Annotated in this window: 44 protein-coding genes, 3 tRNA genes, 1 pseudogene and 1 riboswitch (1 of these 49 running past the window's edge); of the genes and pseudogenes, 29 read left to right on the plus strand and 19 right to left on the minus strand. The window is 50.5% G+C overall.

Features of this window, described 5'->3' with window-relative positions; translation table 11 throughout:
* Positions 1–113: 113 nt before the first annotated feature.
* Together C8E01_RS16785 and gyrB are read right to left on the minus strand one after the other, a co-directional pair.
* Positions 114–473 (minus strand): immunity protein YezG family protein, encoded by a 360-nt coding sequence (locus C8E01_RS16785; RefSeq protein ID WP_116544623.1) that lies wholly within the window; start codon positions 471–473, stop codon positions 114–116.
* Positions 474–698: 225 nt separating this feature from the next.
* A complete protein-coding gene (gene gyrB, locus C8E01_RS16790; RefSeq protein ID WP_116544624.1) occupies positions 699–2,657 on the minus strand; it encodes a DNA topoisomerase (ATP-hydrolyzing) subunit B in 1,959 nt (652 codons plus the stop codon).
* A 444-nt stretch (positions 2,658–3,101) separates the two neighbouring features.
* Here gyrB and C8E01_RS16795 point away from each other — a divergent pair, with 444 nt between their 5' ends.
* From C8E01_RS16795 to C8E01_RS16815, 5 genes are all read left to right on the plus strand, one after another.
* Positions 3,102–3,431, plus strand: coding sequence for a DMT family protein (locus tag C8E01_RS16795; protein ID WP_116544625.1), 330 nt, complete (start codon positions 3,102–3,104; stop codon positions 3,429–3,431).
* 77 nt (positions 3,432–3,508) lie between these two features.
* The gene (locus C8E01_RS16800) at positions 3,509–3,937 is read left to right on the plus strand and encodes a hypothetical protein (protein WP_116544626.1); all 429 of its coding nucleotides are present in this window, start codon (positions 3,509–3,511) and stop codon (positions 3,935–3,937) included.
* A gap of 99 nt (positions 3,938–4,036) precedes the next feature.
* Positions 4,037–4,465 carry a magnesium transporter CorA family protein gene (locus C8E01_RS16805; protein WP_116544627.1) on the plus strand — a complete coding sequence of 143 codons (429 nt, stop codon included), beginning with the start codon at positions 4,037–4,039 and terminating at the stop codon, positions 4,463–4,465.
* Positions 4,452–5,141 carry an SCO family protein gene (locus C8E01_RS16810; RefSeq protein WP_116544628.1) on the plus strand — a complete coding sequence of 230 codons (690 nt, stop codon included), beginning with the start codon at positions 4,452–4,454 and terminating at the stop codon, positions 5,139–5,141. Before C8E01_RS16805 ends, C8E01_RS16810 begins: the two co-directional genes overlap by 14 nt.
* Entirely contained in the window at positions 5,125–5,550 is a 426-nt protein-coding gene (locus tag C8E01_RS16815; protein WP_116544629.1) for a c-type cytochrome, read from the plus strand. Before C8E01_RS16810 ends, C8E01_RS16815 begins: the two co-directional genes overlap by 17 nt.
* A gap of 65 nt (positions 5,551–5,615) precedes the next feature.
* On the opposite strand, the gene C8E01_RS16820 is transcribed toward C8E01_RS16815, so the two are convergent.
* The 6 genes from C8E01_RS16820 to C8E01_RS16845 form a co-directional block, all read right to left on the minus strand.
* The gene (locus C8E01_RS16820) at positions 5,616–6,122 is read right to left on the minus strand and encodes a cupin domain-containing protein (protein ID WP_116544726.1); all 507 of its coding nucleotides are present in this window, start codon (positions 6,120–6,122) and stop codon (positions 5,616–5,618) included.
* Positions 6,123–6,459: 337 nt separating this feature from the next.
* A complete protein-coding gene (locus tag C8E01_RS16825; RefSeq protein WP_116544630.1) occupies positions 6,460–7,056 on the minus strand; it encodes a hypothetical protein in 597 nt (198 codons plus the stop codon).
* Between the two features lie 9 nt (positions 7,057–7,065).
* Positions 7,066–8,889, minus strand: coding sequence for a site-specific DNA-methyltransferase (locus tag C8E01_RS16830; RefSeq protein WP_133242785.1), 1,824 nt, complete (start codon positions 8,887–8,889; stop codon positions 7,066–7,068).
* Positions 8,890–9,187: 298 nt separating this feature from the next.
* Complete coding sequence (locus C8E01_RS16835) at positions 9,188–9,784, minus strand: class I SAM-dependent methyltransferase (RefSeq protein WP_116544632.1); 597 nt, start codon at positions 9,782–9,784, stop codon at positions 9,188–9,190.
* Positions 9,785–9,932: 148 nt separating this feature from the next.
* A complete protein-coding gene (locus C8E01_RS16840) occupies positions 9,933–10,451 on the minus strand; it encodes a cupin domain-containing protein (protein ID WP_116544633.1) in 519 nt (172 codons plus the stop codon).
* A gap of 27 nt (positions 10,452–10,478) precedes the next feature.
* On the minus strand, positions 10,479–10,742 hold the full coding sequence (locus C8E01_RS16845) for a DUF4279 domain-containing protein (protein ID WP_116544634.1): 264 nt from the start codon (positions 10,740–10,742) through the stop codon (positions 10,479–10,481).
* Between the two features lie 404 nt (positions 10,743–11,146).
* Between C8E01_RS16845 and C8E01_RS16850 the strand changes: the two genes are divergently transcribed.
* Both C8E01_RS16850 and pbpC read left to right on the plus strand, forming a co-directional pair.
* A complete protein-coding gene (locus C8E01_RS16850; RefSeq protein WP_116544635.1) occupies positions 11,147–16,582 on the plus strand; it encodes an alpha-2-macroglobulin family protein in 5,436 nt (1,811 codons plus the stop codon).
* Positions 16,583–16,837: 255 nt separating this feature from the next.
* Entirely contained in the window at positions 16,838–19,186 is a 2,349-nt protein-coding gene (pbpC, locus tag C8E01_RS16855) for a penicillin-binding protein 1C (RefSeq protein ID WP_116544636.1), read from the plus strand.
* 362 nt (positions 19,187–19,548) lie between these two features.
* On the opposite strand, the gene C8E01_RS16860 is transcribed toward pbpC, so the two are convergent.
* The 3 genes from C8E01_RS16860 to C8E01_RS16870 all read right to left on the minus strand — a co-directional run bounded on the left by C8E01_RS16860 (position 19,549) and on the right by C8E01_RS16870 (position 19,967).
* A tRNA-Arg gene (locus C8E01_RS16860) sits at positions 19,549–19,622 on the minus strand.
* 70 nt (positions 19,623–19,692) lie between these two features.
* Positions 19,693–19,766, minus strand: a tRNA-Pro gene (locus C8E01_RS16865).
* 114 nt (positions 19,767–19,880) lie between these two features.
* Positions 19,881–19,967 (minus strand) — tRNA-Ser (locus C8E01_RS16870).
* A 320-nt stretch (positions 19,968–20,287) separates the two neighbouring features.
* On the opposite strand from C8E01_RS16870, the gene C8E01_RS16875 reads away from it, so the two are divergent.
* Genes C8E01_RS16875 through C8E01_RS16890 form a run of 4 tightly spaced genes read left to right on the plus strand, consistent with a single transcriptional unit; the run spans position 20,288 to position 23,439 of the window.
* Complete coding sequence (locus C8E01_RS16875; protein ID WP_116544637.1) at positions 20,288–21,259, plus strand: vWA domain-containing protein; 972 nt, start codon at positions 20,288–20,290, stop codon at positions 21,257–21,259.
* Entirely contained in the window at positions 21,256–22,221 is a 966-nt protein-coding gene (locus tag C8E01_RS16880; RefSeq protein ID WP_116544638.1) for a tetratricopeptide repeat protein, read from the plus strand. Before C8E01_RS16875 ends, C8E01_RS16880 begins: the two co-directional genes overlap by 4 nt.
* Before the next feature lie 55 nt (positions 22,222–22,276).
* The gene (locus tag C8E01_RS16885) at positions 22,277–22,882 is read left to right on the plus strand and encodes a TetR/AcrR family transcriptional regulator (protein WP_165820675.1); all 606 of its coding nucleotides are present in this window, start codon (positions 22,277–22,279) and stop codon (positions 22,880–22,882) included.
* Between the two features lie 50 nt (positions 22,883–22,932).
* Positions 22,933–23,439 (plus strand): acyl-CoA thioesterase, encoded by a 507-nt coding sequence (locus C8E01_RS16890; protein WP_116544640.1) that lies wholly within the window; start codon positions 22,933–22,935, stop codon positions 23,437–23,439.
* 168 nt (positions 23,440–23,607) lie between these two features.
* On the opposite strand, the gene C8E01_RS16895 is transcribed toward C8E01_RS16890, so the two are convergent.
* Positions 23,608–23,949: a zinc ribbon domain-containing protein YjdM gene (locus C8E01_RS16895; RefSeq protein WP_116544641.1), complete on the minus strand. Its 342-nt coding sequence runs from the start codon at positions 23,947–23,949 to the stop codon at positions 23,608–23,610.
* 191 nt (positions 23,950–24,140) lie between these two features.
* On the opposite strand from C8E01_RS16895, the gene C8E01_RS16900 reads away from it, so the two are divergent.
* Positions 24,141–24,599: a PaaI family thioesterase gene (locus tag C8E01_RS16900; RefSeq protein WP_116544642.1), complete on the plus strand. Its 459-nt coding sequence runs from the start codon at positions 24,141–24,143 to the stop codon at positions 24,597–24,599.
* A gap of 446 nt (positions 24,600–25,045) precedes the next feature.
* Positions 25,046–25,660 carry a hypothetical protein gene (locus C8E01_RS16905; protein WP_116544643.1) on the plus strand — a complete coding sequence of 205 codons (615 nt, stop codon included), beginning with the start codon at positions 25,046–25,048 and terminating at the stop codon, positions 25,658–25,660.
* Positions 25,661–25,733: 73 nt separating this feature from the next.
* On the opposite strand, the gene C8E01_RS16910 is transcribed toward C8E01_RS16905, so the two are convergent.
* Positions 25,734–28,640 carry a S9 family peptidase gene (locus C8E01_RS16910; protein ID WP_116544644.1) on the minus strand — a complete coding sequence of 969 codons (2,907 nt, stop codon included), beginning with the start codon at positions 28,638–28,640 and terminating at the stop codon, positions 25,734–25,736.
* Between the two features lie 282 nt (positions 28,641–28,922).
* On the opposite strand from C8E01_RS16910, the gene C8E01_RS16915 reads away from it, so the two are divergent.
* The 5 genes from C8E01_RS16915 to C8E01_RS16935 all read left to right on the plus strand — a co-directional run bounded on the left by C8E01_RS16915 (position 28,923) and on the right by C8E01_RS16935 (position 34,428).
* Positions 28,923–30,107, plus strand: a complete 1,185-nt coding sequence (locus tag C8E01_RS16915) for an acetyl-CoA C-acyltransferase (protein WP_116544645.1) — start codon at positions 28,923–28,925, stop codon at positions 30,105–30,107.
* A 124-nt stretch (positions 30,108–30,231) separates the two neighbouring features.
* On the plus strand, positions 30,232–30,765 hold the full coding sequence (locus C8E01_RS16920; RefSeq protein WP_116544646.1) for a HEAT repeat domain-containing protein: 534 nt from the start codon (positions 30,232–30,234) through the stop codon (positions 30,763–30,765).
* Between the two features lie 38 nt (positions 30,766–30,803).
* Entirely contained in the window at positions 30,804–32,132 is a 1,329-nt protein-coding gene (locus C8E01_RS16925) for a toxin-antitoxin system YwqK family antitoxin (protein ID WP_116544647.1), read from the plus strand.
* A gap of 89 nt (positions 32,133–32,221) precedes the next feature.
* The gene (locus C8E01_RS16930; RefSeq protein WP_116544648.1) at positions 32,222–32,668 is read left to right on the plus strand and encodes a GNAT family N-acetyltransferase; all 447 of its coding nucleotides are present in this window, start codon (positions 32,222–32,224) and stop codon (positions 32,666–32,668) included.
* A 92-nt stretch (positions 32,669–32,760) separates the two neighbouring features.
* Positions 32,761–34,428 carry an alpha-amylase family protein gene (locus C8E01_RS16935; protein ID WP_116544649.1) on the plus strand — a complete coding sequence of 556 codons (1,668 nt, stop codon included), beginning with the start codon at positions 32,761–32,763 and terminating at the stop codon, positions 34,426–34,428.
* Positions 34,429–34,482: 54 nt separating this feature from the next.
* Here the strand turns inward: C8E01_RS16935 and C8E01_RS16940 are convergent, their stop codons facing one another.
* A complete protein-coding gene (locus C8E01_RS16940; protein ID WP_116544650.1) occupies positions 34,483–35,625 on the minus strand; it encodes a DEAD/DEAH box helicase in 1,143 nt (380 codons plus the stop codon).
* 55 nt (positions 35,626–35,680) lie between these two features.
* A complete protein-coding gene (locus C8E01_RS16945; protein WP_116544651.1) occupies positions 35,681–36,427 on the minus strand; it encodes a multidrug transporter in 747 nt (248 codons plus the stop codon).
* Between the two features lie 313 nt (positions 36,428–36,740).
* Here C8E01_RS16945 and bioB point away from each other — a divergent pair, with 313 nt between their 5' ends.
* From bioB to lysA, 10 genes and pseudogenes are all read left to right on the plus strand, one after another.
* The gene (gene bioB, locus C8E01_RS16950) at positions 36,741–37,739 is read left to right on the plus strand and encodes a biotin synthase BioB (RefSeq protein WP_116544652.1); all 999 of its coding nucleotides are present in this window, start codon (positions 36,741–36,743) and stop codon (positions 37,737–37,739) included.
* A 267-nt stretch (positions 37,740–38,006) separates the two neighbouring features.
* Positions 38,007–39,140 carry an aminotransferase class I/II-fold pyridoxal phosphate-dependent enzyme gene (locus C8E01_RS16955; RefSeq protein WP_116544653.1) on the plus strand — a complete coding sequence of 378 codons (1,134 nt, stop codon included), beginning with the start codon at positions 38,007–38,009 and terminating at the stop codon, positions 39,138–39,140.
* On the plus strand, positions 39,137–39,751 hold the full coding sequence (gene bioD / locus C8E01_RS16960) for a dethiobiotin synthase (protein WP_116544654.1): 615 nt from the start codon (positions 39,137–39,139) through the stop codon (positions 39,749–39,751). Before C8E01_RS16955 ends, bioD begins: the two co-directional genes overlap by 4 nt.
* A gap of 79 nt (positions 39,752–39,830) precedes the next feature.
* Complete coding sequence (bioA, locus tag C8E01_RS16965) at positions 39,831–41,147, plus strand: adenosylmethionine--8-amino-7-oxononanoate transaminase (protein ID WP_116544655.1); 1,317 nt, start codon at positions 39,831–39,833, stop codon at positions 41,145–41,147.
* 29 nt (positions 41,148–41,176) lie between these two features.
* Positions 41,177–42,376, plus strand: a complete 1,200-nt coding sequence (locus tag C8E01_RS16970) for a beta-ketoacyl synthase N-terminal-like domain-containing protein (protein ID WP_116544656.1) — start codon at positions 41,177–41,179, stop codon at positions 42,374–42,376.
* A gap of 1,145 nt (positions 42,377–43,521) precedes the next feature.
* A pseudogene (locus C8E01_RS22185) lies at positions 43,522–43,887 on the plus strand (hypothetical protein); the annotation flags it as partial.
* A gap of 432 nt (positions 43,888–44,319) precedes the next feature.
* Positions 44,320–47,067 carry a T9SS type A sorting domain-containing protein gene (locus tag C8E01_RS21965; RefSeq protein WP_243409647.1) on the plus strand — a complete coding sequence of 916 codons (2,748 nt, stop codon included), beginning with the start codon at positions 44,320–44,322 and terminating at the stop codon, positions 47,065–47,067.
* A 114-nt stretch (positions 47,068–47,181) separates the two neighbouring features.
* Entirely contained in the window at positions 47,182–48,333 is a 1,152-nt protein-coding gene (locus tag C8E01_RS16980) for a transposase (RefSeq protein ID WP_116544658.1), read from the plus strand.
* Between the two features lie 342 nt (positions 48,334–48,675).
* Positions 48,676–50,007 (plus strand): aspartate kinase, encoded by a 1,332-nt coding sequence (locus C8E01_RS16985; protein ID WP_116544659.1) that lies wholly within the window; start codon positions 48,676–48,678, stop codon positions 50,005–50,007.
* On the plus strand, positions 49,982–51,145 hold the full coding sequence (lysA, locus tag C8E01_RS16990) for a diaminopimelate decarboxylase (RefSeq protein ID WP_243409648.1): 1,164 nt from the start codon (positions 49,982–49,984) through the stop codon (positions 51,143–51,145). The genes C8E01_RS16985 and lysA overlap by 26 nt, the downstream gene beginning before the upstream one ends.
* A 99-nt stretch (positions 51,146–51,244) precedes the next feature.
* Here the strand turns inward: lysA and C8E01_RS16995 are convergent, their stop codons facing one another.
* From C8E01_RS16995 to C8E01_RS17010, 4 genes are all read right to left on the minus strand, one after another.
* Positions 51,245–51,844: a hypothetical protein gene (locus C8E01_RS16995; protein ID WP_133242786.1), complete on the minus strand. Its 600-nt coding sequence runs from the start codon at positions 51,842–51,844 to the stop codon at positions 51,245–51,247.
* A 359-nt stretch (positions 51,845–52,203) separates the two neighbouring features.
* Positions 52,204–53,463, minus strand: coding sequence for a homoserine dehydrogenase (locus C8E01_RS17000; protein ID WP_116544662.1), 1,260 nt, complete (start codon positions 53,461–53,463; stop codon positions 52,204–52,206).
* A complete protein-coding gene (gene metX, locus C8E01_RS17005; RefSeq protein WP_116544663.1) occupies positions 53,444–54,502 on the minus strand; it encodes a homoserine O-acetyltransferase MetX in 1,059 nt (352 codons plus the stop codon). Before metX ends, C8E01_RS17000 begins: the two co-directional genes overlap by 20 nt.
* Positions 54,502–55,836, minus strand: coding sequence for an O-acetylhomoserine aminocarboxypropyltransferase/cysteine synthase family protein (locus tag C8E01_RS17010; protein ID WP_116544664.1), 1,335 nt, complete (start codon positions 55,834–55,836; stop codon positions 54,502–54,504). The genes metX and C8E01_RS17010 overlap by 1 nt, the downstream gene beginning before the upstream one ends.
* A 288-nt stretch (positions 55,837–56,124) precedes the next feature.
* Positions 56,125–56,227, minus strand: a riboswitch (SAM riboswitch).
* A gap of 257 nt (positions 56,228–56,484) precedes the next feature.
* Between C8E01_RS17010 and C8E01_RS17015 the strand changes: the two genes are divergently transcribed.
* Positions 56,485–57,671, plus strand: the 5' portion of a protein-coding gene (locus C8E01_RS17015) for an SDR family oxidoreductase (protein ID WP_116544665.1). 298 nt of this gene lie beyond the right edge of the window; only the first 1,187 of its 1,485 coding nucleotides appear in the window; its start codon is at positions 56,485–56,487; its stop codon lies off the right edge, out of view.

Genomic DNA, 57,671 nt, shown 5'->3' on the forward strand with positions numbered 1-57,671 from the left:
AATCTCTTCCGACTTAAAACCCATAACGGGTCGCACGGTTAGTGCAACCACGGCTTCATTGTCGGAACTCCGTACCCAACGAAGCCTTAGTTGTTTGCCCGATGTAATTCTTTTTACTCTCTATTATCTTGGAAGTACTGGTCCCACGAATATTCTATGTCAAACTGATGACTTGAGGTAAGCTTAAAGACAAATGTGTTCCAAGGAGTATAATTGTTTTCTACAGTATATTCCTTTAAATCATCTATTACATCGTAGATATTAACTTTCGACTTAGAAACAGATATTGGTGCAATATTTATTTTAACGCTATTATTTTCAAAATCCAAGTTGGTTCTTATAAATCCATCTTCGGCTGCTTTTACTGTGAAAACTGCCTTATCCCAGTCTTCAATAATGTTATAGTCCAAAGAGTCTATTAAGTATTGGCCTATCGAAGTATAAAGGTCATTCTCTTTTACTTGATTTTTCATTTTTCTTATTTATTTATTACGGGCAACTTGTGTATAACAGGAGTACCTACTCCTACTATCTGCACTATGTATGGAGAGCTATCATTTTAACAAAGCACATGCATACAGCAAATTTTAACTCATCTAATATACAGAATTGAAACATACTCTTTATAAAATATAAACAAAAAAGCGGCTGCCCTCTCTCGAGAACAGCCGCTTTTAAAATATGATAGTCTAATAAGCTTACACGTCTACACGAGCGTACTTGGCGTTGCGCTCGATGAAGTCGCGGCGTGGGCCTACCTCGTCGCCCATCAGCATCGAGAACAGGTGGTCGGCCTCGGCGGCTGACTCGATCGTCACACGCTTCAAGCTTCGTGTTTCCGGGTCCATGGTCGTGTTCCAGAGCTGCTCCGGGTTCATCTCACCAAGACCTTTGTAGCGCTGCACGCCTACGCTGTCTTCTCTGCCCTTGCCCAATTCGGCAATGGCGTCGATGCGGTCCTGCTCACTCCAGCAGTAGCGCTCTTCTTTGCCTTTCTTCACCAGGTATAGCGGCGGCAAGGCAATGTAAATGAATCCTCTCTCAATCAGCTCTCTCATGTAGCGGAAGAAGAAGGTCAGGATCAGCGTACGGATGTGCGATCCGTCCACGTCCGCATCTGTCATGATGATGATGCGGTGGTAACGAAGCTTCTCCATGTTCAGCGCTTTCTCGCCCTCTGACGTTCCGAAGCTCACACCCAGCGCCGTTATCATGTTCTTGATCTCTTCGCTCTCGTAAATGCGGTGCTCTTGTGCTTTCTCTACGTTCAGGATTTTACCACGGAGTGGCAGAATAGCCTGGAACATACGGTTACGGCCCTGCTTGGCAGATCCGCCCGCTGAGTCACCTTCTACGAGGTAGATTTCGCAATTCTCCGGGTTGTTGTCAGAGCAGTCGGCCAGTTTACCTGGCAAGCTGGTGCTGGAAAGTACGTTCTTGCGCTGCACCATTTCGCGGGCTTTTCGGGCTGCGTTACGGGCCTGCGCGGCCAGAATCACCTTCTGCACAATGATGCGGGCTTCCTTCGGATTCTCTTCGAGGAACTCGTTCAGCATTTCGCCTACAGCCACATCCACAGCACCACCCACGTCGGAGTTACCCAGTTTGGTTTTGGTCTGCCCCTCAAACTGCGGCTCCTGCACTTTCACCGAAATCACGGCTGTCAGACCTTCGCGGAAGTCATCACCGGCAATCTCGATCTTCACCTTGTCCAGCATACCTGACTTGTCGGCATAGGCCTTCAGGGTACGGGTAAGAGCGCGTCGGAAACCACCTACGTGCGTACCACCCTCTATGGTGTTGATGTTGTTCACATACGAAAAGATGTTCTCAGAATACGATGTGTTATACTGCAGCGCAATTTCCACAGGTACACCGTTCTTCTCGCTTTCGATATAGATCGGCTCCGGAATCAGGTTCTCACGCGTCTCATCTAAGTAGGCCACAAACTCCTTCAGACCGCCTTCTGAGTAGAACGATTCAGAAAGTGGCTGCCCATCTTCACCGATCTCACGCAGATCCGCCAGGTTAATGCGGATGCCCTTGTTCAGGAAAGAAAGTTCGCGCAGACGGCTGGCAATGGTGTCGTACTTATACTCGGTAGTCGTAAAGATCGAGGCATCCGGCTGGAAAGTTACTGTCGTACCGGTTTTGTCGGTCGTACCGATCTCGCGCACCGGGTAGGCAGGCACCCCAATGTTGTAGTGCTGCTCGAATACTTTGCCGTTGCGGTGCACTGTTACGTGCATGTCGGTTGAGAGGGCGTTCACGCAGGATACACCCACGCCATGCAGACCACCAGATACCTTGTAGGTGTCTTTGTCGAACTTACCGCCGGCGTGCAGCACGGTCATTACCACCTCCAGGGCCGAGCGGCCTTCTTTCTGGTGGAAGTCGGTAGGTATACCTCGGCCATTGTCAGAAACCGTAACGGAGTTGTCTGTATTGATGGTCACATTGATCGTGTCGCAATGACCGGCCAGGGCCTCGTCAATGGAGTTGTCCACAACCTCCCATACCAGGTGGTGCAGGCCTTTTATACCAATGTCGCCAATGTACATGGCAGGACGCTTGCGCACGGCCTCGAGTCCTTCCAGTACCTGAATACTATCTGCTGAATAATTGTTATGCAATTGTTTTTCTTCTACTTCACTCATGTGTGTCATTGGGTAGATTGAATAGGTAAAATTACCAATTTATTTCGTTTTATCTATGCTTTTCGGGGCAGTATTTATGCCGATTGCCGTACACCCGCCGGGCAATGCGTAACCCGAGCCGGATGTGCCTTCATTTAAACAAAATATCGACACCATTAGTGCCTGTTTTACAAATACTTATACCTTAAAAACACAAAAAGACCACCTCTTGTGAAGGCAGTCTTTTCGTTCAAATCGAATGCAAATTATATTGACAAAATAGGACGGGTGTTTTCCCCGCTCAAGTTCTACTTCGCCCTTAGGAGCGGCCCGCAGGCCGGCCCGGTTTTTTTCATAGCTCAGTCAGGCATTGCATCGTGTTGTAAACGAACATACTGCCTCTGCATTGTGAAGGTTGCTGAAAATTTCCGTTGCCATACATGTACCTTGTGTTAAATTTCGGCCATGAAAACGATCATTCTCCTCCTTATCTCCAATATCTTCATGACCTTCGCCTGGTACGGTCACCTGAAGTTCAAAGACACCGTGCTCTGGAAGGTCATCCTGGTCAGTTGGTTCATCGCCTTCTTTGAGTACCTGTTCCAGGTGCCCGCCAACCGGATCGGCCACGGGCAGTTCACGGCCTTTCAGCTCAAAACGATACAGGAAGTCATCACGCTCGTGGTGTTTGTGGCCTTCTCGGTGCTATACCTGAAAGAAGAAGTCAAGTGGAATTACATCGTCGGGTTTGTCTTCATTCTGCTGGCCGTGTTCTTCGTGTTTAAGAAGTGGTAGTTGAATTGTTGAATTGTTGAATTGTTGAATTGTTGAATTGTTGAATTGTTAACTGATTTTTTCCGCATTATAAGCTTATGATGAGGTATAGTTTTCTTGATCCTGCGTTGCTGAAAAAGGCTTTTCTCGATCTCATGCGGCCGGACGAGATCTGCTGGAAACCCCTGGATATAGAGGCGGGGATCAGAGCACTTACTACCCATGGAAAGACGATCGGGGCAATATCAATTTACTTCAAGTCAGGAGATGGGTTTTATTGCCCTGTATGGGACGATTGCCTGCTGCTGGAGGGTGTTAATGATGCATATTGGCATTTGTTCGAGGGCCTTCATTTTCAGCAGGAAGTAACCCTGGAACTGGTGTATCAGTTGATAAACCGGTTTGCCCTTGTAAAGCCACAATCGTATGACTGGGCTGAAGACACAGCATGTTTTAAGACGGCTATCGCATCAGAGCTCGCCCGGTATGACTTAAGTGAAATGTACTTCTGTTTACAATTGGACTAGAGAAGCTATACCTTTGCCGCCATACCTGTATCTTTGCAAAAACAGCGTTGCGTAGAAGAAAACAGCGTTGCTCTGATTTAAAGAAAACCTATACCTATCATGAAAAAGTGGTTGCTATACCTGAGTTTGCCGCTCACACTGATCGCTTGCGAGGGTGGCGCCAGTGAAGCGGAACGTCAGCAGACCCTGGAAACCGAGGTGATGGACCTGCACGACGAAGCGATGGCCGACATGGGCAAGATTTACCGCCTGCGCCGTAACCTCACCAGCCTCCGCGACAGCCTGCAGGCGCAGTCAACCGACACGGGCACCATCAGCCTGCTTACACGCCGTATACAGGAGCTGGAAGAAGCCGATGAAGCCATGATGGAATGGATGCGCCAGTACAAAGCACCCGACACGTTGGCACACCAGCAGGCCATGGTATACCTAAACGCGGAGCATCAGAAAATGGAACGCGTCAAATCACTGATGGACAGCACCATCACCAATGCACAAGAAACCTATGCCACTTATGGAAAGAAATAAACTAAGCACCTTGTTTTCAGCTCTGCTGCTTGGACTCTCGGCGCTCGGCTGGCAGGCATGCTCTCAAGGCAATTCTGAAACCAGCGACCTCCCCTACCTGGGCGAACGCCAGCTGGTGCAGCGCGAAGTCGACGGCCAGCAGGTAACCGACACAGCATACCACCGCATACCTGACTTCGCTTTCATCAACCAGGACAGCCAGGTAGTGACCAGCCTCACGGTGCAGGACAAGGTATACGTCACCGACTTTTTCTTCACCACTTGCCCGACCATCTGCCCCAAAATGAAGAGCCAGATGCTGCGAATTTACGAGGCGTTTGAAGACGATCCGCGGGTGATGCTCCTCTCCCATACCATTGACCCCAAACACGACACGGTGGCCGTACTTCGCGACTACGCAGACCGCCTGCAGGTGAACAGCGACAAGTGGCATTTTGTAACCGGCGAGAAAGACAGCATCTACAGCATTGCGCTGCAGTACATGGTGTCGGCAATGGAAGACGAAGAAGAGCCCGGCGGGTTTGTGCACAGCGGCGCCTTTGTGCTGGTAGACCAGAACCGCCACGTGCGCGGCATCTACGACGGCACCGACCCTGCCCAGGTCGACCGGCTGATCCGGGACATACCTGCCCTCTTGCCTAAAAAGAAAAAGAAGAAGGATGCTGATAAAAACTAAAATCTTGCTGTATGGGGCAGGTATAGCCGCCCTGCTCACCCTGACCCGGTGCTTCTACTCAGACAAGCAAAACGAGGGAGAGCGGCTCTATACCCAGTATTGCGCTAACTGCCACATGGACGATGGCAGCGGTCTCCGCAACCTGATTCCGCCCCTGGCCGGTGCTGACTACCTGGAAAACCACCGCGACGAGCTGGCCTGCATCATCCAACACGGGCAGACGGGCAACATAGTGGTGAATGGCAAGAACTATAACCAGGGCATGCCGGGTTTTGAGCACCTCAGCAAAGGGCAGATCACCAACATCCTCAACTACGTGCAAACCAACTTCGGCAACAACAATCCGCGGTTCTCTATACAGGAAGTGGAAAAGCAGCTGTTTAAATGTCGCCACTTGCTGGAGCAGTAAAATAAAAAAGGCGCTGCAGTTGGTCTACAGCGCCTTTTTCTATACCTGATTTCTATACCTAAGATTTATCTCCCAAAATCGTCCTGCACACGCACAATATCGTCTTCGTTGGACGGGTTGTCTGCATCGGTGTGCTGCCAGATCTCGGCTAGTACGCCCCATCCGTCGAGGCCTACCAAACGGTGGCGTTCCCCTTGGCGCAGCGTGATCAGGTCACCAGGCCGTAGCACTTTCAGTTCGCCTTCTTCATCTGTATCGCTGGTTACTACACCCACGGTGCCTTTCACCACTTTCCAGATTTCGGCGCGGCGGTGGTGGTACTGCCAGCTCAGTCGCTTGTGCGGTGCCACCAGCAGTATTTTCGGGCTCAGCTTACCCGATATCTTTAGCTGATCGACCGGCATGCTATCAAAATAGGCGTTGGCGAAGTCCTGCGCCTGCGTTTCGTCAATCACAAAAAAGCCACCCCACGGACGGTCCTGGTCTTGGCTGCTGATGTTGAATTGCTGCTGCTTTAGTTGCTGTTCTACTTCTGAGAAAAGGGCTGCTTTATCAGTTGTGTCGGCTGTCATGTTCTGTTGGTCTTTAAGGGTGATAGCAATATACGTGCAGGTATAGGCTAACGGAAAATACAGGTAGCCTGTTGAGGCGAGACGCAAATTTAGTATAATTCTACAGAAGGCAATATTGTGCTGCGGCTAGATCCGTTTCAAGTCAGCAGGTTCTACCTTTGGGGGAGCAAAAGTAGTGTTTGTAACTGCGGGAAAATTGCTATTAAGTTACTCCCTCTTGAGTTAAATCTGAAATTCGCGTTCCCATTGATCCTTGGTCTCAAGTCGCGAGCCCATTTTCTTAGCCGTCTTTATAGGTTAACCTTAGATAATCAAACAGCCCTAAGCGATCAGCAACTTATCCCCGACCTGAAAGATTTGGCTGGCGCTGAACCTCTTTTCCAGAAAAAACGCTCCGAAAGAAACGCTCGAAATTTTTGTCCAGAGCACCCCATTTAAACTCGTGGTTGGGCGTACGGTAGCTGTAGCCCGCAAAGGTGTTCTTCGTAACCACCGGAAATTTGCTGATCACCTGTCCGGAAATCCAACCGTAAAATCCGACCTGCTTTTTTACAAAATCCACCCAACCCACGATCACATAATTTTTAGTAGCTGGTTTCTGCTCCTGTGGATAACCATAAGTCCAATTGTCATTTGGCGGCCTGTCGGTCGACTTTTTTGCGACCTTCACGTCAATTTTACTTTCGGCCATCAAAAAATCAAAGGCATCCGAATTCCTGTTTTCGAAACCTGCACGATCAACTTCGTAGGTATAGCCGAGGGATTGGAGCCAATGTTCGAACGCATATTCGCCCATGCATCCCAGCACCGCCTTCTCAAGGCGTTCTTTTTCTGAAAGTCCAAAGCGTGAGTACAGGCCGTTGCGGACCATGTCTGCCGCACACTGCCGGGCTATCGCGAGGTTGGCATCAAAGTCAAAATCTTGCACGAGCATTGCTTTTCATCAGATTGATTTAAAATCAATACCGATATTCTGCAAGGTTAGTTGTAAATTGGTCTTGTCGATTTCGTTAAGTTGGAACAGGGAGTCCGGACAGATGAACGCCCTGGGCTTCAGCTCGATTGCTTTTTTCAGAACCTCCTCGTTGATCGTGTCCAGTCCATACAGCAGACCTTCCTGCACGACTTCATACAGCACGGTATCACCCACAGGCACCTCATTTATAGCGGCCGTCAGAAGTATACCTGACCTGAGTAGCATTTCCCATAGCCTGTACTCCCGGTTTGCATGGTTCATCTCAGCCCGTGCAAAGAGCGGCAGCTGCTTCGCCTTGTCCCTTTCAGTTCGGCCGCCGTCTGTACGCCAAACGCCAAAGTTGGAGGGAGCGAGTTTGAAATATCGAAAGCCTGTATCGAGTGTTGCAGCGCCCTCCTGTGTTTGCAGGTTTTCATGCAGTAAGAGCAGGCGTTTTCGAGTGATATCGGATATGGTTCTGAAGCCCTGCTGAAAGGCTTTTGTTGTAGGGGCGATCTGCTCGTCGAGCTGCACGCAAATGTATTTCCGGTTGCCGCCATCCTGCTGGTTCATTTCGAGCACGGCCTGGGCAGTGGCACCCGAACCGGCAAAAAAGTCCAGAAAGATGCCATCCGGATCGTCGGAGAAACCCAGCAGGTACTTGATCAAACTGGGCGGCTTTGGAAAGTCGAATACTTTGGCCCCAAACATCGCTTCGAGCTGGGCGCTTGCATTTTCGTTTGTACCCACCCCGACTTTTGAATTGATCAGGTTTGGCGGTACCTCTTTATCGTACACCAGTTTTTCGTACGAAGGGCTCAGTTTGATCGTAGGTATACTAATTATGGTGCCCTTGCTTATTTCTTCGTTCAGCTTAGGCTGCGACCACTTGAACTTGGCCTTCAGCACAACCGGCTTTACAAAGAGTCCGCCTTTCACTTCCGTGTCCTCCAGCAACTCAATGGCATAGCTGTCGGTGCCATAGCTGCCTTTCTTTAGCAGGCCGTCCTCCAGACGGGTAGTCACCACATCGGCTGGGAATGTCAGTTTACCCAGTTTGTTCGATTGGTTGAGCAGTCCGTTGGAGCTGGTGCTTTTTTTCCGTATGCCCTTGAATTTCTCCTTGTCCTTATTTTTCTGATAGCAAAGCACATACTCCACCACTTTTTTGCTCTTCCTGGACAGGTTGGCCGGTGTCTCGGATTTGGCCCACGAAAAGTAGTCGATGAAATTCTCTTCCCCAAACACCTCATCCATAACCAGTTTCAAGTTAGCCAGTTCGTTATCATCGATGCTCACGAAGATAATACCGTCTTCACGGAGCAGCGTCCGGGCGAGCGACAGCCTTGTCAGCATCATGCTGAGCCAGTTGGAATGGCCGCTTTGCTTACGGTCAGTCTGAGAACGGCCACTTTTTCCTGCAAAGTTGTCGGCATAAATGAAGCTATCGGAACCTGTATTGTAGGGAGGGTCGATGTAGATGCCCTTTACCTTGCCTTGATAGGCCTTCTGCAGCACTTTCAGCACATGAAGGTTTTCCCCTTCAATAAATAAATGCTGCGTCTGCAGCCAGTTGACAGACGCATCCGGAACAGGTATAAGCGTGTCGGTTACAGGCGTCTGTATTTGTCTGTAGGCTTCTGCTTTGCCCGTCCAGGACAGTTGGTATAGCTCCGGCTCTGGGTGCACCTGATCACCCAGCAAGTCTTTCAACTGCGCTATGTTGAGCTTGTTCCCGGTAAAGGCAAACGGTATGATCTCCTTCAGCTTTAGAAGCAGGTCTTCCGGATTATGTAAGGACTCGCCGTTCATGGTCAAATCTTCTGTAAATCTGTATTTAAACTGGTTGCCAGGTATAGCATACACGCTTCACAGCCATTTTGCTGTATGGACAGTAGGCTTTGGATACACAACAGCGCCCTGATTCTGCTCTGGAGCAGGACCTGTGCCATGTTTTGAGGAAATTTATCTGGAGCGGGAAGTAGTGCTATACCCTGGCAAAAGTTGAAGATAACTAATAAACCAGAAATGAAAGGCAGGAAATTTTAGATTAAACTGAATTCTTAAAAAGCAAGTCTCTTTGGCAGAGAATATTCTTTATAGAAGATGATCAACTTTGTCTTCTTGCGATAACTATTACGTGCCGTTGCGGGTACTGATCCAACTCCAGGTGCCTGCATTGGCAGTTGTTTTCGGCCAGTATCTTTAGATTCGCGTCTATCCCGATAGAGCTGTAGCCGAACTTCTCGCCCAGCCAGGTATCTTCATGCTCACCTTCGGCATCGCCAAAAGTATAAATTAAGACGCCCTGCGGATGTAAGAGTCGGCAGAGCTTTTCAACTACGGGCTTCTGAAATTTCAATGGCAAATGAAAAATACTGTCCCATGCGACAATCAGATCAAACTTCTGTTCTGTTTCCCATTCGATGATATCCGCTTTCTCAAACCTCACTTGCGGATGATTCTCTTTCGCCAGTTGCAGCATACCTCCCGAAACATCGATTGCGTTTAGCCCGAAGCCGTTGTCCAAAAGCCTGTTTATGATGCGACCGCCACTCCCGCACCCTACATCCAATGCCGTACTCTTTTCAGCGCAATACCATATGGCCCGCTCGATCATCGAGATACCGTAGTCTGACCCTATCATATCGGCATTCCACTGCTGGGCAATTTTGTCGTAACTTTTGGCTAGTTGGGAGGGGTTCACGGTTGGGCTTTTCTAGATTATTAACTGGGCGCAATTTCGGATGATATCATCACGCCAGGTCTGTTGAGAGGGTACTTATACGTCAGGAGTGCAGTGCAGTACGTGAGCGAGCGGCGAACCTGTAGCTGGAGAGTAACATACTCAAAAGTCATATTTTGTATCCTAACAGAGCCCCTAGCTTTGCCATTACCATCAAAACTAATTTTGGAGGTTTTACCGATTCTGTGGTTTCAGTGTATTTTAAAGCGTGCTGGGATAAATAAGCTAAGTTCTTAAAGCCCTTCATCCCATTTATTTTCCCTTCTTTCACCAACAATTCCATCGCTACTAAAGATGCTCCGAAATTAAGTCCCGGGGAGTGGGTGTTTGTTAAATATGCCGGGTACCGAGACTTATTTCTGAAGCCATGTACTGCCCTCCTGGGTATGAACGCTTCTTCACCTGCTTTAATTGTTTTCCATTTGCCATCGAGGTAAAGCTCAATCTGCCCTTCATGAACTTTATAATACTCGTCCTGATAAGGGTGAAAGTGAATATTAGATTCTGCGCCCGGGAAGAACGTTGCCTTTACTTCAAAAGGTTTATGTAGAGATACCAGTTCCTGGTCATTACTGTATTCCGCAGTAATGCCTAACACCTGTTTTAAATTAATCTTTTGAGCTTCCATTCCTTTTCACAATTAACGATGTGCCCGTCAACGGATTGGTATAGCAAATCCCGAAGCGTAATACCTTGCTGTACGGGTGTTATTCCTCCTTCTCTGCTGTATAGCATTTTGACTCTTTCCGGTTGACCACTTCCAGCAGGCGTATTTCTGATCAGGAAGATACCGCCCTCTATCTCCCTTCTTCCAAGAGTCTGTTGGCTCTATTTCAAGTTCTCTTGTAACTTCCTTAGGTTCAAAGTCATCACCATGAAAGGCAAAATAGACATAAGACCTTGAGAGAGTCTCATTCATACTTTTAATCTTATACAACTACATTGAAAGTGTGAAAATATAATTGTTAACACCATATGCGAAGGTACAGATTACCATTGCCCACCAAGCCACTTCCGATAGCGTTTACACCACCCCTGCCTTCGCATACTTACTTCAGCTAATATACCATTATACGACTATAATCCAGGTGAATAGTACTTGAAATTCCTTCTCATGCGCTGTACTGTCAATTTTAAATAAGGCCGTCAGGAATAGCGCATATACAGGGAGTAATTCAGGTATAAGTAATACAGGAAATTGCTATATTGTCAGATTGAAACAGGCATATTTATACCTGCCTGGATGCCAGATACAAACCAATTGCTACCATACAGCATGGCAGCCTATAACCACCGAATCCACCGCTTTCCTCTATCCATACTATGAATATTAGACACTCCCATCCTGCTCTGCTTCAACACCTGCTCAGGTTCAGTATATTGCTTTGTGTAGTTTGCTTTTTCAGCTGCCGTAGCAAAAGCGATGAACTACGGCTGCAAAACAAGAACTTCGAGCAGGAAATTGCCCGGGAGCAGAACCTGGTGTTCACTTTTGACAAAGACTTGGTAGGTGACTCGCTCCTGAACCAATGGGACACCATACCCTACCTGAGCCTCACGCCAAAGGTGGCCGGAAAGTATAAGTGGACGGCGCCGAACGAACTGGTTTTCTCGCCGGACAAGCCATTTGCTCCTACGACTAACTACAAAGCAGAACTTACCGAAAACCTGCTGCTGCATTCAACTGAAAAGTATAAAATCCCTTCCGGACAAGGTTTTACCTTCCATACTCCTTACCTCCGGCTGCAGCAGGTCAAAAGTTATTGGGTGACCAACGAGAACAACCCCAACCAGTTGGAGGCAAGTCTGCAACTGAATTTCAATTATCCGGTGCTTTTCCAGGAACTGCGGGAGCATTTAAAGGTATACGCTGGAAGTAAAGAGCTACCAGTAGAATTGACCAGCGGCAACCGCGACAACATCACCATCCGGGTGAAAAACGTAGAAGGCCACCAGGACAAGGAAATCCCACTGCGCCTGCAAATTGGCAAAGGCCTGAGCGTAGCCGGAAGCACAACCCAGACCGACCATACCATGGAGCGGGATGTGCTGCTCCCAAGCCGCCAGCGCATGATGGTGTCGGAAGTGGTTACTGCTTTGGAGGAAGGCCAGGAGCGCATCTATGTGCTCACTACGCAACCTGTGACCAACAGCAATATCAGCAACCTGATCGAAGTGAGTCCACGACGAGAGTATACCGTGGAGCGCCTGCAGAACGGCCTGGTGCTAAAAGGCAACTTCAATCAAAACAGCACCTATACCCTCACTCTCTCCGGCGACCTGGCAGGTATGGCCGGCAAACCGATGGGCCAGCCGTACCGGCACAGCGTTACCTTTGACAATACCGAACCCGGCATCAGTTTCGCCAACGCCAAAAGCATATACCTGAGTAGCCGTGGTGCCCGCAACATTGCCCTTAACCTGAACAAAGTGCCGCGCATCAAGGTCAGTATCAGTAAGGTATACGAAAACAACATTTTGCACTACCTGCGCGAGGGCAAGATGTACGACGGCTACTACGACGAGGAAACCGAAGAGTACTACTCCAGCTCCTATTATGATGTGAACGAGAACAATGGCAACACCCTGTTTGAGCGGGAGTACAACACCGAAAGCCTGCGCAAACAGGGCAGCTCTTACCTGCTAAACCTCAACCTGCACGACCTCGATTTCGACAGTCAATTCAAAGGTTTGTATGTGATCACGATGGCCAGCACCGACAAAAACTGGCTAAAGGATTCTAAAATCGTGTCGGTTTCGGACATTGGTCTGATCGCCAAGCAGGGCAAAGACGAAGTGGTGGTGTTTGCAAACTCTATTCGGGAGGCGGCAACACTGGATGGGGTGGAGGTTCGCTTTATCAGCACGAACAACCAGGTGGTGCACAAGGCTACGACCGATAAAGATGGCATGGCCCGGTTCAGCAACACCAGCACAGCAGCGCCAGACTTTAAGATCGGCATGATCACGGCCCGCAGAGGCGACGACTTTAATTACATGCCCTACAGTCAGACGCAGGTGAACACGTCCCGCTTCGAAGTGGGTGGCAAGCGCCTGAACGAGCTCAACTACGATGCCTTTATTTACGGCGACCGCGACCTCTACCGTCCGGGCGACACCATCCATGTCAACACCGTGGTGCGCACGCCGGATTGGAAAACGGTGGCCGGACTGCCTATAAAAGTAAAGTTGCTGCTGCCCAACGGCAAAGAATACCGCAGCACCAAAGGCAAGCTTAACAACCAGGGTGCCAGCGAAACCAGCTTTGTCCTGAATGGCGCGGCTGTAACGGGTACCTATACCCTGGAAGTATACTCAGGCAACGACGTGCTGCTGAACTCGAAGAAGATCGGTGTGGAAGAGTTTATGCCGGACCGTCTGAAGGTGACAGCTATGCTGAACAAGAGCACTTACAATGCCGGTGAAAAGCTGATCCTGAACCTGACGGCCCAAAACCTGTTCGGTCCGCCGGCTGCCAACCGCAATTATGAAGCGCAGCTCAGCTTGAAGAAAAAAGCCTTCGAAGCCAAACGCTACCCGGACTATACCTTCGACATCCGTACCTCTGGCTCCGTTAACATCCAGACCAGCACCCGTCAGGGCGAAACCGATGCGCAGGGCAAAGGGCGGGAAGTGTTTGAACTGGAAAACTTCCGTGATATCGGTCTGTTGGAAGGCTCGCTTTACACAACCGTGTTCGATGAAACCGGCCGCCCCGTTAACCGCCTGAACAGGTTTGATGTGACCACGCAGCAGGCTTTCTTCGGCATCCGGAATTTTGACGACTACGTGAGCACCCGCATCGCCCTGAACATTCCGCTCATCGCCCTGGACCGCAATGGCTCTCCTGTCTCTACCACCGCTAAGGTACAGCTCGTGCGCTATACCTACGAATCCGTGATCGAGCGCTACAGCGACGACTATAACTATAAATCGCAACGAAAAGAGCAGGTGATGATCAGCAACGACATAGCTATACCTGCGAGCGGTGCTACGTTCAATTTCACGCCTGTTTCCTCCGGTCAGTATGAAATTCGGGTGATGCGGCCGGGGGCTTACAACTATGTGGCGCAGGAATTTTACGCCTACGGTTGGGGCGATACCGAGAGCACCTCCTTTGCCGTGAACACCGAAGGCGAAGTAGACATTTCGCTCGATAAAGAAAAATATGAAGTTGGCGACAAGGCCAAAATTCTCTTCAAGTCACCTTTTGCCGGGAAGATCCTGGTTACCGTGGAGCAGAACAACGTACTGAGCTACCACTACCTGAAAACTGACAAGAAAGCAGCTTCGCTTACCCTGCCTATTAAAGACGAGCATTTGCCTACGGCTTACATCACGGCTGTTGCGCTGCGCCAAGTAAAGGACAGCCAGATGCCGCTGACTATTGCCCGTGGCTTTAAACCCTTGACCGTTACCAAGAAGAGCACGCAGTTGTCAGTAGCCATACAGGCACCGGAGTCTTCACGCTCTAATAGGGTGCAGCAGGTGAAGGTGAAAACGGCTCCTAGTGCAGAAGTAACCTTGGCTGTGGTGGACGAAGGCATCCTGCAGATCAAGGATTACCAGACACCTGACCCACACGCCTTCTTCTACCAGAAGCGGGCCTTGGAAGTAACCGGCTACGACCTATACCCTTACCTGTTCCCCGAGTTGGGAGCTCGCTCCAGCACAGGCGGCGACGGCTACGACCTGGCAAAACGTATCAATCCGCTGACCAACAAACGGGTAAAACTGGTGTCGCTGTGGAGCGGTCAGTTAAAGGCAAACGCCAACGGAGAGGCTACGGTGAATGTGCGTATACCTGAGTTTTCGGGAGCGGTGCGTATTATGGCCGTGGCATACAAAGACAATGCCTTCGGTTCTTCTGAAAAGATGATGCGGGTGTCGGATCCGGTGGTGATCAGCACGGCCCTTCCGCGTTTTGTGAGTCCACGCGATACGATTCTGGTGCCGGTCACGCTCAGCAATACGACCACTACCAAAGCCACAGCTGCCAGTACCATTTCCGTAACAGGTCCGCTGCGTGTGGTAGGCGAAAGCAAGAAATCGACAGGTATAAACCCGAACACAGAAGCACAGATCACTTACAAATTAGTAGCCACCTCAGCCATTGGCGCTGCCACAGTGAAAGTGACAGTCAATGCTCTGAACGAGTCTTTTGCCAGCAACACCGATATCACGGTGCGTCCGATTGCGCCGCTGACCAAAGTAGCGGATGCCGGTAGTGTTAAGGACGGTGCAACAGCCGGCATCAAACTGGCCAATGACTTTATCCCTTCGTCGGTATCGGCGAAGCTGGTGGTGAGCCGTTCACCGCTAGCACAGTTCACTGACGATATCACCTTCCTGTTGCGCTACCCGCACGGTTGCCTGGAGCAGACGACCTCCACAGCTTTCCCGCTGCTGTACTACACCGACCTGGCCCGTTCCCTGCAACAGGACCAGAAGAGCCGCAGCTTCAACCCGATCTATCTGGTGCAGGAGGCCATCACCAAAATTGAACTGATGCAGCAGTACGACGGTGGATTCACTTACTGGCCGGGCGGCACTTACACCGACTGGTGGAGCAGTACCTACGCCACGCACTTTTTATTGGAAGCCAAGAAAGCCGGCTTTCCGGTAACGCAGGAGGTCCTAGACAAAGCCGTGCGCTACCTGCAGCAAAAGGTAAAAGGCAAGGCCATGGAAGAATATCGCTATTACGACGCCAGTCGCCAGGTACAGAGCAAGTACATCGCCGCCCGCGAAACGACTTACTCGCTGTACGTGCTCAGTATAGCCGGCACGGTGGATTGGTCGACCATGAACTACTATAAAGCAAAACCAGAACTGCTGTCGATTGATGCCCGTTACCTGCTGGCCAGCACCTATGCCCTGAACGGCAGCCGCGAGAGCTTCAACCAGATCCTGCCCCGCTCCTTCGCTGGTGAAACTTCAGTACGTGCACTCGGCGGCAGTTTCTACTCCCCGATCCGTGACATGGCGATCTCGCTGAACAGCTTAATTGAAGCTGACCCGGAGAACCCGCAGGTGGGCACGCTGGCACGGCACTTATCGGATGAACTGCGCTCGAAACGTTGGTTCAACACCCAGGAACGAGCCTTTGCCCTGATGGCATTGGGCAAGCTGTCGAGCAGGAACCAGGGTAACCAGACCGCGCAGGTATACCAGAATGGCAAAGTGATCGGCACTTTCTCCGGCAATGATTTGACGCTGACCAACAACATCGGCAGCGGACCGATCAGTATTCGGGGTAAGGGCAATGGCACGACCTACTATTTCTGGGAACTGGAAGGCATTAGCCAAAGCGGCGATGTGAAGCGCGAAGACAATTACCTGCAGGTGCGTAAAACCTTCTTCGACCGCAACGGACGGGAAATCACCAACAACACCTTCCGCCAAAATGACCTGGTGGTGGTACGTGTAGAGCTGCAGTCACTGGATGGCCGCAGCATGCCCAATATCGCCATAACCGATATGCTACCCGCCGGTTTTGAGATAGAAAACCCACGCCTGATGACCGCCCGCGAGTTCGGCTGGATAGAAGCCCAGAAACCCGCCACCCCAGATCACATTGACATTCGCGACGACCGGATTAACCTGTACGCCACCGCCAAACCACAGCCGCAGTATTTCTTCTACCAGGTAAGAGCCGTGTCGAAGGGGACTTTCCAGTTAGGGCCGATTGGGGCGGATGCCATGTATAATGCAGAGTATAATAGTTATTCGGGGGGTGGGGTTGTGAAGGTAAGGTAAGAGAGTTTGGGAGTTTGGGAGTTTAAGAATTAATGATCTGCACGAGTATTCATCCCCCTGCCCCCTTCAAAGGGGACTTTTCTACTATGTACAATTCCCCTCTAGAGAGGGGCAGGGGTGTGTTATTGCAAAAGCTTAACCTCCCTTCTACCAAGTTCCTTCCAGGATGACAGGAAGTAAAGTAGTAGCTCAGAAGTCCCCCTTTGAAGGGGGCAGGGGGATGACACCACGTGAGTTAAAAAACAACAAAGCTAAATGCAAACACCAGAACCAAAGTATAACTTAAGTCAGCGGCTGCTACCCTTTAGCAAGCCATGGCTCAGGTATAGCTTATACTTTGGTTTAATACTTTGCCTTACCCTTGCTGCGCTCAACCACCTTTACCCCCTCAAAGTAAATATCTTCTACTCCACCGTCATCACGGCTTCGGATGGCAGCGTGATCAATGCTTTTCTGAGCCGGGATGACAAGTGGCGGATGCAGTTGGAGCCGGACGAGATCAACCCGGTCTTAAAAAAAACGGTGCTACTGAAGGAGGACAAGTACTTTTACTACCACCCCGGCATTAACCTCTTTGCTGTAACCAGGGCACTGGTCAACAATACGATCCGGGACAGGAAAACTTCCGGGGCCTCTACCATCACCATGCAGGTCGCGCGACTGCTCTACCCCCAGCAGCGCACCTATGCCAACAAACTTTACGAAATGTTCCGGGCGTTGCAGTTGGAATGGTATTACAGCAAAGACGAGATTTTGCAGCTATACCTGAACCTGGTGCCTTTTGGCGGCAATATTGAAGGCGTGAAGGCGGCTTCTGTTTTATACTTTCACCAGTCGCCAAAGCAGCTAAGCCTGGCGCAGGCTGTCACGCTGACAGTGATTCCGAACAAGCCTTCTTCGCTGCGGATTGGTGAGCAAAACGAGCGAATTGTGGCGTTCCGGAATAAGTGGCTGCGCTACTACTCGGCACAACAGGCATTCCCGGCATCCGAGATTGAAGACGCTTTTCTGGAGCCGCTGGAGGCACGCCGGCAGGAAGCGCCCAAAGTTGCACCGCACTTCGCCTACCGCATGTTCCGTAGGTATAAGAACCAGCCCATCATCAAAACTACGCTTAACCGGCAGGTGCAGGAAAAAGTGGAGCAGCTGGCTTATAACTACATGCAACGGCTTCTCTACCAGAACATTAACAATGCGGCTGTGCTGGTGATCAACAACCAAACCCGGGCTGTAGAGGCTTACCTGGGCTCCGCGGATTTCAACGATTTCGCACACCACGGGCAGGTAGACGGCATTCGGGCGGTGCGTTCGCCGGGCAGCACCTTGAAGCCTTTTCTTTATGCCACCGCTTTTGACAAAGGCACGCTCACCCCAAAGGCAGTGATCACCGATGTACCCGTGGACTATGCCGGCTACCGGCCGCAAAACTACTTTGGCAATTACAACGGCAAGGTCACCATTTCCCATGCGCTGGCGACTTCGCTCAACTTGCCCGCCGTAAAAGTGCTCGACCAGTTGGGTGTAGATGCTTTTGTGCAGAAGCTCAAGCAGGCAGAGTTTTCGGAGATGAAGCGCAAAGGCAACCAACTGGGCCTGTCACTGATCCTGGGTGGCTGTGATGTGAAACTGGAAGAACTGACCCTGCTATACGCCGCCTTTGCCAATCAGGGAAAATATACGCCTGCCCGATGGCTGCAGCAGGATACCATGCAACAGGAAACGCAGCTGCTGTCGCCGGGATCGGCTTACATGGTCAACCAGATCCTGACGCAGCTCACGAGACCCGACCTGCCGCACAATGCTCACAACAGTCCGAACCTGCCCAAAATCGCCTGGAAAACTGGCACCTCGTACGGTCGCAAAGATGCCTGGAGCATCGGCTATAACAAAAAATACACGGTGGGCGTGTGGGTGGGCAATTTCTCTGGCGAGGGCGTACCCGAGCTCAATGGTACCGACTCGGCCACGCCCCTGCTTTTCGACATCTTTAACAGCATTGATTATAATTCCACTACAGGGTGGTTCCAGCAACCTAAAGGCATAGGTTTACGCGTGGTATGCGCCGAAAGCGGCAGCCCCGCCAACAGCTTCTGTAGCAACCAGGTGCTGGATACCTTTATGCCTGGCATCTCGTCCACGCAGAGGTGCAGCCACTTAAAACGAATTGCTATTTCCGGGGACAATAAGTACAGCTACTGCACTAGTTGCCAGCCAGCGACAGGTTTTGTGCAGCAGCTTTACCCAAACTATGCCCCTGAGTTGCTCACCTTCTACGATTCCGAAAAAATACCCTACCAGCAGATACCGGCGCACAACCCCAACTGCAGTCGCATTTTTAAAGAGCATGCCCCGGTTATTACCTCGCCGGCAGCAGGTATGGAGTATCTGCTCGAGCAGGAAGAAAACCAGCAACTGATGTTGCATTGCAATGCCCATAATGAGGTGAAGCAGGTGTATTGGTATATCAACGATAAGTTCCTAGGCGCCACCGCCGCCAACGAAAAGGTATTTTTTGAGCCGCAGAAGGCAGGAAGGTATAAGATCTCCTGTACGGATGATCAGGGACGGAATACGGATAGCTATATCACAGTGAAGTTTCTGTAGAAAATAAGAGACAAGGTTATGCCTCTGGTTCTCGAAAGAGGGTTAGGGCAATGCTGTCAATTGTAAGCATCCCTGTGTCATTTCGACCAAGGCGTCGGGGGCCCTTGTTACGGGAGAAATCTGAAATATTGTCAATAGGGTGAAATAATCCAGCTATCTGAGCTACGCTTGTCCCGGGCGCCATCGGTATAAAAATTGGGGGGGGGTGGTGATCATACTTACGTTAGCGGCATTGAGGGGGCCGATCTTTGCTAAGAACCTTTTAGGAGGAAAAGTAAACAGCCTGAACCTGATCCGTGCAAACTGTTTGCAAACAAAAAAAGCACTTATAAGTTTTACCTTATAAGTGCTTGATATTGAAGTGATCCCGTTTGGATTCGAACCAAAGACCTACTGCTTAGAAGGCAGTTGCTCTATCCAGCTGAGCTACGAGACCAGCGTCCTCAGGAGAGCTTTAGCTCTACCCTTAAACAAAAAATTTCGGAATTGCTTCCGAAATTTTTAAGTCGGGGTGGCAGGATTCGAACCTACGACCTCCACATCCCAAATGTGGCGCGATACCGGGCTACGCTACACCCCGAACTATGCTTTCAACTCCGGTCAGCGATTGTGTTGCTGTTAATGTTGAACGCGGTGCAAAAGTAAGCGAAGAATTTAAATTGTCAAAACATTTTTAATTTATTTTTTCCGCTTGCGGAGGAGGGGGGATTCGAACCCCCGGTACCGTTTCCAGTACGGCAGTTTAGCAAACTGCTGGTTTAAGCCACTCACCCACCCCTCCGGGTCTCTCCCTGCTGAAGAGATTGCAAACATACTACATTAAATTTGCCGATACAATAGCATACACCAAAATTTTAGCAAACAAACCGCCTTTCCATACCCCTAAACTCCTTTTTCAAAAACTAACTACTTGATTCTATTCAGCTTTCTGAAGCGATATTTTTTTAAAATAATTTAACCCAACTCCCTCTTTTCTCTTCCATTAGCGACAGCACCTTCGCTGGCTATACCTGTCTCCTTTTATAGCAGCTCTCAAAAGCCCCGTACATTGGCTTTCCTTTCTTATATTTGTCATCGGGCCCTTGCCCAAGCTCGCACAACATGACCTGGTACCAAACGCTAACGCTGCTCGAGATACTTTTTGGCATCCTCTTTCTGGGGCTGTACATCGGGTATTTGTGGAGGGTGCAGCGGGCCTCTTCTTTTTTTGGGCAGCGGCCCCACGGCGTTTGGGTGAAGTTCGTGCTACGCCATGCCTACGTGGTGCTGCTCATCATCGCCATTCTCGGGCCCTCTTTCGGGGCTATGAAAAAGGAGATCAAGACCATTGGCAAGGACATTTACATTGCTGTGGACCTTTCGGCTTCCATGGACGCCAACGATGTGCAGCCCACCCGCCTGGAACGGGCCAAACGCGATATCATACGGCTGATCAGCCGCTTCAACTCAGATCGTATTGGCCTGATCGTGTTTGATTCAGAAGCCTATATGCAAAGTCCGCTCACCTATGATCAGCAGGCGCTCACGCTCTATACCCAAACCCTGCGTACGGGGCTGCTACCGCATGGCGGCACTAGTTTTATACCTGTGCTGGAGATAGTGTCCCAAAAATTCGGGCAGGCAGCTTCGCCGGAGGCCAGTGAGCAGAAGGCCCGCATCCTGGTGCTGATCAGTGATGGGGAAGATTTCGGAGGCCGTATTTCCGACTGGGCCGACAGGCTGCGCGAGCAGAACATACGGGTGTTTGCCCTTGGCATCGGCACCACAGACGGTACTCAAATCCCGGTTGGCACCTCCTTTAAAAAGGACCAGCAGGGCAATCCCGTCGTTACGCGTTTGCACCCCGAGAGCCTTGAACAATTAGCAGAAGCGACCGAAGGCGAGTACTTTGAGGTAAATGGCCGCATCAGTGAAGTGAGCCGCCTCATCAATGCCATCAACAACATAGAAGGAGAACTTCGCGAGAGCAAGACCATAGATGTAACAGCTAACAAGTATATCTATCCACTCGCCCTGGCCCTTCTGCTTATACTGCTTGATGTGCTTATTACCGTTAAACTGATCAGGATATGAAAGCACTAGTGGCGGCCATACTGTTTATCGGATTTCTGTCAGGGGGACTGCGCTCTATCTCGCTTATGAACGAGCACGTGGACCTGGCTGCTGCGGCTTATAAGCGGGGAGATTACATAGAGGCCGTGGCCTCATACGAGTATCTGCTGGAGGACCTTGAGGTGCGGGATGACCAGGTACGGTTGAACCTGGGGCACGCCTATTTCCGGCTGGGCGAACTGCAGAAGGCTCAGCAACAGTACACCCTGTTGGCCAATCATGCCGCTCGACACATCAAGGCTGTTTCGTTACTTCAACTCGGCGCCATCTCCGCACAAAACAAGAAATACAAGCAGGCCCTCACTTACTTCCGCCAAACGCTGATCGCAGAGCCAGGAAATCAATCAGCCCGGTATAATTATGAATTGATCAAAAAGCTGCTGGAAGAGCGCCCTGAACTGGGCAAGGATGACGAAGAAGACGAAGATCTTCCGGCCGATCAGCAGGCAGCCCAGGACCAGCCGAAGCCACAGCAAAAACAAGACGAAGATGAGCAGGTGGAACAGCCTCGCAAAAATCCCGACAACGAGGGTGACCAGGAAGCGGAAGTAGACAAGCCTGAACAAAATGACCATGGTCAACAGCAAGAGCAAGGAGGTGCCGGCCAAGAGCAGAACGGAAAGGAAAACGGAAAGCAGTCTGAAAAACCGGAGATCAGCGGCCGGGCGCCGGGAGATACACAAGGCATGAACCCGGAGAGTAACTTCGACCCAAAACGACCGGAGCGTAGCCGTAGTGCAGAGCCGCTTTCTGATGCTGAGCAGAGGGCACAGACCAGGAACAACCGGCTGCAGCAGCACAACATCAACCCCGAAAAGGCCCGCCTGATGCTGGAGGCTATGCGTAGTGCAGAGCAGCAGTACATCCAGCAGCTACCTAAAAAAGCAACCCGTAAGCCCGATCCTACCAAACCAGATTGGTAAGTTTTTATTTTGATATTAAAAACCGATTGGTTTATTTTGCGTATTCATGATGAATATGGATGTAGCCTTATCTAAAGCAGAACGCACACGACAGCTTATCATAGAGCGAGCAGCCCCTGTCTTCAACCAGAAGGGCTTTGCCGGCACGTCGATGCAGGACATCATGGCTGCTTCGGGTTTAACAAAGGGGGGAATCTACGGGCACTTTGAGAGCAAAGAAGAGATCGCACTGGCTGCCTTTGAACATTCGGCGGGCGTCATTACCCGTATGATTGGTGAGCGGGTGGCTAGTAAAGAGAGCGCCTCGGATAAACTAAAAGCCATTCTGCAGTTTTATAAAACCTACCTTTTTTCGCCTCCTGTACAAGGTGGCTGCCCTGTTCTGAACACTGCAGTCGAAGCTGACGACACCAACCCGCTACTCAGGGCCAGCGTTGTCAAGGTACTCAACCGGCTGCACAAAGCTGTCGCCAATATTGTGCTCCAAGGTATAGCGGGCGGTGAGTTCAGACCGGAGGCAGATGCACACAGGTTCTCTATTCTGTTTGTGAGTATGATCGAAGGTGGCGTTATGCTTTCAAAAGCCTACGGCGATAACAAATACCTCAACGTTGTTATTTCTCAACTGGAACACATGCTCGTGTCTGAATTGCAAATCTAATTTTTTTAAACTAAAATAAACCGAACGGTCTTTTTTAAACATTCATTCCTATGAAAAAAGAGTATAGCAAAGTATTAGAAAGCAAGGCGCTCATCCGCTTCGAGGATTGCGACCCATTCGGTCATCTGAACAATGGCCGCTACATCGATTATTATCTGAACGCACGGGAGGATCAGCTGCGCGATAACTACGATCTGGACATTTATGCGATGGGGAAAACGACAGGAAAAGCCTGGGTGGTTGCCTCCAACCAGATTGCCTATCTGCGTGAAGTTAAGTTCATGGAAACAGTGACGATCAGGACCTGTCTTCGCTGGTACGGCAGCTCCGACCTGATGATGGAAGGCCAGATGGTTGACCCGGAAACAGGTACGATCATCTCTGTCATCTGGACGCGTTTTGCCTACATCGACATTCGCAAAGGACAGAAAGCGGAGCACAGCGAGGAGCTCACAAACTTATTTAGCAGCGTGGCTATACTCGGAGAAGGAAAACCTGCGGAGTACTTTGAAGACCGTGTGAAAGAACTGCGTACAGCGTCTGTTGCAGTGGCTTAGGGCTGGGTACGATCACGAAGCAGAAAGGCACTTCAATAATATTTTCTGACCTTGCCACAACATAGTTATGGATTAGGAGTATATGGAATTCATAGCACAAAATATAACTATGAAAACGGGCAGCTAGTACTAGCTGCCCTTGTTTTTTTATGATGCACCAACTGCCTTTTATGCCTTTCTGACAAACTCAGATTTAAGCCCCATCGAACCGAAGCCATCGATCTTGCAGTCGATGTTGTGATCTCCGTCTGTCAGGCGAATGTTCTTCACTTTTGTACCCGCCTTCACAGGCTTTGGAGCGCCTTTCACCGGCAAATCCTTTATCACCACCACGGAGTCTCCATCCTGCAGTATGTTGCCATTTGCATCCACTACTTTCAAGCCGGCTTCTTCTTCCACTTCACCCGGATTCCACTCATTGCCACACTCCGGACAAGCGTATAGTTCTTCGCCCATAGCATACCCGTAAGGTGAGTTACATTTCGGGCACTGTTTCAATTCTTCTGACATAATGGTATTCCTGATTTATTCTTCTTTTTTGATTGCGTGCAGTTGAGTATCCGGTGCTTTTTTACAACACATTTGTTTAACAACAACTCGCATCAGCTAATATACAAACAATCCTCCACTCCCTGCCTTTTCTTTCTGACACAAAAGCTTAATCGCCTGATTTGCATTGCGTATACTTGCACAAAAAACACATGTCTACCAAACCCGAAGCGCATTACCGGAAATTGGAAAAGCTATACCTGAGCGCCAATGTACAGCAATTGTTTAGCGGCAGTCATATAGAGGTATCGCACAGCAGGGCCGTCATTACTTTACCAGTAGACCCAAAGTATTTTCACGGGGCACAGGCTATCCACGGGGCAACCTACTTTAAGCTGCTCGACGATGCCGCCTACTTTGCCGTGGCTTCCCTGGTAACAGATGTGTTCATCGTCACGTCTTCGTTTCAGATTAATTTGCTGAGGCCGGTAAACGTTGGCTCCTTGAGAGCGGTGGGTACGGTTCGTTCAGTAAGCAAAAGCCTGTTCGTAGCAGAGGCGACTTTGTATAATGAACGCGGAAAGGAAGTTGCTTTCGGGACGGGACAATTTATGCGGACTGCTCAGCCTTGGGAGAGCCTGGAACATTATGAATTGGTAACCGAGAGGTAGAAATTGCAACTACACCTTTTTGATTGTAACTGTCCTAGAATTTCATCGCAAAGAGTCAAACTAAGAAACTCTTTCCCTTCCCTTACACCGGTTGGTGCGCTACTGATCATGAAGTCAGGAAATATGTGCAGCAACAGTTGATGGCGCCCCCTTTGGTTTTCATTCGACCTCCAAATATAGTGGCTTTGCAATTTCAGAGTTGTAGGGGTAAAAAAGCCTCCTATACCTTTCTAAATTTCTCCATTACTAAACTTTAGGATATATCTTTTATAACATACTCATAGTCTTACCTGTTAGGCTGTTTCAAGAAACTGGATTTTCCATTCACTAGTTATTTGTAGCCGTTAACACAAAAAATTGGCTCCTCCCCACCTCGTTCCTGAACAATTCTACAGTTCATCAATTATAGAACGTATATATCACACTAAAAATAATTCAATAAAATTATGAAAAAATTTATCCAGAAAACATCCGCCTTTGTAGCAGTTGCTGCCATTCTTTTTTCTTTCAATGCCTGTGAGCAGGCTGATGTAGCACCTGACGCAGGCTTGGCGGCACAGGGTATAGACGAAGCACATCAGACAAACTCTATGAACCTTAATAAAACGTACACGGTGCACTTGATGGAACTGAACAATTCAGGCGTTAATGGTACGGCGACCATAGATTTGAATGGTGATATGATCGATGTGAATTTAGAGGCTTCAGGCCTGACACCTAACATGGAGCACATGCAGCACATACACGGCTTTACGGACAATAATAAAAATGCAGTTTGTCCGCCTATGTCTGCTGATAAAGATGGTGATGGCTTGATCAGCCTGGTGGAAGGCGTACCGTTTTACGGGCCAGTACTGGTTGCCCTAACTCCATATCCAACAGCTGACGCAGCAGGTATGGTCAACTTCATGAATGACTATGGCATTTCAAGAGTGGTTAGATCATTGCAGAATAACGTTATCGTACTGCACGGCATGTATGTAGATGGCGTATACGACGCCACTATACCTGTAGCTTGTGGTCAGATCAAGGTTATGAACAATGGCAAGGGGAAAAAATAACCTGCAGGATGTTTTAAACAAAAAGGGGAGCAGCCAGTTGGCTGCTCCCCTTTTTTATGATTATTGGTCAGAGTTACTCCTTCGGCGCAGACGAAACCTGCGGCTCGGTCAGTTCAAAGCCGTAGTCTTTGCCTTTGAGCAAGGTCGGCACGCCCTGGTCCATCCACTTCGGAGCCGGAGCGCCTTTGAGGTAGTGGTCGAAGAACTGCGACATGCGCACCGACAAATCTTTGCGGTTTTTGCGCTGCACCAGGTTGTGGTCTTCGCCATTGTACACGAGCATCCATACTGGCTTTTCCAAACGACGTAGCGCCATGAAGAACTCGATGCCCTGGTACCACGGCACAGCCCCGTCCTGGTCGTTGTGCATGATCAGCAAAGGTGTCTTCACGCGGTCAGCGAAGAAGAGCGGCGAGTTCTCAATAAACTGCATAGGCTTCTCCCACAGCGTGCCGCCAATGCGGCTCTGCGTGCGCTCGTACTGGAACTGACGGCTCAGGCCCGTGCCCCAGCGGATACCGCCATAGGCACTCGTCATGTTCGACACCGGCGCTCCGGCCATCGCAGCCTTGAACATGTTGGTGCGGGTAACCATATAGGCGATCTGATAACCACCCCAGCTCTGCCCTTGTAAAGCCATGTTCTTATCATCTACGAAGCCTTGCGCCACGATGCTTTGCACACCCGGAATGATGCAGTCCATGGCGCTCTCGCCCGGATAGCCCTCGGTATATACAATGTCGGGCACGAACACGAGGTAGTTGTTGCTCACAAAGTACGGGATGTTGATGGTAGAGGCACTTGGCGCAGGTATACGGTGGTTGTGCATACCGTCAGAAGAGCGCTCGTAGAAATACACCATCATCGGGTATTTCTTTTTAGGATCGAAGTTCTCCGGCTTGTACAGGAGGCCTTCCAAAGGAATACCGTCTGTTGATTTCCAGCTTACCAGTTCCACGCTTCCCCAGAGGTAGTCCTTCATCTGCGGATTAGCATCGCTCAGTTTCTCCACATTGGCAAAGCTCAGATCAGTGGTATAGAGGTCGTTGTACTCGCGGAAAGAGCCACGGCGGAACGTGATACGGTCGCTGTTTTTGGCTTTCTTAAACGAGGTATAGCCGTGCGGCGTCATCACCAGTTTCTCCGGCTGAGCTGTTTTGCTCACGTAATCGCGGAAGAAACCGCTTGACTTGTCGGTATAATTAAAAGCGCTTAGGTATAGCGTCGCCTCGGCAGGTATAAACTTCTCTTCGCTGTCGAGCTGCTCGTAGCGCAGGCGAAGCTTGTTTGTGCGGCCATACTTGTCGGTCAGGTTCTCAGGGGCTTTTTTACCGCTTGGGTCCAGTTTCCAAATGTCGAACCGGTCGTACACCAGAAAGGCGTTATCCTTCTCTATCCAGCCTGCTGCTCCGTACGAGCCCGGTAAGGCCGGCACGTCGTTGTCCTCTTCATAAAATGGCAAACCGATGCGCTTGGTCAGGTTGATGTTGGCGCCGCCTTTAGTGGTCATGGCGTGCCAGCTGCTGTCGGTTGGTTCGTACCAGTACACGTACTGTCCCTGCGGCGACAAACGCGGATAGCCTCTTGTTTCTTTCAGTACCTGCTTTGCTGTTCCCTTTTTCAGGTCGATCAGGTAGGCGTCCTTGCGGGTCGGGGTGTCGTAGCCGATGGTTACTTTATACTTCTCGTCGCTCACCCCCAGGGCCACGTCTGACTGACCGTAGGCGTCCAGGTATACGTCGGGCATTTCGAGGGTGGCGAGCTGCTGCATCTTCTTACCGCGCAGGTCGTACATGGCCAGGAAGGAGCGCTTCTGGTCACGGTTCAGCTGTTTGAGCTGCATCGGCTGGATCAGCGGATCTTTGTAACCCCAGATATCGAGGCTCACCTTCTCCTCCTCGAGTTTAGTAGTGTCTTTTTCGAAGCGGGTCGGGCGCGGGAAAGTGCCGAAGAACAAACGACGACCGTCTTCTGAAAAGCGCAGGTTACCGTGCTCACTCACCATCCAGGCCTTTGGCATCCCTTTGGTTACCGTGTCGGCCAGCGTGATGGCTTTATTGTCCTTTCTATTCCAGTGGTAGAGGTTGAAATAGCGCAGCTCCGCTCCTACCGTGTCAGTACTCGCCACATAGGCCAGTTGCTCGCCTGCTTTGTCGGTGCTGATGCCTGTGTAAGTCACCTTACCCGTATCGATCGGCATTACCTTGAGGTCAGCTATGTTGAAGGCGTATACCCCAGCCTTGTGCAGTGAGTCGAGTTCGTCCTTCACGAAGTAAAGCATGTTGCCCTTTTCAGAGAACACGTAATCCACCACGCGGTTGAAGCGATGCTCTTGCCCGTCCTGAAGGTTACGCAGCACCAGCTCTGTGCCTTCCGATTTCTTTTGCTTTGGTTTGGCAGCGGGTTTAGCGGCAGCTGTTTTGGCAGGTTCGGTTTTCGGAGTCTCAAGTATAACGGGCTCCGTTTTGGCCTCCTCTTTCTTAGCTGTCTCCTTTTTCGCCGGAACCGGCTTCTCGAGTTGATAAGCTACCCAATTGCTTCCTTCTTTGGGCAGCTTAAAAGATTTCACGTGCGGCACTTTCACCACGTTCATGTTCTCCAGCGCCACAATGGCCAGTGAGTCTTTCGGCAGGTCATCGCCTTTTTTCTTTTTCAGCTTAAGCGCACGCACCTTGTTATACTCCGGCTTGATTTGGAAAACGGCGTAGCGGCTGTCGTTGGTGAACTCCGCCTTGGTACCACGGGCAAACTCCCGCATGGCCTTGCTGGCGTAGTTTCGGATGTAGAGGGCGCCATCGCCTTCCTGCGGATCGACGTTAAAAAGCACGTACTGGCCGTTGTTGGAGAGCTTGTCTCCGGCTACGCCTTTCCAGCTGTCGTATACGTCGTGGGTGAGTGGGTTTTTGCTGGCTTGCTGTTGTGCCTGCGCCTGAATAAGGCCGGCTCCGAACAACGCCATCAACAATAAGAATTTCTTCATTGTAAAAGGTTTGGCTATCGGTTAGCGGTTTTGATTGGTTCTCTAAATGTACAAATTATTTTGTACCTGCTCGCGTTATACCCTTAGAGGCTACTCTATAAGGTAGGTTTAAAGGCAGATGGTTCCGTAGCAACATTAATGTGCATCCTACGTCATCCTTTTAGACATAACAATTTAACAATTAAACTATTAAGCCTTTAGCAAGCCATTTACCTAACGATTGTTTGGTTTTCAGCTTGAATCCTGATAATTTCACACTATAAAACTATTAGACACAATCCTATGCAAACGAAAGAAGTATATATTATTTCAGCTGTTCGTACCCCGATCGGAAGCTTTGGCGGCACTTTAGCCAGCCTTTCTGCTACGGAACTCGGTGCAGCTGCTATTAAAGGTGCGCTGGAGAAAGCCGGTGTTGACAAGAGCCTGGTTCAGGAAGTGATCATGGGCAACGTGCTGTCGGCAAACGTAGGTCAGGCTCCTGCCCGTCAGGCTGCCGTGAAAGCTGGTCTGGGTTACGAAGTGGAGTGTACGACTGTGAACAAGGTATGCGCATCAGGCACGAAGGCGATCATGTTTGCGGCGCAGGCTATTATGCTGGGCCACAAAGACATCATCGTGGCGGGTGGCATGGAAAGCATGTCGAACGTACCTTTCTACCTGGACAAAGCCCGTTTCGGCGCTAAGCTGGGTCACGGTCAGATGACGGATGGCCTGCTAAAAGACGGCTTGTGGGATGTATACAACGACTTCCACATGGGTAACGCCGCTGAGAACACAGCCCGTGAGATGAAAATCACCCGTGAAATGCAGGACGAATACGCGACGCAGTCTTACAAAAAATCAGCCGCTGCCGCTGAGGCAGGTATGATGAAAGACGAGATCGTGCCGGTGGAGATTCCGCAGCGTGGAAAAGACCCGATCGTGGTATCAGAAGACGAAGAGTACAAGAAAGTAAGCTTCGATAAAATAGCCGGCTTGCGCCCTGTGTTTGACAAGGCAGGTACGGTGACGGCTGCCAACGCCTCTACCCTGAACGACGGTGCCGCTGCCCTGTTGTTGATGAGCAAAGAGAAAGCAGAAGAACTGGGTGTGAAGCCAATCGCGAAGATCCGCGGTTTCGCTGATGCAGAGCAGGATCCGATCTGGTTCACAACGACACCATCTTTGGCTATACCAAAGGCTTTGAAAAACGCCGGCGTATCGCCTGAGGAAGTAGACTTCTACGAGATCAATGAAGCCTTCTCAGTAGTATCGATCGCTAACAACCAGAAACTTGGTCTGGAAGGCGGCAACGTGAACGTGTTTGGTGGTGCCGTATCGTTGGGTCACCCACTAGGCGCTTCCGGTGCCCGTATCGTGACCACGCTTTGCAACGTGCTCGACAAAAAAGGCGGCAAGATCGGTGTGACCGGTATCTGCAACGGCGGTGGCGGTGCTTCTGCCCTCGTGATCGAGAAAATGTAATCTCCGCTTTGCGGTATATTTATTGCATGAAGCCTTACGTTATTTCGTAAGGCTTCTTTTTTATACCTTGGCTACAGATTAAACTGTTTGCCCTACTTTTGATGTTGATGCATTTTAGAATACTATGTCACTAGAAACTGAACTGGCCAACTTCTGGGAGTGGGCCAACATGACGCCCGACACTTATAACGAGGAAAGAGGATTAGGTGAGTGGGAAGCCGAGTACCCTAACTGGGAAGCCATGTACAAGGCCGCCAATGAGGCGTTGGGAAAACTCAACACCGAGTTTAACCATGATGTGGCACAGCTACTCGTGCATGCCCTGGCCATCGACAACGAAGCCGGTGTGGTGCTGAAGAGCGTGGAGGAGAAACTGGAAGACAAGCTCCGTTTTGTCAGAAAAGCGGTGTACTCGAACCAGCCCCAAGCCAGATGGCAAATGGCTGAATTGCTTGGGCACGTTGAGGTAGAGGGCCGTGAGAAGATGCTCCTGCACCTGATCAACAGCGAGCCCGACAAGTATGTGATACGCCGTGCATTGCTGAGTTTGAGCAAAGTGAACCGAGCCAAGGCAGTTGAACTTGCCCAGAAATACGTGAGAGACTCCGACCCGTTTATGAAGCTAGTGGCAAAGGAGATCACCAAAAAACAGGTATAGTTTTATACCACATTAACCAGACAGATATTTTAGTACCCATGTCGAAATTGTTTTCAACCTTGTTTGCCATTATACTTTTGAGCTCGGTGGCTTTCGGACAATCTACCCGCAAGGTGGTCACCTACCACGACGAGTCTATGACTACCGTGAAAGAGGTCTACCACATGACGCCTGACTCGGCTATTGTGGGCTACTACAACCGCTACTACCCAACCGGCGAGCGGGAAGCTTTTGCGAAGTTCGTGGAGGGCAAAAAGGACAGTGTGTTCACGGAGTACTACCAAAACGGACAGCCCCGCATGCAGGTAACCTACGTGCAGGACCAGAAACAGGGCCCTTTCAAGGCATTTCACCCAGACGGACGCTTGTTACAGGAGGGCAGCTACGACAAGGACCAGCAAAGCGACGTGTTCAAGACTTTCTACGCCGATGGTAAAGTGCGCAAGGAGACTTCCTTTGTGAATGGTTTCCCGGAGGGATTGGTGCGAGAGTTTTACCCGAATGGCAAGCTTAAATCGGAGATTACCTACAGAAACAGTCAACAGAATGGCCCTGCCAAAACCTACTTTGAGAATGGAAATCTTGAGACTGATGCCACTTACCGCAACGGTATGCTGGAAGGCTCCTACAAAACCTACTTCGACAATGGCCAGCTCGAAACAGAGGTAATCAATGTAGCGGGTCAGCGAAACGGCACATTCAAGAGCTACTACCGCAGCGGCAAACTCAGCACAGAGGGCAGCTTCGTGTCCGGCAAAATGCACGGACCATCCAAGGCTTTCTTCGAGAACGGCAACCTGCGTAGCATGATCAACTACCGCAATGGGCAGGTACAGGGGCTCTCGCAGATATACTTCGAAGACGGCAAGCTGAAAGAAGAAGGGCAATACAGCAACAACGGCGACGACCGTAAGATCACGACCTACTACCCTTCCGGCAACATAAAAGCCGAAGAGCAATACAAAAACAAGCTGCGCACCGGCAACTGGAAAATCTACTACGATGCTCCGGGCAAAAAAGTGGAAGTGGCGGAAGCCTACAACGCTAACAAGCTGACAGGCGAACGCATTGTCTACTATGAAAATGGCCAGGCCAAAGCGAAGTATACCTACGATAAGGCCAATGGCAAAATCGTGAGCAGTCAGGAGTTCTATGAAAGCGGCAAACTCAAATCGGAGACGAGCTACAAGGATGGTCTGCGGTTTGGCCCTTACAAGCAATATTTCGAGGACGGCAAAGTGGAAGTAACCGGTCAGCACCGCAACAACAGAGCCACCGGTACCTGGAAGTACCACAACGAAGACGGTAAGGTATACAAGACCCGACTTTACCGCAACGGTGAGGTAGTGGAGGAAAAGGAGAAGTAAGGTATAAATACAGGTATAGGATCCCCCGCTTGAGAGAGTGGGGGATTTTTTGTTTATTTTCAAGCTTAAAATAAAAGCTTATACCTGATATGCTCTTCCGCGAAGCCACAACCTTGGACATACCCCAACTCCAGATTATCCGCCACTCGGTAAAGGAAAACATCCTCTCCGACCCGACAAAGGTCACGGACGAACTCTGTGCGCGATACCTGACCAAGCGTGGCAAAGGCTGGGTGTGTGAAGTGGATAACCAGATCGTAGGATTTTCCATTGTTGATTTGCAGGAGCACAATGTTTGGGCTTTGTTTCTGCTGCCTGAGTTTGAGGGCCAAGGTATAGGCAAGCAACTGCACCGTATTATGCTTGACTGGTACTTCCAACAAACTACAAAAATCCTCTGGCTGGGCACAGACCCCGGTACCAGGGCCGAGCATTTTTACCGCCGCCAGGGCTGGCGCGAGACAGGCATACACAGCCGTTCCGAGATCAAATTTGAGATGCGCTACAGCGACTGGCTGGCCCGCAAAAAGCACTAGGCTCCTCTTCTACTTTCGCACCTCACTCCGACTTTTGCCTACCTTCTCCCGTATAGACGAATCAAGTTTTAACCAACCAAAACCTATTCGCTATGCTGGAGGAACTATGGTATAAGAATTCCATCATCTACAGTCTCGATCTCGAAACCTTCATGGACCTGAACGGTGACGGTGTGGGCGACTTCGAAGGGCTTGCCCGCCGCCTCGATTACCTGAATGCGATGGGGATAGACTGCATCTGGCTTGCTCCTTTTCAGCCCACTCCCAACAAAGACAATGGCTACGATATCTCAGACTATTATGGCGTTGACCCCAGGCATGGCTCCAGCGGAAACTTCGTGGAGTTCATGCACCAGGCCAATAAGCGTGGCATCAAGGTCATCATCGACCTTGTGGTGAACCATACCTCCGACCAGCACCCCTGGTTTCAGGATGCCCGCAGCAGCGAAAACGCCAGGCACCGCGACTGGTACGTCTGGAACAAAGCAAAGCCGTCTGACTGGAACGAAGGCATGGTGTTTCCGGGCGTGCAGGACTCCACCTGGAGCTACGACAAAAAGGCCAAGGCCTGGTATTTCCACCGTTTTCACGATTTCCAGCCCGACCTCAACTGGGACAATCCGGAAGTGCGGGCAGAGATCAAACGCATCATCGGTTTTTGGCTGGAGCTAGGTATAGCAGGCTTCCGGGTAGATGCCGTGCCTTTTATGATTGAGTCGCCGGAGCCGAACACAAGCAAGCACGAACTTAACTTTGACTACCTGCGCGAGATGCGGCGCTTTGTGCAGTGGCGGCGCGGCGAAGCCATCTTACTGGGCGAAGCCAACGTAATGCCCGAAGAAAATAAAAAGTATTTTGGCGAAGAGGGAAATGGCATCCACATGATGTTCAATTTCTATGTAAACCAGCACATGTTCTATGCATTGGCCACGTCTAATATTGAACCCCTGGTTGAAGCGCTGGAGGCAACGCGCACCGATTTCCCGACGGTGCAATGGGCGCACTTCCTGCGCAACCACGATGAGCTGGACCTTGGTCGCCTGACAGACGAACAGCGCGAAGAAGTGTTTGCCCGTTTTGCGCCGGATGATGACATGCAGCTTTACGATCGGGGTATACGCCGCCGCCTTTCCACGATGCTGGGCAACAGGCAGCACAGCGAACTGGCCTACAGCCTGATGTTTTCGCTGCCAGGCACTCCGGTTATCCGATACGGCGACGAAATTGGGATGGGTGATGATCTCAGCCTAAAGGAACGCGACGCGGTGCGCACCCCCATGCAGTGGACGGATGATTACCAGGCTGGCTTCTCTACCGCCGACAAACTGGTGCACCCCGTTATCGACAAAGGCCCTTACTCCTACCATCACATCAACGTCGAGAACCAACGCCGCGACCCTGACTCGCTCCTCAATTGGATGACCGCCCTGATTCGCCTGCGACAGGAGTGCACAGAGATCGGCTTCGGGGACTGGCAGATACTAAAAACGAATAAACCGAAAATACTTTGTCTGCACTATAGTTGGCAGGGAAGTTCACTGATCATCCTGCACAACTTCGACGAGAAAGCACACGAGGTGATACTCGACCTGAAACTGGAAAAGAAAGACAAGCAGGGGAAAGAGCAGAAACTGATCGACCTGATGGTGAACTACGAAAGCGAGGCGGATGACAAAGGGAAGCATTACATTACAATGGAGGCCTACGGCTATCGCTGGTTCAGGGCCGGCGACGTGAGCCATTTGCTGAAGAAGGGATAAAATATTCCTAAGGTATAAAGTTCGCTCGCACTATACGCTATACCTTCCTATACCTTACTGCCCTTGTAGATCGATTTCGTCGGTTGGCAGGATCTCCACTCTCACGCCCATTTTTTTCTGGATAATCTTGAAGTGGTGCGCATCTTCTGTCGTGATCAGCGAAATGGCTTCGCCGGAAGCTTCTGCGCGGCCTGTGCGCCCAATGCGGTGCACGTAGTCTTTCGGGGAGCGAGGAAGCTCGTAGTTGATCACATAAGGCAGGAACTTGATGTCTATACCCCGGGAGGCAAGGTCGGTGGCAACCAATACGCGCAATTTGCCTGCTTTGAATTGACGAAGCGCCTCCGTTCTACCACCCTGGCTCCTGTCACCATGAAAAGCAGCGGCTTCTATCCCATGCTTCTTTAGTTTGCCCACCACATTTTCGGCCGTCCGGATAGAAGAGGCAAACACCAGCACCTGTTGCATGTCGTGCTGGCGGATGAGGTAGCGCAGCAAAGGCCCTTTCTTCTCGGCATCCACCTGGTAGGCCACTTGCTTGATCAACTCCGGCACCGTTGCTTCTTCCTGCACCGTCACGCGCACGGGGTCAGTCAGTAGTCTCGCTATCAGATCTTCCACATCCTGGCTCAGCGTGGCCGAGAACAAGAGGGTCTGTCGCCGGGCAGGCAGCATAGCAAGCAGCTTATTCACCTCCTCCTGAAATCCCAGATTCAGCATTTTGTCGGCCTCGTCCAGCACCAGCGTTTCCACTTCCGAAAGGTGCACCGCTTTGTGCTCGATCAGGTCGAGGAGGCGGCCAGGCGTGGCAACCAGCACATCGGTGCCGCTCAGCTTCATCATCTGCGGATTGATGGAGATGCCACCATACACCGCCAGCGTCTTCACCGGTCTGTCCAATTCTCTGCCGAAAGCACGGAATACCTCTTCGATCTGCACCGCCAGTTCGCGGGTCGGCACCAGCACCAGCGTGCGCACATAGCGGTTGCGGCCTGCCTGCTTCTGCTGGTATAGCTCCAGAATAGGCAGCGCAAAACTGGCCGTCTTGCCGGAACCTGTTTGCGCTATACCTAACAGGTCCTTCCCTTTCAGAATGGCAGGTATAGCCTGCGTCTGTATAGGATAGGGCGCGGTATAGCCTTGGGCCTGGATGGAACGAAGAAGTGGCGCAGAAAGGCCCAGTGAGGAGAATGACATAAATTCAGGTATGAAGTCTTAGGCAAATGCCCGTATACCTGCAAAGGTACGAATATTATGCTTCGCTGTCCTTAGGAGCCAGCACGATCTGGGTGCCATACCTGGCCAGGTAATTGAGTAAGGTATAGATGAACAGCGCTACTCCGGACATTTCCATCAGCTCCTCCAGGCAGTAAAGGATGCGGTTGTACAGGTGGTCAATGCCGTAGCGCTTGTACAAGTAGCCTTCAAAAAACTCTAGCCCCAGTGCGCCTGTTACGAAGAGCGCGCCAGACAGCAGGATCAGGTTACGGGTATAGACAGGCAGCCGGAGCACGAAACGCAGAAAATAAGCCACCACAACAAGCGTGAGCACACCATAAGGCACCACCCAGGCCCAGTGCAGCATACCTGACAGGTCGGTTGCCAGGCGAGGTCGCACAAAATCCGCCACCCGCTCGTGTATCTGCGTATTCTCATCGATGGCCATGAACAGGAAGATGCACCCCAGTATAAACCAGTGGCGGGTATAGCCATCCTGTGCAGTGTGTTTATGTTGCCGGTGAATCAAAAAGAGGAGTCCGCTGGCAGCTAACAACATCACCGAAGAGAAAAAAGCGGGGATGTTACTCTCGCCATTGAAGGTAAAATAATACATCAGTATCCGCGTCAATCTGGAGTCATACTGCAATACACTATCCAGAATAATCCCGGCAATATCTGCCAGCAGCAACACGAAAATAATGATGGCTAGCTTCCGGAGCACATTTTCAGGAGAAAGAGAAAAGGGTGTGGTCTTGGGAGAAGTAGAAGTCAGATGCATAGATTGTCAGGCAGATCAGTACGATACAATTAACAGATTCAGGTATACCTAAAAAACACGTTATCTGTTTTCATGCGCGTGGAATGCAAGTCATCAGAATAAGCGAACAGACCCGGTCAATCTGCCCAGCCAAACCTGTGTTCCAACCCTAACCCAACAAATCACGCTTCCCAACAAATTAACAAACCATTTTTTCCACAGAAATAATGCTGCAGCTTAAATAGTTAACAAGTTATCCACCAAACATACCCCCAGGCTTGATTTTTTATTCCTAAATCTTCAAATTATCTTCGTCATCCAAACACGAGCCAACATGATGCAAGACGGACAAAACGCAGCCATTCGAAACGACTGGACACCAGAGGAGATCAAAGCGATTTACTACAAACCGGTTTTGGAACTGATTGTAGAAGCTGCCAATGTGCACAAGCAGCACAAGGCTACTGGCGAGGTGCAGGTATGTACCTTATTGTCAGTGAAAACAGGTGGCTGTCCGGAAGACTGTTCTTATTGTCCGCAAGCGGCTCGTTTCCATACAGGTGTGGATGTGCACAAACTGTTGAGCCAGGAGCAGGTGCTCACGGCAGCGCAGCGTGCCAAAGACGGCGGCTCTACCCGTTTCTGCATGGGCGCGGCCTGGCGCGAAGTGCGCGACAACCGCGACTTCGACAAGGTGCTCGACATGGTGAAGGGTGTGAACGAGATGGGGCTGGAAGTATGCTGTACCCTGGGTATGGTGAACGAGTACCAGGCCGAGAAGCTGAAAGAAGCCGGTCTGTACGCCTACAACCACAACCTTGACACCTCTGAGGAGAACTACTCCAACATCATCACAACCCGTACCTACGACGACCGTCTGAATACGATCGATAACGTGCGCAAGGCAGGTATATCGGTATGCTCGGGTGGCATTATCGGTTTGGGAGAAACAGACGAAGATCGTATTGGCATGCTCCATACTTTGTCTACACTCGTGCAGCACCCGGAATCTGTTCCCGTAAATGCACTGGTACCGGTAAAAGGAACGCCGCTGGAGAACCAGCCGCTGGTTACCGTGTGGGAAATGGTGCGCATGATCGCGACGGCCCGTATCCTGATGCCAAAAACGATGGTACGTCTGTCAGCAGGTCGTGAGCGCATGAGCGTGACCGATCAGGCCCTTTGCTTCCTGGCCGGCGCCAACTCCATCTTCACGGGAGAGAAACTACTGACAACTCCAAACCCTGACTTCGACGCTGACAAGGCAATGTTCGATCTGTTGGGTCTGACACCGCGGAAGTCTTTCAAGGAAGAAGCGCAGCACGTTTGTTAAGGATTTCTTAACTGGCATCCCACGTCAAAAGAGGCTAAAATTCTACTACATTCCTTTCTGTCATCCTGGAAGGATCTTGGTTTAGGGGAATTAGGCAGAGGCTATAACACACCCCTGCCCCTCTCGAGAGGCGATTTCACATGGAGAAAATTTCATCTTGGAGAAGAGAAGGAAATGAATCTTCAAAAGAGCTAATTTTAATCTCGTATTAAACAAGACATCAAGACATTAATCTTATATTGAAATCAGAAAACTGAGTTCTTACCAATGTCTGATGTCCTGAAAAATAAACTACAGCAGAAGCTGGCGGAGCGGGTGGCGCAGGGCAACTTGCGAGAACTCAAAACCACTGCCGGGCTCATTGACTTTTGCTCCAACGACTACCTCGGCCTTGCTCGCAGTGAGAAATTGCGGGCACTCATCTACAAGGAAGAGGTGCACTATAGACATCTACCTTTGGGAGCGACAGGCTCCCGACTGCTATCCGGCAACCACGGCCTTTTTGAAGAGTTGGAAGGCATCATCGCGTCCTACCACAAGGGGGAGTCGGCGCTGCTTTTCAACTCGGGCTATGCGGCCAATGTGGGGTTATTGTCTGCCCTGCCGCAGCGCGGCGACACCGTGTTTTATGACGAGGTAAGCCATGCCTCCATGAAAGACGGTCTTCGCCTGAGCTTTGCCAAAACCTATGCCTTCCGCCACAACAGTGTGGAGGACCTGCGCCAGAAGTTGAAACATGCAACCGGGCAGGTATACGTGGTGGTGGAGTCGGTCTACTCGATGGATGGCGACAAGGCTCCCCTGCGGCAGCTGGCTCAGGTATGTAACGAACTCGGAGCAGCTTTGATTGTGGACGAGGCGCATGCTGTTGGTCTTTATGGCCCGAATGGAGAAGGATTAACGGTGGCCCTTGGGCTGCAGGACCAAGTGTTTGCACAAGTCATCACTTACGGAAAAGCCATGGGTGCCCATGGGGCGGCCGTCGTTGGCCCGAAGGTATTGCGCGACTTTTTGATAAACTATAGTAGAGCATTCATTTACACAACAGGTCTGCCGACGCATGCGCTGGTGGCCCTAAAGTGTGCGTATGCCCTGTTGCCCGAACTCGTGCCGGAGCGTGAGCGCGTGCAGCAACTAGCAGCTCGACTGTACCACAAACTGAACAAACTTAGCGGCATACGCTGCACCCCGGAAGACAGTGTGATCCTATCTGTTTTCCCGCAACAGTCTAAGCAACTTAAGGCGCTGGCGGCTGCCCTGCAACTAGCTGGATTTGATGTGCGCCCCGTGCTGCCCCCTACTGTACCTGTCGGTACAGAGCGGCTCCGCGTGATCGTACATGCCTATAATAGAGAAGAAGAAATTGACGGCCTCGTGCAGGCCATAGCGAAAGGTACATGAAAAGATATTTTGTAACAGGCATCGGAACGGACGTTGGCAAAACAGTTGCCGCAGCCATTCTCACCGAAGCCCTGCAAGCCGATTACTGGAAACCCGTGCAGGCGGGCGGCCTGGACTTCACCGACACAGACATGGTCAAAAGTCTGGTTTCTAATGAAAAATCCGTGTTTCACCCCGAAGCCTATCGCCTCAAAATGGCCGCCTCTCCGCATAAAGCAGCAGCGGCCGAAGGCATCGAAATTGATGTGCACGGCCTGAAGCTGCCGGAGACACAGAACAACCTGATCGTAGAGGGAGCAGGCGGTCTGATGGTTCCGTTGAATAAACGCTACCTGGTGTTAGACCTGGTGCAGCAACTGGGCTTAGAGGTGATCTTAGTTTCAAGAAACTACCTGGGCAGCATCAACCATACCTTGCTCACAGCCGAAGTACTGCGTTACCGTAAGGTGCCGGTGGCGGGCATTATCTTCAATGGAGAGGAAAACCAGACTTCAGAGGACTTTATCATCAAGTATACCGGGCTGCGCCGTTTGCCGTCCATCCGACAGGAGGCTGACTTTTGCCAGGAGGCTGTGGCTGAGTACGCTAAGAGTTTTTCATCATACCTGTAAACCAACATAACAAAGGATACACTTATACCTTGCCTATTGATTAAACTCTACTAAAAATCACTCAATCACTCATACAAAATTGAACCTAGCAGAACGCGACCAACAGGTTATCTGGCATCCGTATACGCAGATGAAGACTGCCGCCCTCCCTATACCTATCGTGCGGGGAGAGGGAGCTCTGTTGTTTGCAGAGGATGGTAAGACATACATCGATGCCGTAGCTTCGTGGTGGGTGAACCTGCACGGGCATGCCCACCCCTACATCGCACAAAAAGTGGCCGAGCAGCTTCAGACCCTCGAGCACGTCATCTTTGCCGGTTTCACGCATCCGGCCGCTGTTACATTTGCTGAACGCTTGATTGAGATTTTACCTGAAGGCCAAAGTCGTATTTTTTACTCCGACAATGGGTCTACGGCAGTGGAGGTGGCTCTGAAAATGGCCATACAGTACTGGCAGAATACAGGTATACCGAAGCGCAAGATCATCGCTTTCCGCAACAGCTACCACGGCGACACTTTTGGCGCCATGGCTGTAAGCGCCCGAAGCACCTTCACGGCTCCCTTTTGGTCCTACTTGTTTGAGGTGTGCTTTATTGACGTGCCAATACCGGGACAGGGGGAAGAAAGTATTAGACAACTCGAAGCTTATGCCCATGAAGGGGACATAGCTGCTTTTATCTTCGAGCCATTGGTGCTTGGCACAGCAGGTATGGTGATGTATAGTCCGGGAGTTTTGGACAAGCTTCTCGCCATCTGTCAACAACATGATATTCTGACTATTGCCGATGAAGTGATGACTGGTTTTGGTCGCACCGGCCGCACCTTCGCCTGCGAATACCTGCAACACAAACCCGATATGGTCACCCTATCAAAAGGATTGACAGGCGGCACCATGGCACTGGGCGCCACCTCCTGCAACGAAAAAATCTACGAAGCCTTTTTAAGCGACAATAAGCGCAAAACCCTGTTCCACGGGCACAGCTATACCGGTAATCCCGTTGCTTGTGCTGCCGGATTAGCGAGCTTGGATTTGCTGCTGCAAGATGAGACACAGCAGCACATCGCCCGCATTGAACTACGTCACACAGCTTTTGCCGAACACTTCAAGTCAATGGCCAAGATAGTCGAAGTACGCCAACAAGGCACCATTCTAGCCGTGGAGTTCGAAGCCAATGGCACTTCCTACTTTAACAAATTAGGTGACACCCTCTATAGTTTTGCTTTGGAGCAAGGTGTAATCCTGCGTCCACTCGGCAACATCATTTATGTCATTCCGCCCTACTGCATCACCGATGCGCAACTTGACCAGGTATACCAGACGATACAAGGTATGCAGGAATTGATCACGGGTGAGCGCTACTTTGAGCCCCCAACCGAGTCAACCCTGCACGATTAGTCCTGAATTCCGCTACCTTTGCGATTGATTTGGAAGCAGAAAGAGAACATATCGTGATTAGAGGCTGTGGCGCTATCTCTCCTTTAGGTATAGATGAGCAATCTACGTCACAGGCTTATTTGACAGGTAGACCCGGTATTTCTGTTATACAGCACCAGGGGCAAGCAACTCCTGTGGCCGCGCTCTCTGCAGCGGGCGAAGACGCCTTACGAAAATTACAGACAGAGAACCCCAGCTATCGCCAACTGGACCGTTCCGTGCTGATGGCCATTTATGCTGCCCGTCAGGCAACTGAACAGGCTGGCTGGCTCAATCCTCAATCAGATCAACAGAATGACCTGGCCGTGAATATCGGTTCCTCCAGAGGAGCCACTGGCTTATTTGAGCAACACTATAAGAATTTTCAGCAGCAAAAACTGTCTGCTTCTGCCTCCCCTACCACTACATTGGGCAACTTGTCGAGTTGGGTGGGCCACGCCGTACATGCGGGCGGTGCACAAATCAGTCACTCTATTACCTGCAGCACAGCCCTAATGGCTGTTGCAAATGGAGTTGCCTGGCTGCGAGCAGGTATGGCCAGTCGCTTTCTGGCTGGCGGCACCGAGGCCCCGCTTACCGATTTTACTATTGCTCAGATGAAAGCGATCGGAATCTACTCTGGGATGCATGAGGCCCCATACCCATGCCAACCCTATGGTACTTCCGGTCAAAACACCTTTGTGCTAGGCGAAGGTGCAGCCGTGCTGGCTCTCGAGAAAGTATCCTCCTCTCAACTCATAAAGGGCGATGTGGTGATCGAATCTGTTGGTTTTGGCTTTGAGCAAATCAAAAGCAAAACTGGTATTTCCGCTGATGGACTCAATTTTCAGCAGTCTATGCGCCATGCTTTGTCTCAACTTCCCGAGCACAAACAAGCTATTGATGTGATCATTACTCACTCCCCCGGCACTAAGGCAGGTGATAAAGCAGAGCTATTTGCAATAGAATCATTGTTCAAGAATAATTCACCTTCCATTACGACTAACAAGCATCTGCTAGGTCATACATTGGGAGCCTCTGGTGCGCTCAGTTTACAATACGCACTGCACTTACTTGCTCAGCAACAAATTACCCTCCTGGGTTATACTTCTATACTTCCCAATAAAACCCCTGCAGCCGTAAATAGCATCATGGTAAATGCTGCAGGTTTTGGTGGGAATGCAACCACTGTTGTCCTTTCAATAGTATAGAACTATCCAGGATTAATTAAATTATTTACACATTCCTGATTCAATTTATAGATGCTCTCTATATAGCTGATTTATTGCACATTTCCTTTTTAAAGCCCTTCTATATCTTTTACCAAAATTGCACTGCTTTTTCAACCATTTCTCCTTGACACCCATACACTTAGCCTTATCCTTATCCTTTTTATTGATAAACCACTCATAACACCAGAAGCAGATTAGATTCAGAATATCACTAGATAAGCCTATAGCAATATAGAAGCTTAAAGATACAATTCATGGAAGAGTGAGGTGTAAAATTTAATCCAATTGCACACTAAAGTTTTATAGCACAGCAACGTATAACCCAATACAATCTAATAGTGAGAAGAAGGAGTAATGGCCTTATTTGAACTGTCAATTTTTGTATTGATTACCCTTTAACAGAGTACTTGCTATAACAAACTTTTACTTAAACTATGAAAAAACATATACTAGTCTCGTTACTACGCAGCAACCTGTTAGTTGCAATTTTTTTCGTGGTCACGATCGTCAGTGCTTTTGCACAATCACCTGGTTTGATTATTCGGGAAGCTGTAAATGGTGGGCAAGATATATTGGACCCGAATAACGATAATTATATCTCTACAACCCCAACCGGATTTTCAGGATCTTCAGATATAGGACCTGCGGTGAGTGAAATACCTTATCGGCCTTTGCCTACACTAACTCCTGAGCCTATTGGTGACATCAGGAGGGGAGAAGCGGGAGGCCATACTGATTTCGTCTCCCCTGCTCCATTGCAAGCTTTTTATGATGGTCAATATTTAATGTTTAGAATGCGGATTGGTGGCAACTCACCGTCACAGCGGGGATATAGTGTCCTCATTGACAGCGACGATACTTTTGCAGGAACCGGCGTTAACCCTGGATTTGAGTACGAGATTGTTTTCTCTTCAGGCTTTGATGTAAGTCTGATCCAGCACAATGGCACTTCAAGGCAAACCCTGTTAAGCGGAATTTACAGTCAATTTTCTCAACGTGCCGTAGCTGCCAGTACAGCAGGAGGAGACCCTGACTATTTTGTAGATTTTTATGTACCATTATCCGCTTTTAACGGACAGATTTCAGCTGCTACTCCACTTCGCTTGGCAGGCAGCACACTTAATATGGGTCAGCAAAGCGCACTACAGGATTTAAGTGTAGTCTCCGACGTAGCTGGCGTTAATTTCCAAAGTTATAATTACGACGCACTAGCAGCTTACCGTGATATTATCGGTACCTTTCCTCCAACTACACTCAATGATCTTGTAGCAGACGAAGTGGATGAAATCAGAACACTTGCACCAGTCATCGACTCTCCAATTAGAACGTCTACCACAACGATAACAGGAACTTCCCGTGAACCAGTAGGCACAATTATAACAGTATCACGTAACGGCACAGCATTAGGCACTACCAACGTTACGGAAGCGGGAACCTGGTCGCTTGCAGTACCGACAGGCACTACGCTCGCAATTGGAAATCAGATCACTGCTACTGCAACTGCAACAGGGCGACCAGCATCTGAGATTTCTAATACAGTGGTGATAACTGGAGTAGTTTGTACAACGGCAGTTCCTACTATTGGTCAACTACCCAACCCAAGAAGAGCTATCAATGGTACAGGTACTACGGGTGCAACTATTAGACTCTACCGCAATGGTGTGCTTGCCCAAACCACACTAGTAATTGATAATAGTTGGAGTGTCGTATTTTGCACTACTGGAAGCAATTGCATCCCAAACGGAGTTTATACAGCCACGCAACAAATAGATAACGAATGTGAATCCAATCCTTCAGAACCTGTAAATATTAGAAATAATAATATAGTAGACCCCTCTGCCCCTAGACCAACAATTGCAGGACCAATTTGTGCTAACACTAATAGTATCTCAGGAACAGCAGTTGCTAACGCTTTTGTAACTTTGCTCTTAAATGATGTTCCCTTATACCTCGTTAGGGAAACAAATAACGCTTATACTGTTCAGGCTAACGCTAGTGGCAATTGGAGTCTGACAGCGAACTTAGGTTTAGAAGAAGGTAATAGAGTTTACGTCAGGGCCAGAACGGCCTCTACTTACTACGGCCAATCTGACCCTACAACCATTGTTACAACCTGTCAATCAGAGTCTCCAGTTATAACAGGTGACTACTGCGGCACTACCACAACTGTATCAGGATCTTCTACAGAGCCGGCAGGCACTACCATCCAAATTTACGCAGGCGGTGAGGCTGTCGGAGGCCCTGGCCAGGTTAATGAAAACGGCTTCTGGAGAGTAACAGGTCTAGAAATTCCGGCAGGCACCGCTATCACAGCCACAGCCACAGCGCCAGGTAGCGATGAGAGTGAACCATCCGAGCCCGTAACTGCTACAGCACAAACATCTAATGAAGCACTCACTATTACCGGACCAATCCTGGAAGGCGCCAGTACAATAACCGGCACCGGTACTGGTGGTGCTCAACTGACCTTATATATTGGAGGTACACCTTTTACCCCAATCGTCATCCCACCAGATGGCAACTGGAGTCTGACCGGATTCTCATCTTCTGAACTATTCCCTGGTGCAGAGATAACCGCTACCGAAACTGCCACAGGCCTATGTGAAAGCGAGCCTATTGAGAGTCTTTTTGTAGAATGCAATCCCCTCACGACGACCTTTACTGTTTCCTCTGACTCGGAAAATGTCCTTTGTGGAGGAAGCGGTACAGTAACAGTGAGCCTGGGAGGGTCAGAAACTGGTGTAGCCTATACCATTGTCCTGCCTGATGGCACAACCAGTGGCAGTTCTGTAATGGGTACAGGCAGCCCTATCACACTTACTTCAGGACCAATTCCGAATGTAACTACTACGTCTCAAGATGTTGAACTTTCAATCAGAGCCAGAAGAGTTACCGGTAGCCTTGGGGATGAACTTCCAGAGAGTTGCTCTGCGAATCTGAATGAAACAATTACTAGAACTATTCTGCCACAACCGCCTACGAACTACACGCTGACTCCGCTGAGCAGTAGTATTTGTGCTGGCTCTACGGTGTCAGTGCAACTTGCCAACTCAGTAGAGGGCTTTACTTACCAATTCATTAATGAAGCAACAGAAGACCTGGTAGGCTCGCCAATAGCTGGTACTGGCAATCCGATAACACTATCAACCGGAGTAATTACAGCAAATGCAACATATGGAGTGGTGATCACTAACAATGCAAATGACTGTGTGTATGTAGATGCCGGACGTTTCAATGCGACTGTCTCTGGCCCGGCCATAGACAGACCATTCTTTACGCCAACTACTGCCGTCTGTGTAGGCGGGCCTGCTACTATCTTTTTAGCTACACAGAACAACTCAACCTATCGCTATAATGTCTATAGGATAGCTCCAAACGGAGCAGAAACACAGATTGGAACTAATATAGTAGGCACTGGTGATGTAGTACCTGTGAGTACGGGCACACTGAATCAAGCTGGTACATATACATTCTATGCAAGAGTGATTGGCGGTAACTGCCTTACTCCTGTAGAGTTACTTTCAAGGCCTACTATTAATGTTGACAATGTTGACGGTGTAGCTGATGCTGGTGGTGACAGAACCGTATGCGGTAGTGAAACAATTCTTACTGCAGCTGTCTTACCAGATCCGGGCACAGGTCGCTGGGATTTTTCAGGAGATTCAAGAGGAGCAATTATTACCAATCCAACCAGTCCTTCTACCACAGTTACCGGTCTTACGACAGGTACCTATACCATAACCTGGACCGTAACTACTTCCTGTGGCGGCACGACTTCTGATCCGGCAGTTGATCAAATTATACTTACCGTTAATTGCCCATCTACATATGTAATCGCTCCACCGAAATACCGAGACGACTACATACCAAATGATATATTAGCTACAGCAGTTGATACTGATGGCGGTATAATAAATGCGGTGCTACTTAGCGGCACTTTCCCTCCAGGAGCTGTACTTGATGCTGACAATGGCAACATATACGTTGGCGAAAACCCAGAAGCACTTGTAACGGGCATCTATACCTTTACTGTGCGGCTGACGGATGCGGTCGGCTCCGTAACTGAAGTTAGCCTGACACTCGAAATTCTGGAAGACTCCCCTGTCATCATCCCACTCCCAGTCGAACTAGTCTACTTCACGGCTACTGTCCGCAACAACCAGGCGCACCTGGAGTGGCTGACGGCTTCGGAACTGGACAACGACCGCTTTGAGATAGAGCGTAGCCTCAATGCGAGGAGCTTTGAGAAGGTTGGCACAGTAAAAGGCAAAGGCACGACCAGTCTGGAGACCAAGTACCAGTACACAGACCGCACACCGGTGCAGGGCACGGTGTACTACCGACTCAAGCAGGTGGATCTGGACGGGCAGTTTGCCTACAGCAATGTGATCGCGGTCAATGCCAAAGGCCTGGCGCGCGAACTGGCCACACAAGCGTATCCGAATCCGTTCCAGGACGTGATCAAGGTAACACTCACGGTGCCAGAGGCACAAGTCGCCGTTATGACCATCTTCGACATCAACGGTCGCCGTGTCATAACCAAAGACCTGGACCTGGATGCGGGGGTGAACGTGCTGGAGCTACAGCTCGGCCAGTTGCAGACGGGCATGTACATCCTCAAAGTGGTGGGGGAAGGAATGGAGTCAACCACCCGAATCATGAAGAACTAAAATCCAGGTATAACACCTGCAGAAAACATGAATCATCCCGAAGTTTAGGAATGGGATGAAAAAGAAAAACCTCCTGTTTTGTGGTTGTAAGGCCATTAAAACAGGAGGTTTTTTATGTTTTCTACCTTTTCTAACGCAACTGCCGGGGCTGATGTTTTCGCGCTGGCCCGTTTTTTCTCCCACCGCCTCGAAGTCTTTCTTTCCCCTTTCCTTGTCCGGCTCGATGAGCTGCTGGACCGCCGCCTGGTGTTGACCTTCCGGGGCCTGTGCCAGGCGCTGGTGCGCCACCGCAGCTGCTCCTCCGCTCTGCTGCTCTCGGAACTGGGAGGGGTGCTGCTCTCTCCAGGCAAAGCCCCGGCGGGCACCAAGCGCCTCTCCAACCTGCTGCGCAGCAAGAACTGGTCCTCGGAGGCGATCTCCGACTACCTGGCCGAAGGGGCCCAGCAGTATGTGGAGGGGCTGCTCGAGCAAGGGCGCGAGCTGCCCCTGCTGCTTTGGGACGAGAGCGTGCAGGAGAAAACGGAGAGCCTGCAGAGCGAGGGCCTCTGCGCCGTGCGCAGCGTGAAGGCTAAACGGCAGCTCAGAATCAAAAAGGGCTACTACGATCCCCCTACCCGCCAGCCGGTGCATGTTCCGGGCTTTCGGTGGGTGGACCTTTTGTGCTGCGGGCGGTGGGCGCCACCTCGGCTGGCCCGCTTTGCCTGGTGGACCGGCAGGGGCAAAAATGCCACCTCGCTGGCCCAAGTGCTGCTCTCGCTGCTCTTGTGGGCCCGCAAAACGTTTGGCAAAGCCGTGCTGCACGTCTTTGACCGCGGCTACGCCTCCAGTAAGTGGCTGGGACTGCTTTTGGCCCGGGGGGACCGCTTTTTGCTGCGCTGGCCCTCGAGCTATAAACTGGTGGACGTGAAGGGGCTTGCAAAGAACGCCTACCGCTTCTCGGTGGGCAGGAAGGCCTCCTCCTCGCGGGTGGTGCGCGACATGGTCCGCAAAGTCACCTACCGCCGCAGCCTGGTCTGGCAGCGCTGCCTGCACCCGGCCTACGACCAGCCCCTGACGCTCATCATCTGCCGGCCGGGCCGCAAGGGCCGCCAGCCCTGGTACCTGTTGACAAGCGAGGAGGTGAAAAGCGACCGCGACGCCTGGCAGCTGGTCTTTGCCTACGCCCGCCGCTGGCAGGTGGAGCAGGCCTTCCGCTTCAACAAGTCGGAAATGGGCATGGAATCCTGTCGTCTGTGGTTCTGGGACAACCGCATGAAACTGCTGTAGATCGTCACCCTGGTGTACGCCTTCCTGCTCTCCCTGCTGGAGAAGGAGCTCCGGGAGGCCGTATCGAATCTCCTGCGGCAGGGCTGCCACAGAACAGGAAAGCGGGGCAGGAAAACTCCCACACCGCTTTACCGCATCCGATTGGCACTGGCCAATCTCTGGAACCTACTCCTTCTAGCACAAAGTCAAACTCCGGGATGATTCATGTTTTCTTTTTTAACTGCTTATGACACATCTGCACTGAATTTACTAAATTTACAGCCAGATTTTGCTCACCCTAGACCTTGCAAAAGGCTATACCTGACCATCATCTGACTATACCCTTTATTTCAAACTGATTAGATGAAAGTTTTAAAGTTCGGCGGCACCTCTGTAGGGTCGCCTGAAAGAATGAAAGCGGTGGCGGACCTCATCAACGATGGATCGCCTAAAATTGTAGTGCTCTCGGCCATGTCGGGTACTACCAACCAGCTGGTACAGATAGCGGAGACGCTCTACCAGAATGCCAACCAGGAAGCCAATGCGCTCATTGATGCGCTACACGATAAATATAAACAGGTAGTAGAAGACCTCTACCTCACCAACGAAAAGAAAAAACAGGCGCTTGAGCTGATCTCCATTCATTTTGATCATATCCGCTCGTTCACGCTGGATCTCTTCACCATCTACGAAGAGCGAGCCGTGTTGGCGCAGGGCGAGTTGCTTTCTACGGCTTTGTTTCAGTTCTTCCTCGAAGAGCAAGGTATACAGTCCGTACTTTTGCCAGCTCTTAACTTCATGAAGATCGACGAGAATGAGGAGCCAGACAATACCTACATCAGCAAAAACCTGAAATTGGAGCTGGAGAAACACCTGGGTGTTAACCTGTTCATCACGCAGGGCTATATCTGCCGTAACGCTTTTGGTGAGGTCGACAACCTGAAGCGAGGCGGTTCAGATTACTCTGCCTCCCTGATCGGTGCAGCAGCCGGTGCCAGCGAAATCCAGATCTGGACCGACATTGACGGCATGCACAACAACGATCCACGTGTTGTAAAGAATACCTTCCCGATCGCGGAACTTTCGTTTGATGAGGCAGCAGAACTTGCCTATTTTGGAGCGAAGATCCTGCACCCCTCCAGCGTACAGCCCGCCAAGCAGAAGAACATTCCGGTGCGTCTGCTCAACACGATGCAGCCTGAAGCGCACGGCACCACCATTTCAGCCCAGACGGGACAAGGCGGCATTAAGGCAGTAGCGGCGAAAGACGGCATCACAGCCATCAAGATCAAGTCAGGGCGCATGCTTTTGGCCTATGGTTTCCTGCGCAGCGTGTTCGAGGTGTTCGAAAGGTATAAAACCCCGATCGACATGATCACGACTTCGGAGGTAGCGGTATCGCTGACAATCGATAACCCGAAGTTTTTAACAGAAATTACCCGTGAATTGCAGGAGTATGGGCAAGTGGAAGTTGACCAGGACCAGTCTATCATTTGTGTGGTAGGTGACTTTATTGCAGAACGCAGTGGCTCGGGACTGAAAATATTTGAGGCGCTCAAAGACATTCCGCTCCGCATGATCTCTTATGGCGGAAGCAAAAACAACATCAGCTTATTGATCAACACAACCGATAAAGAAAGATCCCTGATCCTGTTAAACGAGGGCATCTTTGAAAGGAACAACAGAAATGCTTAATCTCTCTTTGCAGGAGTTGCAGCAGCACGCCACTCCTTTTTATGTATACGACATCAACCTGTTGCGCCAAACCCTGCAGCAGGCCAGCCAGGAGGCCGCCAAGTACAACTTTCAGGTACACTACGCCCTGAAGGCCAACACGAACAGCCCTATCTTGCAAGAGATGCGCGCTGTGGGCTTTGGAGCTGACTGCGTAAGCGGCAACGAAGTGAAGTGCGCCATTGAAAATGGCTTTCCATCGCACTATGTGGTATTTGCAGGCGTGGGCAAGTCGGATGCCGAAATTAACTTTGCGCTGGATCAGGACATCTTCTGCTTCAACTGCGAGTCGAGCCACGAGCTGATCGTGCTGAACGAACTGGCGGAAGCCAAAGGCAAAACGGCCCGCATTGCCCTGCGCATCAACCCTAACGTGAATGCCAATACCCACAAGTACATCACGACCGGGCTCGAGGAAAACAAGTTCGGTATCAACGCCTGGGAGTTGCCCGATGTGTTGGCGCTGCTCAAAACACTGCCCAACCTGTCACTGATCGGTCTTCATTTCCACATTGGTTCGCAAATCACAGACTTGTCAGCTTTCCGCAACCTGTGCACGCGTGTGAACGAGTTTCAGGACTGGTTTGAGTCGCAGCAGATACAGTTGGAGCACATTAACGTAGGCGGTGGCCTGGGCGTGGATTACTACAGCCCAGACGAGCAGCCTATACCTGATTTTGAGGCTTATTTCTCGCTCTTCAACCAATTTCTGGAAGTTCGTCCGAACCAGCAGGTGCACTTTGAGCTTGGCCGGGCACTGGTAGCCCAGAGCGGCACGCTTATCTCTAAAGTGCTGTATATCAAGAAAGGTGTGTCAACGAACTTTGCCATTCTGGATGCCGGCATGACCGAGCTGATCAGGCCGGCGCTGTACCAGTCCTATCACAAGATCGAGAACATCAGCAGCGAGGGTGCAGAGGAACGCTACGACGTGGTGGGGCCCATCTGCGAGTCATCTGACTGCTTCGGGAAAGCCGTGGTTCTGCCAGAGACAAACCGTGGTGATCTGATTGCAATCCGTACGGCAGGTGCCTATGGCGAGGTGATGGCCTCGTCTTATAACCTGAGAGAAAAGGCCGCTGTCGTATACCTTGGGTAGCTCACGGGCACAACCATAACATAATATGAAATCCCCGCCTCCAATCTATGGAGCCGGGGATTTCTCACTCTTAACCCAAAACCATCACAATCAGGTATCTTACATGGCCAGCGAAACCACAAAATCTGGCTCTGCATGCTTAATGAATGGCTGCTTATAAAAGAAGTTAGCCATTTCAAGTGCATTGCCTCGTGAATTTTTGTCGGCACGCAGCACAAAAGTATCTTCGCTCAAGGCACTTACAATTTCAGTATTGGTAGCTGCACTCAGGTGCTTCAGCACTTGGGCAGCAGGTTGCCGGCCCTGTTCTACAGTCACTATAAATTCGTTTGATACGCCCAGTAACTGACCACCAGCCGATTCAAAATAAGGCGCGGCGTAACCAACAGCCGGATCTTTTGATATCTCGGCAAGCGCTACCTCTACCTGCCGACAGCTGAGCCCTGGGGCTAATTTAGCCGGATACAGCCTGGCAGAGTTCGACTGGACAGGTTGACCGAGTGCCTCAATAAACCCATGACGTTCTACCACAGTAGTGGCCTGCTCGGCGCTGAGTTCATCGCTGAATGACAGAAGCACCATGCCGCTATAAACCGTGCCTAAGGACTTTTCTGAATCATTAAAATAATAGGTATGTGAAATGCAGGATGCACCGCCGGCCGCCTGCATGGGATTCAGCAAACCAGGGTCAAATCGCACGTTCCGAATAGGCGAAACGTTGTCATTTCTACACGATGAAAATATAATTATCAGAAGTAGAGAGCTTAGCCAGGGTATATAGATTTTCATTGCTGTCGGGTATTATGAATCGTCCATAAATATTCTTTGTACGATAGTAAAACCACAAACAGATGAAAATGATAGCGTTATTTACATAAATATTTTAGAATATAATCATAAAAGCTCCAATCCAATTTATTAACACATAACTATACAATTAATGTACAATTAAAAATTATAATCATATAAAATATAAAATTGAATTATTCTTATAAAATAAAATCCCAATAACTATCTTTGCGTACTGTGCTTGCTTAGCATATCTAAAGCCAAACTTATTAGCCTCCTATAAGTATTGCTTCCTCACTTCTAAGCTCCTCTGGTATTTTATCAAGCGCTACATCCGACGGAATGGCCGCCACGAATATACCTTGCTGCTTCAGGTAGGCTTGGTGCTGCCTGAGCTGCTGCGGTGTCAGTGAAAGGATTACCTGACTTTGGTCTGTATCCCGGTGCTGATTGTCAGGCTGCAACAGTGCCACAAGTTCCGCGATTTGCGTTGGCTTACCCTGAAACAAAACGGTGAGTTGCTCATTCCCCAGCACGAAAGTCGCCTGGTTAGTGCATAGTTTGGGGTAGGTATAACGGTAGCCACGCACTGCAGCCGAAATGTCGGCCCACACAGCCGAGCCAGTCGGGTGACTGCCAGCGCCACGCCCTTTCAGGAATTGCTTTCCAGCGAACTGTGCCTCTATCTCCAGCCCATTGAATTCCGCTTCTACATCGTACAGCGCGTCTGTATCAGGTATAAATGTCGGCAGCACCTGCAGCGCCACTTGCCCGGTGGCGGTTGCCTGTACTGACCCCACCAGTTTGATGCGACAATTCAGTGCTGTTGCCAGCTCAACAACTTCAGGACTAATGTGCTGGATGCCAAAGTGCAGCACATCGTCAGGATGCACCAGCAACCCATAGGCATGCGCGGTCAAAATGCAGAGTTTGTGCAGCGCGTCTATACCTTCTACATCAAGAGCGGGATCCGCCTCAGCAAATCCCAATTCCTGCGCCTGCTCTAAAGCGGACTGATAACTGCCCCGCTCCGCGTGCAGCTTACTTAATATATAATTAGAGGATCCGTTCAGAATCCCACGCACTTCCACCAGCGGCTCCGATCCATAGTAGGCTTCCAGTGTGCGTAACACAGGTATACTGCCGCACACAGAGGCTTCATACAACAGTACACCCCCATGCCGCTGTTGCAGCTGAATCAGCTCGGGCAGGTTTTCGGCAACCACTTTTTTATTTGCCGACACCACAGTTCTGCCTTGCTGCAAGGCTTGCCGGAGAATGGAGAGCGCCTCTTTGGGATCGCTGATCAGTTCGGCAATGATGTCGAGACTTGGGTCCTGCAGTACTTCCTGCACATCATAAGTGAAAGCGGAGGCTGGCAATGTGCGTGGCTTCTCTTTGTCTCTCACACAGATGCTTCCGATCTCCCAACCCAGGTGTCGGTTGGCTTCTACTACATCGAACAACCCCTGCCCTACACAGCCAAAGCCGATCAGGCCGATGCGCTTCTTAAACTTCTGTATTTTCATAGTGAATGTGCTTTACTTTTTCTGTTTCATAAAATTCCCGGATGGCCTGCGTGAGCTGTGCCGTTTCCACTAAAAAGCCATCGTGTCCGTAGCCGGAGTGGAGGAGCGCGAAACGGGAGCCCGGCATCAGCCGGTGTAGTTGCTCTTGCTCTTCTATTGGAAAGAGCAGGTCTGTGTCCACTCCGACAAAAAGCGCTTTGGCCTGAAGCCGCTCCAGGGCCTTCTCAACTCCTCCCCTGTCGCGGCCAATGTTGTGCGAGTCCATGGCTTTGGAGAGCAGCCAGTAGGTATAAGCATTGAAGCGACTGGCCAGTTTTTCGCCCTGGTATACCTGGTAGGAGGCAGCCCGAAAATCGTCGGTGATGCTGTTGCCCGGCTCCTGCTGACTCGCTTCGTAACAGGTATAGTGTCTGTAAGAAAGCATGGCAATGGCACGGGCCGTTTTAAGGCCCGCTATACCTGCATCTATGGTATTGGTATGCCAGGTCGGGTCCTGCCGGATGGCCATGCGCTGGCTCTCGTTGAAGGCGATGCCCCAGGCCGAATGCCGTGCATTGGAGGCCACCTGTATCAGGTTTTCAAACACCTCCGGCTTTAGGATGGCCCACTCCAGCGCCTGCTGACCGCCCAGCGAGCCGCCGAGCAAGGTATGCACCTGCGCTATACCTAAGTCCTGCCGCAGCAGATCGAAGGCGCGCACGATGTCGCGGTTGGTCAGTTGCGGGAAGCTGTGGTAGTAGGGTTGTAGCGTTTCCGGATTAACTGTAAGTGGTCCCGTGGATCCATAGCAGCCACCCAGGGTGTTCGCACAAACCACAAACCAGTCCGCCGGTTCATATAGTTTTCCCTCGCCGAATAATTCGCCCCACCAGTCGGTGAAGTCCGAGCTGCCCGTGAGGGCGTGGCATACCCACACCACATTGCTTCGGTCTTGGTTGAGTTGTCCATAGGTTGTGTAGGCCAGTTGGAAGCCGGGAAGCAAGGCCCCTGACTCCAACTGGAATTGTTTCTGATAATGAAATACTAATTGTTCAGGCATTATGCTTCGTTCAATACAGGTTGTTCGTGGTGCTGCCGTACTTTGGCAAAAGCCTGTTCCAGGTCAGCTTTGATATCGTCAAGGTGCTCTATACCTGCGGATAGGCGCAGCAAGGTAGGCGTCACGCCCGCGCTCAGCTGCTCCTGCTCCGAAAGCTGCTGGTGGGTGGTAGAGGCCGGGTGTATGATCAGGGTTTTGGCATCGCCCAGGTTAGCCAGGTGACTGATCAGTTGCAGGCTGTTCACAAATACCTCCGTTTGCTTTTTGTCACCTTTCAGGTTGAATGAAAGCACGCCGCCATACCCTCGCTTGAGGTATTTCCTGGCCAGACCATGGTACTTGCTGGACGCAAGGCCAGGGTAGTTCACGCTTTCCACCTGCTCATGCTGCTCCAGCCATTCGGCCAAAGCGTGCGCATTCTGCACCGTGCGGTCCACCCGCAGCGAGAGTGTCTCCAGGCCCTGCAGTAGCAAAAAGGAATTGAACGGACTAAGCGCCGGACCGAAGTCACGCAGGCCCTCTACCCTGGCTCTGGTAGCAAAGGCGATGTTGCCGAAAGGTCCGTCAGATCCGAATACCTCCCAGAAGTTGAGTCCGTGGTAGCCTTCGGACGGCTCCGAGAACTGCGGAAACTTGCCGTTGCCCCAGTTGAAATTGCCGCCGTCCACGATCACACCGCCAATACTGGTGCCGTGGCCGCCGATCCATTTGGTGGCCGACTCCACCACTACGTTGGCGCCATGCTCCAGCGGACGGAACAAGTAACCGCCCGCTCCAAACGTATTATCCACCACCAGCGGAATATCGTGTGCTTTGGCCACTGCGGCGATCGCTTCGAAGTCAGGAATATTGAAGCGCGGGTTACCGATCGTTTCCACGTAAATCGCTTTTGTGTTTTCGTTGATCAGTTGCGCAAAGCTTTCCGGCTCGTCATTATCGGCAAAGCGCACTTCTATACCTAGTCGCTTAAAGGATACTTTGAATTGGTTGTAAGTGCCGCCGTAGAGGAAGCTGGAGGACACAAAATTGTCGCCGGCCTGCAGGATGTTATTGAGCGCGATGAACTGCGCAGCCTGTCCTGATGCCACAGCCACCGCCGCCACACCGCCTTCCAGAGCAGCAATGCGCTTTTCAAACACATCGGTGGTTGGGTTCATGATGCGGGTATAGATATTCCCGAACTCCTTCAGTGCAAACAGGTTGGCACCGTGCTCGGCATCTTTGAAAACATAGGAAGAAGTCTGGTAAATGGGCACGGCACGGGAGCGAGTGGTTGGGTCGATTTCCTGGCCGGCGTGCAATTGAAGCGTTTCGAAATGAAGTGTATTAGACATAGTCGTGCTGATTAAAATTTTGAAAAATATAGAATAGATTAGCTTGTTTTAAGACAAGAATGCAGAATTGGCTACAGACGGACGCTCACAGGATCTACCTGAGGCTCGACGGAATTGCAGCAAAAAAATCGGAGATTGGTCGCGCTAGCAACAGCAGCAACACATGCACATTCGGCTACAACAGATAGTAGCGCAGGTATGGGCATGCGAAATAACAGGCAGTTGATCTGCCAGTGTAGAAAATAAAAGAAGTTGTGTTGGCTTGGTTCCCTTTTCCATAACGTTATCAATTTATATACATCCGGACTTCCGGAATCAGGAATTAGCACCTTGCCTGAGGCTGGTTGCTAGCGTTTCACAGAGCCTGTCTCTCCACGCTTCTTTATAAATCGATACCCACAAAGGGATATCAGACTTGATGATGCAAAGCTAGAGCAGCATTTTAAATAATCCAAATAATTATTTCAAATAATTTCAAATTCATCTAAAAAATCAATTTCACGCACCTACCTATCAGCAACTTACACACATTATAAGAACCACCAGCTATACCTGTTGATTTACTATCTTCGAATAAGTATAATTGCCTGCCCATAACAATCTTAAGCTATACCTGTTGTGCAGGTATAAACTACCTGACAGAACCTGATGAAAATACTCCTGACCGGCGCAAACGGCTACATTGGCAAACGGCTCCTGCCTGTGCTGGTAGAGGCACAACACGAGGTGGTCTGCCTTGTCCGGGATCCGCGCCGCTTCGAGGTACCTGACAGTCTGCAGGGCAAAGTACAGGTAGTGAAAGGGGATCTGCTCCAACCGGAAAGTCTACAGGATTTGCCGATTGACATTGAAGTGGCTTACTACCTAGTACATTCCATGGGTTCCGGCTCGGCAGACTTTGAAGAAGCCGAAAAAACATCGGCTTCAAACTTCGTCAGCTACCTCAACACGACCAGCGCGATGCAGTTGATTTACCTTAGCGGTATCGCCAACGACGCGCATCTGTCGAAGCACCTTTCCTCTCGCCGCCACGTGGAGGATGTGCTTGCCCAAGGCAAAGCGGCCCTCACCGTGCTTCGGGCCGCGATCATCATCGGGTCGGGTAGCGCCTCTTTCGAGATCATCCGCGACCTGGTGGAGAAGTTACCTGTGATGGTGACACCCCGCTGGCTTAACTCCCACTGTCAACCCATCGCCATACGCGACGTCATGTTTTACCTGACCGCCGTGCTAGGCCGTGAAGATTGCTATGACAAACGCTTCGAGATCGGGGGCCCCGATGTACTGACCTACAAGCAAATGCTGCTGCAACTCGCTAAGGTCCGAAACCTGAAACGGCACATCTATACCTTGCCCATACTCACGCCCAAACTTTCCTCATACTGGTTGTACTTTGTCACGAGCACCAACTACGCGCTGGCCCGCAGTCTGGTAGAGAGTCTGCGCAACGATGCGGTGGTGAAAGACAATAGCATACAGAAGCTTATCCCGCACAAGTGCCTGAGTTACGAGAGTGCTCTGAATCTGGCTTTTACCAAGATGGAGCAGAACATGGTGGTCTCTAGCTGGAAGGACGCCCTGGTGAGCGGCACGATCCAGCTAGACTTCATGGATTTTGTACAAATACCAGAACATGGCGTTCTCACTGACCGGCAGCGCATGCGTTTTGACAGAGCCCCGGAAGAAGTAATGGACAACATCTTGCGCATTGGCGGCGAGCGCGGGTGGTACAAGACCGACTTCTTGTGGGAGATACGCGGCCTACTCGACAAAATGGTGGGTGGCGTTGGACTGCAGCGCGGACGAAGACACCCAATCGATGTCATTGCCGGCGA

Origin of the sequence: Pontibacter virosus, from assembly GCF_003096355.1 — a bacterium.
Taxonomy (GTDB): Bacteria; Bacteroidota; Bacteroidia; order Cytophagales; family Hymenobacteraceae; genus Pontibacter; species Pontibacter virosus.

Coding starts and splice junctions, on each gene's coding strand:
- C8E01_RS16785 (WP_116544623.1), bottom strand. CDS start 473: ATGAAAAATCAAGTAAAAGAGAATGACCTTTATACTTCGATAGGCCAA.
- gyrB (WP_116544624.1), bottom strand. CDS start 2,657: ATGAGTGAAGTAGAAGAAAAACAATTGCATAACAATTATTCAGCAGAT.
- C8E01_RS16795 (WP_116544625.1), top strand. CDS start 3,102: ATGAAAACGATCATTCTCCTCCTTATCTCCAATATCTTCATGACCTTC.
- C8E01_RS16800 (WP_116544626.1), top strand. CDS start 3,509: ATGATGAGGTATAGTTTTCTTGATCCTGCGTTGCTGAAAAAGGCTTTT.
- C8E01_RS16805 (WP_116544627.1), top strand. CDS start 4,037: ATGAAAAAGTGGTTGCTATACCTGAGTTTGCCGCTCACACTGATCGCT.
- C8E01_RS16810 (WP_116544628.1), top strand. CDS start 4,452: ATGGAAAGAAATAAACTAAGCACCTTGTTTTCAGCTCTGCTGCTTGGA.
- C8E01_RS16815 (WP_116544629.1), top strand. CDS start 5,125: ATGCTGATAAAAACTAAAATCTTGCTGTATGGGGCAGGTATAGCCGCC.
- C8E01_RS16820 (WP_116544726.1), bottom strand. CDS start 6,122: ATGACAGCCGACACAACTGATAAAGCAGCCCTTTTCTCAGAAGTAGAA.
- C8E01_RS16825 (WP_116544630.1), bottom strand. CDS start 7,056: ATGCTCGTGCAAGATTTTGACTTTGATGCCAACCTCGCGATAGCCCGG.
- C8E01_RS16830 (WP_133242785.1), bottom strand. CDS start 8,889: ATGAACGGCGAGTCCTTACATAATCCGGAAGACCTGCTTCTAAAGCTG.
- C8E01_RS16840 (WP_116544633.1), bottom strand. CDS start 10,451: ATGGAAGCTCAAAAGATTAATTTAAAACAGGTGTTAGGCATTACTGCG.
- C8E01_RS16845 (WP_116544634.1), bottom strand. CDS start 10,742: ATGAATGAGACTCTCTCAAGGTCTTATGTCTATTTTGCCTTTCATGGT.
- C8E01_RS16850 (WP_116544635.1), top strand. CDS start 11,147: ATGAATATTAGACACTCCCATCCTGCTCTGCTTCAACACCTGCTCAGG.
- pbpC (WP_116544636.1), top strand. CDS start 16,838: ATGCAAACACCAGAACCAAAGTATAACTTAAGTCAGCGGCTGCTACCC.
- C8E01_RS16875 (WP_116544637.1), top strand. CDS start 20,288: ATGACCTGGTACCAAACGCTAACGCTGCTCGAGATACTTTTTGGCATC.
- C8E01_RS16880 (WP_116544638.1), top strand. CDS start 21,256: ATGAAAGCACTAGTGGCGGCCATACTGTTTATCGGATTTCTGTCAGGG.
- C8E01_RS16885 (WP_165820675.1), top strand. CDS start 22,277: ATGGATGTAGCCTTATCTAAAGCAGAACGCACACGACAGCTTATCATA.
- C8E01_RS16890 (WP_116544640.1), top strand. CDS start 22,933: ATGAAAAAAGAGTATAGCAAAGTATTAGAAAGCAAGGCGCTCATCCGC.
- C8E01_RS16895 (WP_116544641.1), bottom strand. CDS start 23,949: ATGTCAGAAGAATTGAAACAGTGCCCGAAATGTAACTCACCTTACGGG.
- C8E01_RS16900 (WP_116544642.1), top strand. CDS start 24,141: ATGTCTACCAAACCCGAAGCGCATTACCGGAAATTGGAAAAGCTATAC.
- C8E01_RS16905 (WP_116544643.1), top strand. CDS start 25,046: ATGAAAAAATTTATCCAGAAAACATCCGCCTTTGTAGCAGTTGCTGCC.
- C8E01_RS16910 (WP_116544644.1), bottom strand. CDS start 28,640: ATGAAGAAATTCTTATTGTTGATGGCGTTGTTCGGAGCCGGCCTTATT.
- C8E01_RS16915 (WP_116544645.1), top strand. CDS start 28,923: ATGCAAACGAAAGAAGTATATATTATTTCAGCTGTTCGTACCCCGATC.
- C8E01_RS16920 (WP_116544646.1), top strand. CDS start 30,232: ATGTCACTAGAAACTGAACTGGCCAACTTCTGGGAGTGGGCCAACATG.
- C8E01_RS16925 (WP_116544647.1), top strand. CDS start 30,804: ATGTCGAAATTGTTTTCAACCTTGTTTGCCATTATACTTTTGAGCTCG.
- C8E01_RS16930 (WP_116544648.1), top strand. CDS start 32,222: ATGCTCTTCCGCGAAGCCACAACCTTGGACATACCCCAACTCCAGATT.
- C8E01_RS16935 (WP_116544649.1), top strand. CDS start 32,761: ATGCTGGAGGAACTATGGTATAAGAATTCCATCATCTACAGTCTCGAT.
- C8E01_RS16940 (WP_116544650.1), bottom strand. CDS start 35,625: ATGTCATTCTCCTCACTGGGCCTTTCTGCGCCACTTCTTCGTTCCATC.
- C8E01_RS16945 (WP_116544651.1), bottom strand. CDS start 36,427: ATGCATCTGACTTCTACTTCTCCCAAGACCACACCCTTTTCTCTTTCT.
- bioB (WP_116544652.1), top strand. CDS start 36,741: ATGATGCAAGACGGACAAAACGCAGCCATTCGAAACGACTGGACACCA.
- C8E01_RS16955 (WP_116544653.1), top strand. CDS start 38,007: ATGTCTGATGTCCTGAAAAATAAACTACAGCAGAAGCTGGCGGAGCGG.
- bioD (WP_116544654.1), top strand. CDS start 39,137: ATGAAAAGATATTTTGTAACAGGCATCGGAACGGACGTTGGCAAAACA.
- C8E01_RS16980 (WP_116544658.1), top strand. CDS start 47,182: ATGTTTTCTACCTTTTCTAACGCAACTGCCGGGGCTGATGTTTTCGCG.
- C8E01_RS16985 (WP_116544659.1), top strand. CDS start 48,676: ATGAAAGTTTTAAAGTTCGGCGGCACCTCTGTAGGGTCGCCTGAAAGA.
- C8E01_RS17000 (WP_116544662.1), bottom strand. CDS start 53,463: ATGAAAATACAGAAGTTTAAGAAGCGCATCGGCCTGATCGGCTTTGGC.
- metX (WP_116544663.1), bottom strand. CDS start 54,502: ATGCCTGAACAATTAGTATTTCATTATCAGAAACAATTCCAGTTGGAG.
- C8E01_RS17010 (WP_116544664.1), bottom strand. CDS start 55,836: ATGTCTAATACACTTCATTTCGAAACGCTTCAATTGCACGCCGGCCAG.